The following is a 57671-nucleotide window of genomic DNA, read 5'->3' on the forward strand; positions in this document are numbered from 1 at the left end:
TGGGCACCCGCGCGGCCGGCCGCATGCCGGCGCAGGCGTGCCTGCAGCAGGGCGTCGAGGATCCTCACCGGCCTGCCGCCGGGGGGCACGGGCGGCCAGGTGCCAAGCAGTTCGGACGCCCACGCGCGCGCGACGGCGTCCTCGCCACTGGACGCGCCGACGCGCGCACGCACTTGCAACGGCGCCGCCGCGTCGCCCTGCGACAGCAGCTGGGTGGCGAGCAGCGCCTGCGCGCGGACAGCGGATGCACCGGGACTGTTGCCATCGGTCGCGGCGCCATCGAAAAGCTCAGACTCGATCGACACCATCGCATTGGCGAGGGACGCGAGGGCGGCGCCGGCCTGCGCGGCGTTTCCCGCCGGTTCACGACTGTCCAGCAGCGCCGGCAAGGCGGCCGCCAGCACCATCCAGTGCGACGACGCCGGTTGCAGCACCGAGCCCAGCGGATGCCGACGCCGTCCCTGCGCCCAGCCCGCCAGTTCCTCGGCCCACCAGCCAAGTTTCGCTTCACCCGGGCGCGGGTCGCTGCCGTTCCAGGCGGCATCGGCCAGCTCCTGCAGCAGCGCAAACCACGCCGCCGCGACTTCGCGCTCGCGCGTGGCCACGAAAACTTCGGCGACGCGCCATTCGGGCCAGCGCACGCGCCATTTGTGCAGGAATCCGTCCAGCGCTTCGGAATCGCTCACCGCAGGCGCGACCACAGATGGGGATCCAGCAACGCCTGCGGGGTGTCGACGCTGGCATCGGCCTGCCACGTCGCCGGGTCGTCGTCGCCCAGCCGGTAGCCCCACAACGCCGTGATCGAGGGCATGCCCGCGGCGCGGGCCGCTTCGATATCGCGCGCGTCGTCGCCGACATATGCGCAGTCGGGCGCGTCGAGGCCCAGTTGTCGCGCCGCATGCAGCAGCGGCAAGGGATCGGGCTTGCGCACCGGGAGCGTATCGCCGCCCACCAGCACGGCGCAGCGCGCCTGCCAGCCGACCAGCGGCAGCAATTGCCGCGCCAGGTATTCGGGTTTGTTGGTGACGATGCCCCAGCGGCTGCCGCTGTCCTCGATCGCCGCCAGCAGGTTCTCCACGCCCTCGAACACCGGACCGTGGCGGGCGAGCTCCTGCTGGTAGAGCTCCAGGAATTCGGGAACCATCGCCTCGCGGCGCTCGGCATCGAGCTGCGCGAACGCGGTCGCCAGCATCGCGCGCGATCCGCGCGAGACGTGCGGGCGCAGTTCGGCCAATGTAATCGGCGGCGCGCCACGCGCCGCGCGCATGCGGTCGATGGTCGCCACGAAATCCGGCGCGCTGTCGAGCAGCGTTCCGTCCAGGTCGAACAGCACCAGCGCCGGGAATCCCACCGCCACTGCCGTCATGGCAGCGCTGGCTTGAGTGCGCACGCCAGGTAATTGACGTCGGTGCGGGGGGACAGGCGCGCGTGGTTGCGCCATGGCTCGTAGACCAGGCCGCTGACGTCTTCCAGCACCAGCGTGCTGTCGCGCAACCAGGCCGCGAGCTCCGATGGGCGGATGAAATCGCGGTACTGGTGCGTGCCCTTGGGCAGCACGCGCGCGATGTATTCGGCGCCAACGATCGCCAGTGCGAACGCCGCCGGCGTGCGGTTGAGCGTGGATACGAACAATCGCCCGCCGGGCCGCAGCAGGGTCGCGCACGCACGCAGGATCGATGCCGGATCGGGCACGTGCTCGAGCATCTCCATGCAGGTGATGGTGTCGTAGGCGCCCGGCGCCTCGGCGGCGAGGGCTTCAGCCGCGATCTGCCGGTAATCGACCTTGATGCCCGATTCCAGGCCGTGCAGGCGGGCGATCTTCAACAGTTCCGGTGCAAGGTCGATCGCGGTGACGTCGGCGCCTTCGCGCGCCATCGCCTCGCTCAGCAGGCCGGCGCCGCAGCCGATGTCGAGCACGCGCGCGCCACGCAACGGGGCGCGTGCGGCGACATAGCCCAGGCGCGCCGGGTTGAGCGCATGCAGCGCTTTCTGCGGGCCCTGCGGGTCCCACCAGCGATGGGCGAGTTCGTCGAACTTGTCCAGTTCGGCCTGCGAGAAGTTGCCTGCTGCCGTCGTGTTCATCGGACCACCTCGATGCCGGCGATGCGTTGGCGCCATTGCCGCGCATTGGCGATCAATGCATCGGCGTCGATGCCGACCAGCTGGCGGTCGCGCAGTTTCTGGCGACCGGCGATCCAGGCATCGGACACCTGCTGGCGCCCGCAGGCATAGACCAGTTGCGAGACGACGTAGTGCAGCGGCTGCGTCTCGACCTGCGCCAGATCAACGCACACGAGGTCGGCCTGCTTGCCGGCCTCGATCGAACCGACGAGGTGATCCAGGCCCATCGCGCAAGCGCCACCGAGCGTTGCCGCGCGCAGCGCCGTGGCGGCATCCAGTGCGGAGGCGTCGTCGGCCACGGCCTTGGCCAGCAGCGCGGCGGTGCGGGTTTCGCCGAACATGTCCAGGTCGTTGTTGCTGGCCGCGCCGTCGGTGCCGATCGCCAGGTTGACGCCGGCGCGCAGCAGTTTCGCCGCCGGGCAGAAGCCCGAGGCGAGCTTGAGGTTGGATTCGGCGCAGTGCACCACCGATACGCCGCGCTCGGCGCACAGGGCGATCTCGGCATCGGTCAATTGCGTCATGTGCACCGCGATCAGGCGATCGTTGACCAGGCCCAGGCGGTCCAGGCGCGCCAGCGGGCGTTGCCCGTATTTCTGCTGCGACTCGGCCACCTCGTGCGCGGTCTCGTGCACGTGGCAGTGCACCGGCAGGTCGAGCTGGTCGGAAAGCATGCGCAGGCGTTCGAAGTTGGCATTCGAGACGGTGTACGGCGCATGCGGCGCGAATGCGGTCGTGACCAGCGGATCCTTGCGCCACTGATCGTGCACTTCGGTGGCGCGATCGAAGTATTCATCGTCGCTGCGCGCCCACGACGACGGGAAATCGATGATCGGCAGGCCGATCCGGGCTCGGAAGCCATGGCGCTTGTACGTCGCCGCCTGCACGTCGGGAAAGAAGTAGTTCTCGTTGCAGCAGGTGGTGCCGCCACGCAGCATCTCGGCGATCGCCAGGGTGATGCCGTCGGCGACGAACTCCGGCCCGATCAGCTGCGCTTCCAGCGGCCAGATATGGCCCTGCAGCCACTGCATCAGCGGCAGGTCGTCGGCCACGCCGCGCAGCAGCGTCATCGGGTTGTGGACGTGGGCGTTGACCAGGCCCGGCAGAAGCACGCCGTCGGGACGGGCGACGACCTGTGCCGGCGCGAAGCGGGCGCGGGCTTCGGCGATGGGCAGCAGCGCAATGATTTCGGTGTCGCGGACCGCGACCGCGTGGTCATGGAGGACCACGCCGTGCGGCTGGATCGGAACCACGAAGCCGGCTTCGATCAGCAGGTCGCAGGCTTCGGGGATCGCGTTGGTCGTCATCCGGCTATTTTGCCCGTCAATGGTGCAAAGGCGGGGAAAGAGGGTGGTGGTTGCCGGTCGACGTCCGTGGATCGCCTCCTGCACGGATGGCGAACGCGGGGATGGGGAGCGCTTGCCGGTTCCGCGACCGCCGGCCGCATCCGCACGGCGGACACGACCGGCGTCGATTATTTCACGCGCGAGACGTATTCGCCGGAGCGGGTATCGACCTTGATGATTTCGTCCTGGCCGACGAACAACGGCACGCGCACCACCGCGCCGGTCTCGAGCTTGGCCGGCTTGCCGCCGCCGCCCGAGGTGTCGCCGCGCACGCCCGGATCGGTTTCCACGATCTTCAGTTCGACGAAGTTCGGCGGCTGCACCGAGATCGGCACGCCGTTCCACAGCGTCACCACGCAGTCTTCCTCGCCCTTGAGCCACTTCTCGGCGCCCGCCATGCCGGCCTTGTCGGACTGCACCTGCTCGAAGCTTTCCGGGTTCATGAAATGCCAGTACTCGCCGTCGGCATACAGGTACTGCATGTCGGTATCGACCACGTCGGCGACATCGACGTTGTCGGTGGCCTTCATCGTCATCTCGACCACGCGGCCGTTCTTGATGTTGCGGAACTTGATGCGGGTGAACGCCTGGCCCTTGCCGGGTTTGACGTACTCGGTCTCGGTGATGATGCAGGGGTCGTTGTTGACCAGGATCTTCTGTCCGGTCTTGACGTCGTTCATGCCGAGGCTGGCCATGGATGCTCCTGGGGCCGCCCCGCGGGGCGGCTAGACTATGGGATTGGATTCCGGCGGCGCTCGGGCTTGGGCACGGGCGGCTGGAGGCAGACCCGACATGATACCGACTGGCGCCATGCAGCTCATCCCGAACGACACCCCGACCGCCCTCGCGGACGCGGCCGCCGTGCCGCCGGCGCCCGGATCGATGGCGGGCAGCGACTGGAAGCGCCTGTGGCGCGACGCGGTGCGCGACCCGCGCGAGCTGCTGGCGCTGCTCGATCTCGGTGACTTGGGCAACCGCATTTCCGATACCGCTGCCGCCCAATTCCCGCTGCGGGTGCCGCGCGGCTTCGTCGCCCGCATGCGGCGCGGCGATCCGCACGACCCGCTGCTGCGGCAGGTGCTGCCGCTGGACGACGAGGAGCGCCCGGTGCCCGGCTTCGGCCTGGACGCCGTCGGCGATGCCGCCGCGCGCACCGCGACCGGGGTGCTGCAGAAATACCGCGGGCGCGCCCTGCTGGTGACCACGGGCGCCTGCGCGGTGCACTGCCGCTACTGCTTCCGGCGCCATTTTCCCTACGACGAGCAAACCGCCATCCGCGACGGCTGGCGCGAAGCGCTGGACGCGATCGCCCGCGACGACAGCATCGATGAGGTCATCCTGTCCGGCGGCGACCCGCTGTCGCTGTCCACCGCCAAGCTGGCCGAACTGACCCACGGGCTGGCCGCGATCCCGCGCCTGCGCCGCTTGCGGATCCACAGCCGGCTGCCGGTGGTGCTCCCCGAGCGCGTCGATGGCGACCTGCTGGCCTGGATCTCGGGGCTGCGCTGGCCGCTGGCCTTCGTGATCCACGCCAACCACGCCAACGAGTTCGATGCCGGCGTCGATGCGGCGCTGGCACGCCTGCGCGGCGTCGGTGCCACCCTGCTCAACCAGGCGGTGCTGCTGCGTGGCGTGAACGATTCAGCCGACGCCCTGGCGGGGCTCTCGGAACGCGCCTACGCAGCCGGGGTCCTCCCCTATTACCTGCACCAGCTCGACCGGGTCGCCGGCACGGCGCACTTCGAGGTGTCCGATGCCGAGGCGATCACGGTCCACGCCGCGCTGGCGGCGCGGCTGCCCGGCTACCTCCTGCCCCGGCTGGTGCGTGAACTCCCCGGCGACACTGGAAAGCGTCCACTGACGGCATGACGCCACCGCGCGCGTCTCACCACCGATTGGACGCGCTTGCGGCCATCGTGTAGAAAACGCGGATTACGGAGAGATGCATGCCCATCGGTGCCGAGACCGCGCTTCGCCTGATGATCGTCGACGACAGCGTCGAGGACGCCGAGTCGATCGTCAGTGCGATGCGCAATGCCGGGATCGCGGTGCGGCCGCTGCGGCCCGCCTCGGCCGAGGAACTGGGCGCGATGATCGCGGGCCAGCAGATCGACCTGGTGCTGGCCGCGCAGCAATCCAACGGGGTGCCGCTGGACGAGGTGCTGCAACTGGTGAAATCCAGCGGCAAGGACATGCCGGTCATCGCCGTGGCCGACCACGTCGATGAGAAGAGCCTGAGCCAGGCGTTTGCCGGCGGGGTCCGTGCGATCGCGCTGCGCAACAATCCCCAGCAGCTGCTCGGCGCCGTGCGCACCGAGTGGTCCGACCTCGAGGCGCGGCGCTCGCTGCGCCGCCTCGAAGCGCAGGTGCGCGAGACCGAACGCCGCTGCGACGCGCTGATCGAATCCTCGCGCGAGCCCATCGCCTACGTCCACGAAGGCATGCATATCCGTGCCAACGGCGCGTACCTGGAGATGTTCGGCTTCGAATCCTTCGACGACATCGAGGGAATGTCGCTGCTGGACCTGGTGAGCCCCCAGCACGTGGAAGGCTTCAAGCAGTTGCTCAAGTCGATGAGCAAGGGCGAAGCGCCACCGCCTCGCTATGAACTCGAAGCCCACGACATCGAGGGCAATTCGTTTCCCGCGGTGATGGAGTTCACGCCGGCGCTGTATGAAGGCGAGCCCTGCCTGCAGGTCGTGTTCCGGCGCCAGGAAGTGGATCCGGAACTGGCGCGCGAGGTCGAGGAACTGCGCCAGCGCGACCAGGTCACCGGGCTGCTCAACCGCCCGACGTTCCTGCGGGTGCTCGAGGACGCCGTCGCCGCCGCCGCGCAGAACCAGGGCCAGTACGGGCTGCTGCTGCTCGAACCGGACCATTACCAGCGCCTGCTGCAGGAGATCGGCCTGGACTCGGCCGACGCCCTGCTCGAAGCGCTGGCCGAACGCCTGCGCAGCGTGATCGACGACCAGGCCCAGGCAGCCCGCTTCGGCGAGCACAGCCTGGCGGTGCTGGTGCGGGCCGACCACGTCGCCACCACCGCGCTGGCCGAGCGCATCCGCGAAGCCTTCGCCTCGCACGTGTTCGAGATCGGCAGCCGTTCCAGCGCGATCACCGCCAGCATCGGCGGCGTGCAGATCGGCGAGAAGATCGCCAGCGTCACCCAGGTGCTGGCCAAGGCCAACCATGGAGTGCAGTCGTCGATCGCGGTCGGCGGCAACCGCTGCGAGGTCTTCGACCCCAGCGCCGTGGACCGCGCCGAGGAGGAGCGCATCCAGGCCTGGGTTTCGCGCCTGCGCGATGCGCTGGACCATAACCGCTTCCTGCTCTACTACCAGCCGGTGATCAGCCTGCAGGGCGAACCCGGCGCAACCTACGAAACCTACATCAGGCTCGATGCGGGCCGTGGCGAAATGGTGCCGCCGCTGAGCTTCCTGCAGATCGCGGAGGAACACGGGCTGCTGTGGGAGATCGACCGCTGGGTCGTCGGCCATGCGATCGACATCATCGGCCAGCGCGCGCGTGCCGGGCAGCCGACCACGCTGCTGGTGAAGATCACCCAGGCCTCGCTGGCGGACGACAGCCTGGCGCGCTACGTCGGCGAGCAGCTTGCGCTGCACAAGGTCAGCGGCGAGTACCTGGTGCTGCAACTGCCGGAGGCCAAGGTGTTCACCAACCTGCGCGCCTCGCAGGAATTCGTCGCCGCGGTGGCGGCGCACAAGTGCCGCGTGGGCCTGGAACAGTTCGGCGTCGGCCTGGATTCGTTCCAGCTGCTGTCGCACTTCGATCCGTCCTTCATCAAGCTCGACCGCAGCTTCATGGAAGACCTCGCCAAGAACACCACCAACCAGCAACGGGTGCGCGACATCGCGACCAAGGCCCGCAGCCTGGGCATCCGCAGCATCGCCGAGTTCGTGCAGGACGCGGCGAGCATGTCGTTCCTGTTCTCCAGCGGCATCGACTATGTCGAAGGGCATTTCCTGGCGCCTGCGGGCCCGGAGATGAATTACGACTTCGAATAGCCGCGAGCGGTGATCGAAGGTCGCGACCAGCACGGGAGGCGCGCCCCGCGGATGCGGGCTCCCTGTATTTGCCCGGCCACCGGGCATCCGGCGGTGGGCACGGCCGGGATTGCGTTCGCCGGCGTCCGGTGAGCCCCTGGAATGGGCGCCTATCGCGGCCGTTTCGCGCCCTCGCCCACCGGAGACCTGCACTTCGGTTCGCTGGTGGCGGCGCTGGGCAGCTGGCTGTTCGCGCGCCACGCGGGCGGCCAGTGGCTGTTGCGGGTCGAGGACCTCGATCCACCACGCGAGGTCGCCGGTGCGGCCGACCGCCAGCTGGCGGCGCTGGCCGCGTTCGGCCTTGTGTCTGATGCGCCGGTGCTGCGGCAAAGCACGCGCGATGCCCACTACCGGTCGGCGCTGGAGTCGCTGCTGGCATCGGGCCGGGCGTTCGAATGCCATTGCAGCCGTTCGGACCTGGCCGCCACCGGAGGCATCCACCGCCAGTGCGTGGCGGGCGCGCGCCGCCGCGATCCGTCGATCCGCCTGGGGGTGCCGACCGGCACCCGCCTTGCGTTCGACGATGCCGTCCAGGGACGCGTCGTCCAGCGGGTCGATCGCGAGGTGGGGGATTTCGTGCTGCGACGCGCCGATGGTTACTGGGCATACCAGCTGGCGGTGGTGGTCGACGATGCCGCCCAGGTCATCACCGACGTCGTTCGCGGCGCGGACTTGCTGGATTCCGTGCCGCGCCAGGTCCTGTTGCAACGGGCCCTGGGGCTGCCGACGCCGCGCTACGCCCACCTGCCGCTGGTGGTCGATGCCCACGGGCGCAAGCTGTCGAAGTCACTGGCCACGCTGCCGGTGGACGGACGGGCGCCGCTGCCGGCATTGCGCGCCGCCTGGCAGGTGCTCGGACAGGTCCCCCTGCGTTTGTCCGGCGCCGCTCCGGTCTCCAAATGGCTGCATGCGGCGGTCGACGGCTTCGATCCCGCCAGGATTCCATCCGGCCCGCAGCCGCTGCCGACAGCCGGCGTATCGGCCTGACCACCTCGGCTTCGCGCCGGACGCGCTACATTGGTGCGGTTGCCGCGTTCGCGGCGCCCGGAAGGATTCGACAATGACGGCACGCGTCGCACTGGTGACCGGCGGGACGGGCGGCATCGGCACCGCCATCTGCAAGCGGCTCGCCGCGCAGGGGCACAAGGTCGCCACCAACTACCGCAACGAGGACAAGGCGCGCGCCTGGCAGCAGCAGATGCGCGATGCCGGGTTCGACATCGCGCTGGCGAAGGGCGATGTCTCCTCGCCAGCCGAAGCCGCGGGCATCGTGGGCGAGGTCGAGCGGCAGCTGGGGCCGGTCGAGATCCTGGTCAACAACGCAGGCATCACCCGCGACACCACCTTCCACAAGATGCGGCCCGAGCAGTGGATGGAGGTCATCAACACCAACCTCAACTCCGTCTACAACATGACCCGGCCGGTGATCGAAGGCATGCGCGAGCGGCGCTGGGGCCGGGTGATCCAGATCGCTTCGATCAACGGCCAGAAAGGTCAGTACGGGCAGGCGAACTACGCCGCCGCGAAGGCCGGCATGCATGGTTTCACGATCTCCCTGGCGCAGGAAAACGCCAGGCTCGGAATCACCGTCAACACCGTCTCGCCCGGCTACATCGGCACCGACATGGTGATGGCCGTGCCCGAAGAGGTCCGCAACAAGATCGTGGCGCAGATCCCCACCGGCCGGCTGGGATCGCCCGATGAAATCGCCTACGCGGTCTCGTTCTTCATTCCCGACGAGGCCTCCTGGATCACCGGCGCGAACCTGTCGGCCAACGGCGGGCAGTACATGGGCTGGTGACCTCGCGCGCGGTCCCCGTCCAACATCCCGCTGACGGCGCGCCGGATCGCGCGTCGTCGCAAAAGACTGAACGGATGCCTGCCGCCCCGCGCGGCAGGTGACTTGAGAGGCTTGACACCTGCAGTTGCATCGGGTGCTGCACTGCGCCATGCTCGGAACCCCACCGGGGAGCCCGTCGCATGGCCGCACGCGTCATCAAGAAGTACCCGAATCGTCGGCTGTACGACACAGAAATTTCCAGCTACATCACCATCGAGGACGTCCGCCAGCTGATCGTGGAGGGCGAGGACTTCGAGGTCCGCGATGCCAAGAGCGGCGAGGACCTGACCCGCCAGGTGCTGCTGCAGATCATCGCCGAGCACGAGCAGGACGGGGAACCGATGCTGTCCACCCAGCTGCTGAGCCAGATCATCCGCTTCTACGGCGATTCGCTGCAGGGTTTCATGGGCAACTACCTGGAGCGCTCGATGCAGACGTTCCTGGAGCAGCAGCAGCAGTTCCGACAGCAGGTCGGCAGCCTGCTGGGGCAGACGCCGTGGACCATGATGAACCAGCTCACCGAGCGCAACCTCGAGCTGTGGAAGGACTTCCAGAAGACCCTCGTCGGCGGCGTCGGCAATGCGCCCGGCAGCGGGCGGGCGAAGGACAAGGACGCGTCGCGCGAGTGATCCGGCAGCTTCCGCCTGAAGGCATCGACCAGGCCTGGGGCAGTCCCCGATGAAACGCCGCGTGGCGGTCGTCAGCGGCGGCATCGGCGGACTGGGCACGGCGATCTGCATCGACCTGGCGCAGGCCGGCTGCGCGGTGGTGGCGCTCGACCTGCCCCGCGCCGAAGCCGTCGACCGGTTCGCCGTCGCCACCGCGGGCCTGGACATCGGCTTCCAGCCGCTGGATGTCACCGACACCGACGCCTGCAGCGACTGCGTCCAGTCGATCCAGGCTTCGCACGGCGCGCTGGACATCCTCGTCAACGCCGCCGGAATCACCCGCGACACCACCCTGCGCAAGATGGAACGGGCGCAATGGGACGCGGTGCTGGAGGTGAACCTCGGCGGCGTCTTCAACCTGTGCCAGCCCGCGATCGAAGGCATGGTCGCGCGCGGCTTCGGCCGCATCGTCAACATCAGCTCGGTCAACGGCCAGACCGGGCAATTCGGCCAGGCCAATTATTCGGCGGCGAAGGCCGGGATGCATGGCTTCACGATGGCGCTGGCGCGCGAGGTCGCGCGCAAGGGCGTGACCGTCAATTCGATTTCGCCAGGCTATTGCGAGACGGCGATGGTGAGGGCGATGCCCGACGACATCCGCGCCGGGATCGTCGACAAGGTGCCGGTGGGCCGGCTGGGGCGACCGGAGGAGATCGCACGCGTGGTGCGATTCCTCGCCGCCGAGGATGCGGGCTTCATCACCGGCGCGAACATCCCGGTGAACGGCGGGCTGTACATGAGTTTCTGAGACCGGATCGACGGGTCGATGGCCAAATTCATGCGGCGTCGCGCGCATGCCCAGGCGCGACCGGCCTGTGCTTCGCCAGTGCGAACCGGGCGACTGTTCGACCCGCTCCGGACGCCCTCCCGACGGGAAAGCGGCTTCGAATCACCGTGCAGCCGGCGTCGTCCCCGAGGCCTTGCAGAACCTCGCGCGGTATTCCATCGCCTTGGGCATCAGCGCCTGCAGGTTCTGGATGCGGGTGCCGGGATTGGGATGGGTCGAGGCGAATTCGGGTTGGCTGCTGCCGCCACTGGCGGCTTCCATTCGCTGCCACAGTGGAATCGCGGAGTGCGGGTCGTAGCAGGCCGCGGCCGCAAGCATCAGGCCCATCTCGTCGGCCTGCGTCTCCTGCTTGCGCGCATACGGCAACGCCCGCCCGTAGCCGTAGACAGCCATCACCGCCTGCATCTGCTGCTGGTCCATGCCACTGGCGGCGCCGGCCATCTGGCCGATCTGCGCCAGCTTCTGCTCGGTCATCCGCTGCGCGCCGTGGCGCAGCAACGCGTGCGAGATTTCATGGCCCAGCACCACGGCCATCGCATCGGCGTTCTCCGCCACGGGGATCAGTCCGGTGTAGACGGCGATCTTGCCGCCCGGCAGGCAGAACGCGTTGACCTGGTCGGACTGCAGCACGTTGACGGCCCAGTCGAAGGCGCGCTCCACGTGCGGCGCCTGCATCTGGTGTTCTGCGGCGAGTGCATCCTCGACTTCCGGTATGACCGCGATCAGCCGCTGCGCGACCTCGCGCACCTGGCGCGCGGTCTGCGAATCCGGCGGCAGCGCCGGCTCCTGGGTCAGGATCTCCTGGTAGGCCTGCAGGCCCAGCGCCGTTTCATCCTCGGGCGAGATGTTCTTGTCGATGACGACACTCTCGCCTGTCAGCGCATCGGTCGAACGGTTGGATATCCAGTAGTAGCCGCCGTAGATCGCGAACAACACCAGGACCCAGATGCGCAATCCGCCGAAGCCGCGTCGGGTGCCAAGGGGATTTTGTCTCATGGCGGGGTGTGCTCCGGCTGCTGAAGGTGGCGATCGCTCGATGTCGTCGCGCGACCGGTTCAAAGTTCGCGCACGACCCGGAAGCCGATCCGCGGACTGGTGCTGTCGCCAGCCATTGCCGCGCGCCAGGCCGCGCGTGCCTGCGCAGGCGCGCTGGCCCAGCTGCCGCCGCGCACCACGCGCGTCCTGCAGCCGGGATTGAGCCATGCGCCGCCATCGTCCGGCGCCCGACGGTAGCTGTCGTGCCAGCAGTCGGCGACCCATTCACTGACATTGCCGTCGAGGTCGTGAAGGCCATATGCATTGGCCGCGAAGCTGCCCACCGTGGCCGGACCCCAATGCCCATCGCCGTAGCCCGCGAACGCGTTGGCCCAGTGGCGGCCGCCCGGCGACGCGTCCTTCGCCCCGGTCAGGTTGGCCACGCCTGCCGGCGGCGCGCCGTCGCCCCACGGATACAGCCCCCGGTGGCCGGCACGCAGCGCGTACTCGAATTCGGCTTCGCTGGGCAGCCGGTAGCGTTGTCCGCTCTGTTCCGACAGCCATTTCGCGTACGCCTCGGCGTCGCGGGCGCTCACGTGCAAGACCGGCAAGTCACCGTCGGCCGCACGACCGTCGTAGGCCGAACGCCAGTCCACGCCGCTGCGCAGGACGAAATTGCCGCTGCGCTCGTCGTACACCAGCGAGTGCCCGCGTCGCGCCGACGTCGGCCGGTAGCCGCTGGCGCGCATGAAATCGCCGAACTGATCGACGCTGACCTCCGTGCGCGACATCGCGAAGCCGCGATCGAAGCGCACCGCATGCGCCGGTCGCTCGCTGTCGTCGCCGCCACGGTCGGCCCCCATGCGGAACCCACCGTGCGGCACCACCACCATCTGCGGCCCGCGCGCGCCGAACCCGAGCGCGTCGGTGAAGACCTGCCCGGGCCGGAACAAGCCGTAATGCGTGGCCCAGTCGATGCGCTGGATGAGCTCGCCCGCCGCCGGATCGCCGGCGGGCGCGATGCGCAGGATGTCCGCCAGTTTCGCGCGCGCCTCATCCACGCCGCCGTTCTGCAGCAGCGCGCGCATGCCTTCGTCATGCAATTGCGCGATCCGTGCCGCCCGCACCGCGGCGATGCGCGCTTTCGCATCGGGCACCATCCCATCGCCAGGCCGCACCACCGCGGCCATCGCCAGCCAGCGGCGGGCATTGACGAAGTCGCTGCGCCGGGCGGCATCTTCGGCGCGCCGGATCAGGCCGCTCTCCACCGCCGCCAGGCCCTGCAATGCACGCGGCTGGTGCGGTTGCAGGCGCAGCACCTGGCGCAGCTTCGCCAGCGCTCCGCCGCCGGATTCGCCCAGCCGGTTGGCGCGCAGGTCGCGTTCGGCTTCGCGATTGAGGTCCCACAGCCGATCGGCGAGATCGACCTGCTTCAGGTAGCCGCGCACGGCCGCGTCCTGCGGCGCCGCCGTGCGCGCGACCGCGGCGATCTGATGCGCACGCCGGAGCGCGTCGATGTCGTCGCCGGCGTCGGCCAGTGCACTGTCGCCTTCGGCCAGCAGCGCCGTCAGCGCGCGCTCGAGCCCCGCTTTCGCCCCAGCATCGTCGGGACTGCGCTTGAGCAGTGCCAGGTACAAGGGGATCGCCGAATCGGCATCGGCATACAGCTTGCCCTCGGCCAGCGCCGCCTCCGCGCGCCTGGCGACGCCGGCATCGGCACCGGACAGCTGCACCGCCGGTGCGCGCCAGGTCAACGCGCTCGCGTTGCGGTCGTCGCCGCTGACGGTCACCTGGCCCGTGCGCGCCGGTGGCGCCGCCTGGTCGCCCGTGCCCGGCGCGGACGCATCGCGCGAGCAGCCGGCCAGCATCGGACCGGCGATCGCGGAAGCCAGCAGCAGGACGATGCCGACCGTGGGTGCCGATGCGCGCAAGGAAGGCTGCCTCCGTCGGGCCATGGAACACGCAAGTTAGGCCATCGACGGCGCCCGCGGCAAATCACGCCGCCGTGGGACAATCCGGCGCCGCGACGCGCGGCCAACCCGGGATCCCGTTCGACGATGCAATGGATCAGCACACCGGCCGAACTGGCCGCACACCTGGCGACCTCGCCCACCCGCGTCGGCCTGGATACCGAATTCGTACGCGAGCGCACCTGGTGGCCGCAACTGGCGCTGGTGCAACTGTCGCTTGAAGGCGGCACGGTGCTGCTGGTGGATCCGCTGCTGCCCGGCATGTGCGACGCGCTGGCGCCATTGCTGGCCGATGCGCGCGTGCTGAAGATCATGCACAGCGCCAGCGAAGACCTGGTCGCACTCAAGCATGCCTGCGGCGTGGTGCCCACGCCGCTGTTCGACACCCAGATCGCGGCGGCGCTGTGCGGCGTCGGGGCGGGCATCGGCTACCAGCGACTGGTGCAGGACACGCTCGATGTCGCGCTGGCCAAGGGCGAGACGCGCTCGGACTGGCTGCGCCGCCCCTTGTCGCCCTCGCAACTGGAATACGCCGCCGACGACGTGGTGCACCTGTTCGCGCTGCACGACGACCTGGATGGACGGCTGGCGGCGCTGGGTCGTCGCGACTGGCTCGCGGAGGACTGCGCGCGGATGGTCACCAATGCGCAGCGCGACGAACTCGAGCGCTGGCCGCACCTGTCGTTGCGCGCGGCGCAGTTCCTCGACGCCGATGCGCGCATCCGCCTGCTGCGGCTGTTGCGCTGGCGCGACGCCTACGCGCGCGACACCGACCGCCCGCGCAACTGGATCCTCGACAACGAACTGGCGACCACCCTGGCGCGCACGCCCCCGGTCGACCAGGCCGCATTGCAGGCGCGCCTGGACGCGCAACCCAAGGCACCCCGCAAGCTCGCCGCCGTCATCTGGCAGGCGCTCACCACGCCGCTGGCCGACGAGCGGCAGGCACCCGAGCCACGCAACGACGACCGCGACAAGGCGGCGCTGCGCAGGCTGCAGGACGTGGTGGCCGCGCGCAGCGCCGAACTGGGCCTGCCCGACGGCGTGCTCGCCTCGCGTCGCTGGCTGGCACCCCTGCTCGACGGGCACTGGACCGGGCCGCTGGCGGGCTGGCGCCGCGCGCAGTTGCAACCACTGATCGACGCTTGGCAGCAGGACCCGGGCTGAACGCCGGGCTGTGGCGCCGGCGCGCGCGGCCATCGGAGACGGCGTATTCGAACGTACGGGGCTGCCATCGCATGCCGCCACGGAAGGCGCGCGATGTCCCCGTCGGGGACAGCACGCGCATGGCTTGCGCAATGCGCGCGGAGACGTGGCGCCTACAACACGGGGATCAGCGGCCCCATGACATGCGACAGGGTGGCGGGAATGCCTGATTGCATCGGCGCCAGGTCCAGCGGCACCCCCGCGAGGAAGTCGCGCGCCAGCACGCGTGCGCGCGCCTGCACGAGCTGCTGCGCGGCGGCCCTTGCCGGCGATCCAAACCCGGTGTGGGGCGCGCGCGTCAATGACTTCGCATGCAGCCGGCGTACGTAGACCGTCTCGGCGATGTTGCACGCGCGTCCGCCGAACACGGCGCGGCGCACGAATTCCGAATCGCCATTGATCCGCATGCTTGCGGCAAAGCCGCCCAGGCGCCGGGCGAGCGCGACCGACACCAGTCCACTGGTCAGCAACAGGGTGTGCGCCGTCGGCCTCTGCAGTAGCTCGGCGCGTGGATCAAGCGGCAGGCGGGCCAGGTCCGGACCTTCGTTGGGTTGGCCGGGCTCGGGGACGTGTTCGACCTGCCCTCCGACGAGTTCGAAGCCGGACTCGTAGGCAGCGAGCAGGCGCTGCAGTCGATCGGGCAGTGACCAGTCGTCGGAATCCTGCAACAGCACCGCGTCGAACGGCGCCCGGGCAAAGACGGCTTCGCTGATCGCGAACGGACCGGTGTTGTCGCCATTGCGATACAGCGACACCCCCGGGTAGCGTGCGAGCACGGAATCGGGCGGACGCGGCGACGCGTCGTCGACCACCATGATGGCGTCGAGCGGCACGGTTTGCGCGAGCAGCGATTCGATCGCCTGGGCGAGCCAGCGGTCGTCGGCCTCGTCACGCCCCAGGTGCGGGATCAGCCCCAGCACCTGCGTCACGCGGCGGCCTCGGGCCAGTCCCAGTAGTGCAGCTTGTCGGGACGCGAGGTATCCAGGGCGCGCTGGTCCAGTCGCAACAAGCGGTGCAGCCGCGCTGGCGGGGGAAATCGCATGCGTCGTGGCGCCAGGTTGATCCGGTTGTGGTGCCAACCGATGGCGAGCTCGGCCTGGGCGAAGCGCCGCCGCGCGTATTTCTCGAAGGCATGCTGCTGGGAAAGGAAGACGTAATGCCGCAGCACCATGTCGTGTTCCCACACCTGCAGCCCGGGCCCGGCCAGCAGGTGGCCGCCGCTGTCGACATTGCTCAATGCCGCATCGCGACGCCACGCCAGCATCCGCCATCGCGGCGCCGGTGCGAAATGGTAGTAATGATGGAAGGGGAAAAACCCCGCCTGCGCCCTGCCCTCCGCAGCCGGATCCTCGAGCGGCAGGAACACGAATTCATTGAAGTTGATGGCATTGGCGCCAGCGTCATCGGCGCGCGCGATCGCCTGCGCCAACGTCTCGCCCTCGATCGGCGAATGTGGCATTTCGTCGGCGTCCAGGTGCATGACCCAGTCCGCCTGGCAGGTTTCGATCAACCGTGCCTTGGCCTGCAGCTGTGCCAACAGGTCGAAATGCCCCACGTAGGGCAGTTCGACGATCGACCGCACCAGGCCAGCATCGCGCAGGCCTTCGAGCTGTGCGCGTGCCGCCGGTCCAGACTCGTTGTCGAGTACGACCGTTTCGATGCCTTCCGTGGCGAGGTGGGCCAGCACCCGGGGCAGGTAATGCTGCTCGTCGCGAACGGCGATGAAAGCGAGGATGCGCGGATCCGTCATCCCACTAGGATACCGGCTACCTTGCCGCGACCATCGGGCATGGCTGGCGGCGGCCGGGAAGCGCCCGTATAATCCGCAGCCTCCGGCGCCGACCGGAATGGGGCGGTAGCTCAGCTGGGAGAGCGCCACGTTCGCATCGTGGAGGTCAGGGGTTCGATCCCCCTCCGCTCCACCACTTCGGTCACGCTGCAGAAACCCCCGCCAAGCGCGGGGTTTTTTGTGCCTGCATGCCGACGGTCACAGCCCGAACGGCCAGGTGTCAGGCATGCCGCTGCCGTGCTCGTGGGTGAGCGGCGTCACCGCCCGGGTGCGGTCGAACCACACGTAGGCGTCGAACTGCCGCGGCAGCTGCGCATCGGTGTAGTGGCTCCAGCGCTCGGTCTCCGGCCGGTAGATGACGCCGATGAAGCGTTCCAGCTGCGCCGGCGTCAAGCGGTCGCGCAGGTCCGGATGCTGCCGGGGGCGCAGGTCGGTGAGGCAGCGTTCGACGCCGGCCTCGTGGTACAGGCGCTCGTAGCTGCCGGGCAGCGACGGGCGCACCTGCATCACCTGCATGTCCTCGTCCCAGTTGTGGGCGGCGGCGACGGTTCCCGAATGGGTGCCGAAGCCGATCAGGGCCGCCTGGTCGCCGTAGTGCTCGCGGCACAGCTGGCCGATGTTCAACTCGTCGCGCTGCTGTCCCATCTCGGTATGGCGCGCGTCGCCGATGTGGGAATTGTGCGCCCAAACCACCGCGCGGCTGCCCTTGCCGCCGGCCTCCAGCAGGTGCTGCAGGGTCTCGAACATGTGGGTGTCGCGCAGGTTCCATGAGTCGGCCGAGCGGTAATACATCGCCCGGTAATAGGCCTCGGCATCGCGCACCAGGCGCGCGTTCTGGGCAGCGTCGAAATACCGCTCGCCATCGGCGCGCGAGTACTCCAGCCGCCTGTCCAGCAGCGAACGCAGCATGTCGGTCACCGGCCTTTCGCACAGCGCGTAGCCGGCGGTGAGCGCCATGTGGCCGTATTGCGCGGGTTCCTTCGACCACGGCGTCAGGCAGCCATAGCGGAGGCGCGCGATCCGCGCGGCTTCCGGATCGACGCCATCCAGGTAATCGATGACCGCGCGGATGGAGGTGTTGAGGCTGTACAGGTCCAGCCCGTAGAAACCGGCGCGCTCATCGTGCGCCCGCGCCTGGTTGAACGTGCGCAGCCAGGTCACGAAGCGTTCGACCTCGACGTTGCGCCACATCCAGGTCGGGAAGCGTTGGAACGCGGGTTCGCGCGGGGCGCCGGTCGCGGTGTGGCGCACGTAACGATCGATGCTGGCGGCATCGGGCCAGTCGGCCTCGACGGCGACGATGTCGAACCCATGCGCCTCCACCAGCCGCCGGGTGATCGCATCGCGGGCGCGGTAGAACTCCGAGGTGCCATGGCTGGCTTCGCCCAGCAGCACCACGCGGGCATGGGCGAAGCGGTCGAACAGCCTGCCGAAGGCCGGATCGTCGAAGTCCGGCAACGGCTCGGCGGCGGCGCGGATCAGGCCCGGGATCGTGCGCGCCGGCTCGCCCGCGCGGGCGTGCAGGGGCGCTGTCGATTCGGCCATCGTCACCGGCGCGTCGTCGCGCCAGCCGTGTTCACCGATCAGCGGCACGAACCGCACATCGCCCAGCTCCTTGCGCACGAAGCGATCGTTGCCGGTGCGCGTGACCAGCACCAGCCGCTGCTGGTCGCGCGTGCTGCCGACCGGCATCACCAGGCGCCCGCCGGGCGCGAGTTGCCGCAACAGGCTGTCGGGGACTTCCGGGCCACCGGCGGCCGCGAGGATGGCATCGAAGGGCGCGGCTTCCGGCCAGCCCTGGGTGCCATCGCCCACGCGCAGCTGGATGTTGTCGTAGCCCAGCCGCTGGAAGCGCTCGCGCGCCAAGCTCGCCAGCTCCGGCCGGCGTTCGATCGCATAGACCTCGGCGACGATCGCGCCCATCACCGCGGCGGCGTAGCCGGATCCGGCACCGATTTCGAGCACGCACTCGCCCGGTCGCAGCTGGGCCTCGGCGATCATCAGCCCGACGATGTAGGGCTGGGAAATCGTCTGCCCGCCTTCGATCGGCAGCGGCGAATCCTCGTAGGCGAACTCGCGCAGCTCCGGCGCGACGAATTCCTCGCGCGGCACCGCGCGCATCGCCTGCAGGGTGTAATGGTCGCGCACCCCGCGCGCGGCGAGTTGCCGCTCGACCATGCGTTCGCGCTGCTGCCGGGTATCGTCCATCGCGCGCTCCTCAGCTGTGCGGTGCCGGCGCGGTCGGGATTGGCATGGGTGCCGGCGTGGGTGCCGGCGTGGAGCGCCGGTACATCGCGTGGCCGCGTCGGCAGCCGCCACGCCCTGCGCGGGGGATCGGACCCACCATACGCAGCGCCGGTCAAGGCAGGGCGAAGGTTTCGCCGGCCCCGAAACGGCGCGGCGGGCAGGTTTGGGGCCGCCTTCGCATTCATGCGAAAATGGCCGACTTGGCCCCGTAGCTCAGCTGGATAGAGCGGTCCCCTCCTAAGGGACAGGTCGTGCGTTCGAATCGCGCCGGGGCCGCTTGTTTCGGCGCTCCATCCTGGACGCGGGCCATGCCCGGCGGCATGCGGCGCGTCCGCGGTGGCATCCAGACCGCCCGCGCCCGTCGCTGGCCTTTCAAATCCGCTTTCTTTCGAGGAACCCCACGATGACCCACCCCGTGATCACCGCGCTCGGCCTGGGCGGCACCGAATCCAGCACCTACCTTGGCGACGGCCAGTGGGCGAAGACCGCCGACGCCGGCGTGCTGGAGCCGATCAATCCCACCGACGGCAGCGTGCTGGCGCGGGTGCAGGCGTCCTCGCGCGACGATTACGAGACGATCGTCGAGCGCGCGCAGGCGGCGTTCAAGGTCTGGCGCACGACGCCGGCGCCGCGCCGCGGTGAAGCCGTGCGCCTGTGCGCCGATGCGCTGCGCACGCACAAGGACGCACTGGGTTCGCTGGTCGCGCTGGAAATGGGCAAGTCCAAGCCCGAGGGTGACGGCGAAGTACAGGAGATGATCGACATCGGCGAATTCGCCGTCGGCCTCTCGCGCCAGCTGTACGGCCTGACCATGCATTCCGAGCGCCCGGGCCACCGGATGTACGAGCAGTGGCAGCCGCTGGGCCTGGTCGGGATCATCTCGGCCTTCAACTTCCCGGTCGCGGTCTGGGCCTGGAATGCCTACGTCGCGGCCGTCTGCGGCGACATCTCGATCTGGAAGCCGTCGCCGAAGACGCCGCTGTCGGCGATCGCGGCGATGCGTATCTGCAACGAAGCGCTGAAGCAGGGCGGCTTCCCCGACATCTTCTACCTGTTCAACGACGCAGGCAGCGATCTGGCGCAGGCGTTCGTCGACGACCGCCGCATCGCGCTGGTGAGCTTCACCGGCTCGACCAAGGTCGGCCGCATGGTCGGCGAGCGCGTCGCCCAGCGCATGGGCCGCTCGCTGCTGGAACTGGGTGGCAACAACGCGATCATCGTCGACGAGACCGCCGACCTGAAGCTTGCGATCCCGGCGATCGTGTTCGGTGCGGTCGGCACCGCCGGCCAGCGCTGCACGACCACGCGCCGGCTGTTCGTGCACGAAAAAATCTACGACGACGTGCTCGCGCGCCTCGTCACCGCCTACGGCCAGGTCGAAAAGAAGATCGGCGATCCCACCGACCCGGCCAACCTGATGGGCCCGCTCAACAGCCAGGACGCGGTGCAGGCCTTCATCGATGCCGTCGCCAAGGCGCAGGCCAGCGGCGGCACGATCGCCAGCGGCGGCAAGGCCCTGACCGATCGCAAAGGCAATTTCGTGCTGCCGACGCTGGTGACCGGCCTGTCCAACGACGCCGAAGTCGTGCAGACCGAAACCTTCGCGCCGATCCTGTACGTGATGAAGTATTCGACGCTGGACGAAGCCATCGCGCTGCAGAACGACGTCCCACAGGGCCTGTCGTCGTCGATCTTCACCACCAACCTGCGTGCGGCCGAGCAGTTCCTGTCGTCCGCCGGCTCGGACTGCGGCATCGCCAACGTCAACATCGGTACGTCCGGTGCGGAAATCGGCGGCGCCTTCGGTGGCGAGAAGGAAACCGGCGGTGGTCGCGAATCGGGCTCCGATGCGTGGAAGGCGTACATGCGTCGCCAGACCAATACGATCAACTACTCCGATGCGCTGCCGCTGGCGCAGGGGATCAAGTTCGACCTGTGAGGGCTGCCGCGGATACGCACGAGACCGGACGCAATGCCTGTGAATGGCTGTCATCCCCGCGCAGGCGGGGATCCAGCCGCATTGCTCCCACGCCCGTACGGACAACCTGCGCCTTGCGCCGGCAGCCTGAATCGATAGAGTCACCGGACTCCGCCCCCGCGGAGCGATAAGCAAGGCGGAGCATGCGGATGCCGAAGGCCAGAGACTGACGATGTATTCCCTCGCCCGCCCCTTCCTTTTCGGCATGGATCCGGAGCGCGCGCACGGCTTCGGCCTGGCGTCGCTGGAGGCGGCCTATCGCAGCGGTTTGAGCGGACTGCTGGCCAGCCGGCCGCAGCCGCTGCCGACCAGGGCGCTGGGGCTGGTCTTCCAGAATCCGGTCGGCCTGGCCGCGGGCCTGGACAAGAACGGCGCGCACGTCGATGCGTTGTCGTCGCTGGGATTCGGCTTCATCGAGGTCGGCACGGTGACCCCGCGCCCGCAGCCGGGCAATCCCAAGCCGCGCATGTTCCGGTTGCCCGAGCACGAAGCGATCATCAATCGCCTGGGCTTCAACAACGACGGCGTCGATGCGCTGGTGCGCAACGTCGAGCGCAGCAAGCGCCGCCAGGGGCTGCTCGGCATCAACATCGGCCGCAACAAGGACACGCCCAACGACGCCGCGGAGGCCGACTACCTGTACTGCCTGGAGCGGGTCTATCCGCTTGCCGACTACGTCACCGTCAACATCTCCTCGCCCAACACCGCGGGCCTGCGCGAACTGCAGGAGGAGCAGTCGCTGCGGCGCCTCGTTGGCACCCTGCGCGAGGCGCAGGAGCGGCTGGGCGCGCAGCACGGCAAGCGCGTGCCGATGCTGGTCAAGGTGGCGCCGGACCTGTCGGACGACGATGTCGAAGCCGCCGCGCGCGTGCTGGGGGACCTGGGTGTCGACGGCGTGATCGCCACCAACACCACCGTGTCGAGGCTGCTGGTGCAGGGCGACCCGTGCGCGCGCGAAAGCGGCGGATTGTCGGGCGCCCCGTTGATGGACAAGGCCACCGCGGTGCTGCGCAAGCTGCGCACGCGCCTGCCCGAGCAGGTTCCGCTGATCGGTGTCGGCGGCATCCTCTCCGGCGCCGACGCCGCCAAGAAGATGGCCGCTGGCGCCAACCTCGTGCAGCTGTACACCGGGCTGGTCTATCGTGGACCCGGACTGATCGCCGATAGCGTCGATGCGATGCGCCGCCGCAAGGAAGCCCCGAGCCGCGGCAACCTGCCGCCAAACGACTGAAGCGTCGCGATGACCGGTTATCGCATCATCGAGGGCGCGAAGCTCGATGCGCGCAACACCTTCGGCGTCGCCGCGCGTGCACCGATGCTGGTCGAGGTCGCCGACACCGGCGCGCTCGGGGAGCTGTTCGGTTACGCGATGCTGCGCGACGGCCCGCTGCTCGTGCTGGGCGGCGGCAGCAACCTGCTGTTCGCCGGCGATCCGGAAGGCGCGGTGCTGGCGCTGGGTTCGCAGAAGATCGCGCTCCACGACGACGCGGATGGCGCCGACGACGGCGTCACCCTCGTCCGCGCCGATGCCGGCGTCGAGTGGCATGCGCTGGTGCTGTGGACGCTCGGTCGCGGACTGGCCGGACTGGAAAACCTCGCGCTGATCCCCGGCACCGTCGGTGCCGCGCCTATCCAGAACATCGGCGCCTATGGCGTCGAGGTGCGCGAGTGCGTGCACGCGGTCGAAGTCTTCGAACGCGCGACTTCGCGCGTCCGCAGGCTCACTGCGGCGGAGTGCGCGTTCGCCTATCGCGACAGCCGATTCAAGCGCGACCCCGATGCGTTCGTGGTCACGGCGGTGGAATTCGCTTTGCGGCGCAATGCCACCCCGCGCCTGGACTATGCCGGCCTGGCCGACGAACTGCAGGCGATGGGCATCGACGTCCGGGCGCCTGCCGGCGTGCGCCCATCGCAGGTCGCCGAAGCCGTTTGCCGGATCCGCCGGCGCAAGCTTCCCGACCCCGCGCTCGTCGGCAATGCCGGAAGCTTCTTCAAGAACCCGATCGTGCCTGCGGCGATGGCCGATGCGCTGAAGTCGGACCACCCTGCCCTGCCGGTGTTCGGCAGCGGCGACCCCGCATCGCGCAAGCTCTCGGCGGCGTGGCTGATCGACGCCTGCGGCTGGAAGGGATTCCGCGAGGGTGATGCCGGCGTCGCGGCTTCGCACGCGCTGGTGCTGGTCAACCATGGTGCGGCGACCGGCGCGCAACTGCTCGCGCTTGCACGGCGCATCGCCAGCTCCGTGCAGGAGCGCTTCGGCGTGGCGCTGGAGCCCGAGCCACGCATCATCGGCGCGCGCTGGTGATCGCAGCGCGTCCACCGACGACGAAATTCGCGCTGGCCGCGGCGCTGATGCTGGCCAGCACCACCTTCTTCGGACTGATGGCGGTCACGATCCGGATCGCGTCGGCGAGCCTGCCGACCTTCGAGATCGCGTTCTTCCGCAACAGCTTCGGCCTGCTGGCGCTGCTGCCGGTGCTGTGGCTGGGCGGCGCGTCGCTGCACACCCGGCAGCTGCCACGCTACCTGCTGCGCAGCGCGATCGGCATCGGTTCGATGCTGTGCGGCTTCTGGGCGATCGGCCACCTGCCCTTGTCGCAGGCGATCTCGCTGTCGTACTCGACGCCGCTGTTCGTGACCATCGCGGCGGTGTTCTGGCTCGGCGAGCAGGTGCACCACCGGCGCTGGGCGGCGGTGATCGTCGGCTTCCTCGGCGTGATCGTGATCGTGCGGCCGTGGTCGAGCGCGTTCAGCGCCGGCTCCCTGGTCGCGGTGCTGGCCGCGGTGCTCAGCGCCGTGGTTGCGATCCAGATCAAGCAACTGTCGCGCGTGGATCCGGCCGACACGATCGTTTTCTACACCTACGCATTCTGGGTCCCGCTGTCGCTGCTGCCGGCGCTGTTCGTCTGGCAATGGCCGCACGGCATGGCGTGGCTGTGGCTGGTCCTGACCGGATTGTTCGGCACCGGGGGCCAGCTGCTGTGGACGCGCGCGCTGCGCATCGGCGATGTGTCGGCACTGACGCCGATCAGCTTCATGCAGCTGCCGTTGGTGGCGGTGGCCGGCTACCTGTTGTTCGACGAGTCGATCAGCCGCTGGACCGTCATCGGCGCCGCGATCATCTTCGCCGCCAACGCCTACATCGCGCGCCGCGAAGTGCTGCTGTCGCGCAAGTCGGCCACAGCCGCGCCGACCGAGGCCGCGAAACCCGGCGAATGATTCACGGTGGCGACGGTTCGACCGCGCGCCAGGGCCGCAACGTGCCGCGGAACATCAGCGCGTAGACCGCGATCACCCACGCGCAGGCCGCCGTCCAGCCGGCGAGGATGTCGGAGGGGTAATGCACGCCCAGGTAGACCCGCGACAATCCGATCAACAGCACCAGCGCCGCCGAAACCAGCGTCACCGGCCAACGCCAGCGCCATCCCGATGGCGTGCGTGCGTGCCAGCACAAAAGCACCACGACCATCGCCAGCGTCATCGAGCCCATCGCATGTCCGCTGGGGAAACTGAAGGTGGTCTCCGGCCGGATCGACACCCACAGGTCCGGGCGCACGCGCGCGAAGGAATGCTTCGCTGCCAGGTTCAGCAGCATCGATCCGACGATCGACAGTGCCGCAAACACGCCCTCGCGCCGATGCCCGCGCAATGTCAAGGCCAGCACCAGCACTACGTCCGCCGGAACGACGCCCCAGGCGTAGCCGACTTCCGTCATCAGGATGAACAGGCGATCCAGCCCGGGACCAGCCATCGCGTGCATGGCCTGCAGGATCGGAACATCGAAGGCGAAAGCCTCGCCTTCGCGCAGGTCCTCGACCAGCGCGCCGAAGCCCCACAGCGGCAGCAGCACGCCGGCGAAGACCAGCAGCAGGCGCCATCCGTGGACTCTCAGGAACGCCGCGCCGAAGCGCGTTTCCTGCGTGACCGCATCGGCGGCTTCAGCCGGCGTCGATGGCTTCGCCGCGTCCGTACCTGCGCTCGACATAGCTGTCGATGATCCCGACGAAATCCCGCGCGATCGTATCGCCGCGCAGGGTGACGGTCTTTTCACCGTCGACGAACACCGGTGCCGCCGGCGCCTCGCCCGTGCCCGGCAGCGAGATGCCGATGTCGGCATGCCGCGATTCGCCGGGACCGTTGACCACGCAACCCATCACCGCGAGCGTCATGTGCTCGGCGCCGGGATGGGTGATCTTCCACTCCGGCATTTTCGCGCGCACGTGTTCCTGCACGACCTGCGCCAGTTCCTGGAAGAACTCCGAGGTGGTGCGGCCGCAACCCGGGCACGCGGTCACCATCGGCGTGAACGCGCGCAGGCCCATCGTCTGCAGCAGCTCCTGCGCGACCACGACTTCCTGCGTGCGCGGCGCGCCGGGCTCTGGCGTGAGCGAGATGCGGATGGTGTCGCCGATGCCTTCCTGCAGCAGCACCGCCAGTGCCGCCGACGAGGCGACGATGCCCTTGCTGCCGATGCCGGCTTCCGTCAGCCCGAGGTGCAATGCGAAATCCGAGCGCGTGGCGAGATCGCGATAGACCGCGATCAGTTCCTGCACGCCGCTGACCTTGCACGACAGCAGGATGCGATCGGCCGGCAGCCCGAGCTCGACCGCGCGCGCGGCCGAGTCCAGCGCCGAGCGGATCAGCGCCTCGCGCAGCACGCGCGCGGCTTCGAGCGGCTCGGCGCGCAGCGCGTTCTCGTCCATCAACCGCGTCGCCAGCGACTGGTCCAGCGAGCCCCAGTTGGCGCCGATGCGCACCGGCTTGCCGTAGCGGATCGCGAACTCGATCAACTGCGCGAACTGCGTGTCGCGCTTCCTGCCGAAGCCCACGTTGCCGGGATTGATCCGGTACTTCGCCAGCGCTTCGGCACAGGCAGGCTCACCGGCCAGCAACTGGTGGCCGTTGTAGTGGAAGTCGCCGACGATCGGCACCTCCACGCCCATCATCGCCAGCCGCTCGACGATGCGCGGCACGGCGGACGCCGCCTCGGGCGTATTCACCGTCACCCGCACGATTTCCGATCCCGCGCGCCACAGCTCGGCGACCTGGCGGGTGGTGCCGGCGATGTCGGCGGTGTCGGTGTTGGTCATCGACTGCACCACCACGGGCGCGCCGCCGCCGACGACGACGCTGCCGATCCGGACCGGCCGGGTGATGCGCCTGGGCGCCGCGCCGAAGGCGGGTTCGGCAGCCGCTTCGGCACAGGGCGGAGCCGCCGCCACGACGCCCGGCGGGGCGATGATCTCGTTGCTCATGCGCATAGTTTAGTCTGGCCGGATGAACATCCTCGACGGTCGCGACGGCCCTGCCGGCGGCGTTTCCCGCCCGGCCCGCGACATCCTCAGCCCCAGCCAGCTCAACACCCTGGCCCGCGACCTGCTGGAAGGCAGCTTCCCGCTGATCTGGGTGGAGGGCGAACTCAGCGGGGTCTCCCGGCCGGGCTCCGGGCACCTGTATTTCTGCCTCAAGGACGCCCGGGCGCAGGTGCGCTGCGCGATGTTCAAGCCCAAGAGCAGCTGGCTGAAATTCGTCCCGCGCGAAGGCATGCGCGTGCTCGCGCGCGGCCGGCTGACCCTGTACGAGGCGCGCGGCGAGTACCAGCTGGTGCTCGACCACATGGAGGAAGCGGGCGAAGGCGCGTTGCGGCGGGCGTTCGAGGAGCTGCGCGCCAGGCTCACCGCCGAAGGCCTGTTCGAGCAGGCGCGCAAGCGTCCACTGCCGGCGCACCCGCGCAGGCTCGGCGTGCTCACCTCGCCCAGCGGCGCCGCGGTGCGCGACGTGCTGAGCGTGCTCGCGCGGCGCTTCCCGCTGCTGCACGTTGAGATCCTGCCGGTGCTGGTGCAGGGTGCGAATGCCGCGGCGCAGATCACCACGATGCTGCGACGGGCCTCGGCCAGCGGCCGCTACGACCTGCTGCTGCTCACCCGCGGCGGCGGATCGCTGGAAGACCTGTGGGCGTTCAACGACGAGCAGCTGGTGCGCGCCATCGCGGCCTCCGCGGTGCCGGTGGTTTCCGCCGTGGGCCACGAAACCGATTTCAGCCTCGCCGATTTCGCGGCGGATTTGCGCGCACCCACGCCATCGGCTGCGGCCGAGTTGCTGGCGCCCAGCCGGGAGGATCTGTCGCGCCGCCTGCGTGCGCTGGAAGCGCGCGTCGGCAACCTGCAGCGGCAGCAATTGCGCGCGGCGATGCAACGCGCCGACCGCGCGGCGCTGCGCTTGCAGGCGCTGCGGCCACAGGCGCGGCTGCAGATGCTGCAGCGGCGCCAGCTCGACGCCCTGCGCCGGCTCACCGCGGCCTGGAAGCGGCGCATCGAGGTCGACCGCGCCAGCCTGCGGCACGCCGACACGGTGCTGCGCGCGGCGCATCCGCAACGACGCCTGGCGCGGCTGCGGGAACGCCTGGCGGCCATGGCCGTACGCCCGCAGTCCGCGATCGCACGCCGGCTGTCCAGCGACGCACTGCACCTGCGCGGCCTGGCGCGCTCGCTGCACGCCGTGAGCCCACTGGCGACGGTCGCGCGCGGTTACGCGATCCTGCAGCGCGAGGATGGACGCGTTGTGCGCAGCGTGCTGGATGTCGTCGCTGGCGACTCCGTCGACGCGCGCTTGTCCGACGGCCAGCTGCGCTTGCGTGTCGAGGATGCTCCATAGCCCCCCGTTCGCAGGCGCAATCCGCGGGCCCCGATTCGCAGGAGCGGTTTCAGCCGCGAGCGTTCCAACACAACGCCACCGGCACGAGCTCGCGGTTGAAGGCGCTCCGACAAAACACGCGGCCCGCGCCGCTCATTGGAGATTCCAATGCTCCAGACATCCTATCCGTACTATCTGGCCAATACCCCGGTCGCCGCCAACACCGACCTGGACGTGCTCGACAAATACACGGGCAAGATCGCCACCTGCGTCGCCTTCGCCGATGCCACCGCGGTCGAGCAGGCCATCGCCGCCGCCAGCGCGGCCCGCGCGGCGATGGCGGCATTCCCGCCGGACGCGCGCCGCGATGTGCTCGAGCATTGCGTGCGCCGCTTCAGCGAGCGCCAGGAAGAACTCGCGCAGGCGCTGTGCATCGAGGCCGGCAAGCCGATCCGCGATGCACGCGGCGAGGTTGCCCGCCTCATCGACACCTTCCGCATCGCCGCCGGCGAAGCCACGCGCATCGACGGCGAAGTGATCGAGCTGCAGGTCTCCCCGCGCACGCGCGGCTATCGCGGCATGGTCAAGCGGGTGCCGGTCGGCGCCTGCGCATTCATCACGCCCTTCAACTTCCCATTGAACCTCGTGGCGCACAAGGTCGCCCCCGCCATCGCCGCCGGTTGTCCGTTCGTGTTGAAGCCCGCGGCGAAGACGCCGATCGGCGCGTTGATCATCGCCCAGGTGCTGGCCGAGACCGACCTGCCGCCCGGCGCGTTTTCGGTCCTGCCCTGCTCCAACGACGATGCCGCGCTGCTGGTGGAGGACGAGCGCATCGCGCTGCTGAGTTTCACCGGCGGACTGGTCGGCTGGGACCTGAAGGCACGCGCCGGACGCAAGAAGGTCACGCTCGAACTCGGCGGTAATGCAGCCTGCATCGTCGACGCCGACCCGGGCTTGCCGCTGGATGCCGTCGTCGAACGCCTGGTGTCCGGCGCGTACTACCAGTCCGGGCAGAGCTGCATCAGCGTGCAGCGCATCTTCGCGCACGCCGGCGTGCACGATGCGTTACGCGCAAAACTGCAGTCGGCGGTTGCGGCATTGCGCATGGGCGACCCGCACGACGAGGACGTCTTCATCGGCCCGGTCATCGACGAGGCCGCGGCGGAGCGGATCGAGCGCTGGATCGCCGACGCCGTGGCGGCCGGTGCGCGCGTGCTCGCGGGTGGCCCGCGTCGCGGCACGCTGGTGCCGGCGATGTTGCTGGAGCGCGTGCCGCACGATGCCGACCTCTATCGCAAGGAAGCCTTCGGGCCGGTGGCCTGCATCGAACCCTTCGACGATTTCGACGATGCACTGGCACGGGTCAATGACAGCGACTTCGGCCTGCAGGCGGGTGTGTTCACCGGCGCGCTGGCACACGCCATGCGCGCGTGGGATGGACTGGAGGTCGGTGGCGTGATCGTCGGCGACATCCCGAGCTTCCGCGTCGACAACATGCCCTACGGCGGCGTCAAGGGATCCGGCTCGGGCCGCGAGGGCATCCGCGCGGCCATCGCCGACATGACCGAGCCGCGACTGCTGGTGATCCGCGACGCACCCCGCTGAGGGGCACGCGGCCCGGACCGGGCCGGACGGTTCGTGCGACCCGGTTTCGACTACTGCGGGTTCTGCGCTGGATCAGGCATCCAGCGGGACGTTGCCGCGCATCGCCTGCGCCTCGGGCGTTCCGAGCAGGTAGCCTTGCCCGTAACCGCAACCAAGCTCGGCCAGCGTGTCGCGCTGCACGACCGTCTCGATGCCCTCGCCGATCGTGTCGATGCCCAGGGTGTTGGCGAGCGCCAGGATCGCGCGCACCAGCGCCAGGCTTTCGGCGCGGGTTTCGCCATCGAGCCCGGCCACGAAGCTGCGATCGATCTTCAATGCCTGGATCGGGAACCGATGCAGGTATGACAGCGCCGAGAAGCCGGTGCCGAAGTCGTCCAGCAGCGCCAGCACGCCGTGCTGGCGCAGCACGTTGAGCATGCGCAGCGCGCGTGGCGCGTCGTCGAGCAGCGCGACTTCGGTGATCTCGATCCGCAACCGGTGCGGGTCGGCGCGGGCATCGTCGAGCATGCGCAGCAGGCGCTCGGCGAAATCGTCGGAGCGGAAATGCCGGGGCGAGACATTGATCGACACATAGCCTTCGGGATGGCTGTGCAGCCAGCCGATCACGCGCTCGTACAGCAGCCAGTCGACCTGCTCGATCAGGCCGCTGTCCTCGCCGACGCCGACGAATTCCCCCGGCGGCAGCGGCCCGTGAAGGTCGTGGTTCCAGCGCAGCAACGCCTCATGGCCGACGATGGCACCGTCGGTGAGCCTCACGATCGGCTGGAAATGCGGCACGAAGGAATCGCCGAGGATCGCCCGGCGCAGGTCCGCTTCCAGGTCGAGCAGCCGGATCGCATGTGCGCGCATGGCTTCGTCGAACAGCGCGCTGCGATCACGTCCTTCGGCCTTGGCGCGGTACATCGCCGCATCGGCGTCGCGCAGGAGTTCCTCGCCCAAGCGATACCGCGGCTGCCACAGCGCGATGCCGATGCTGGCGGAAGGAAACAGTTCGCGCCCGCCGATCCACAGCGGCTTGCCGAGGGCCTCCAGGATCCGGGTGGCGAGCGCTTCGCTGGCGTCCGGGCCGTCGAGGGGGTCGGCGAGGATGGCGAATTCGTCGCCGCCGAAGCGCGCGACCACGCCGGTGTCGCCGAGTACGGCGGCGATCCGGCGCCCGACTTCCACCAGCATTTCGTCGCCGGCGGCATGGCCGATGCTGTCGTTGATCAGCTTGAATCGGTCCAGGTCCAGGAACAGCACGCCGAAGCAGGCGCCCTCGCGCGATCGCGCCTTGCTGATCGCATCGTCCAGCCGCTCCAGCAGGTGCGGGCGGTTCGGCAGGCCGGTCAGCGCATCGTGGCGCGCCTGGTGGGTGAGCCGCTGCTCGGCGCGCATGCGTTCACCGATCTGCGCACGCAGTTCGCGGTTGGCGCCAGCCAGTTCCTGGGTGCGCGATTCGACCCGGAACTCGAGTTCCGAATGCGCCGCCTTCAGGTGCTCCTGGGTGCGCTTGCGCGCCAGGCCCGCACCGATGTGGTGGGCGACGAACGTCAGCAATTCCTGGTCGCGCGGGGTGAACACGATGTCGGGGGTGTAGCTCTGCACGGCGATCGCGCCGACCACCATGCCATCGCGCACCAGCGGCACGCCAAGCCAGCTCTGCGCATGGCTGCCATGGCTGCGCACGCTGCCGGCCGCTTCCAGGTCGGCGATGCGCGCGCGGTCGGCGAGCAGTGCCACGCCATGGGTGATGACGTATTCGGTCAGGCCGGTTCCCCGCTTGCGGGTGATGCGCAGCGAGTCGCGCTCGTCGACCGAGTACGGAAATTCGATCTGCTCGCCATCGGTCGTCAACAGCGCGATGTAGAAGTTGCGTGCGTACAGCAACTCGCCAACCAGGTTATGGACCTCGGCATAGAAGCGCTCGAGGCTGCCGGTGGTGACCGACAGTTCTGTGATCTTGTACAGCGCACGCTGCAGGCGCTCGGCGCGCTGGCGCTCGACGATCTCCGCCTGCAGCACGAGGTTGGCCTGCTGCAGCTCGAGCGTGCGCTCGTAGACCCGGCGTTCGAGTTCGACCTGCGCGTGCTTGCGGTCCAGCGCGGTCTGGATGTGCTGGGCGACGTATTCGAGCAGCGCGCGGTCCTCGTCGCTGTACATGCCGGGTCGGTCGTAGCTCTGGACCACGATCGCGCCGCTGACACGGTCGTCGCGCCACATCGGCACGCCCAGCCAGTCGGCGCTGTCGGGGCCATGGGCCAGGTCGCGCTTGACGCCGAGCGCCCGCCGCAGCTGCTCCGATGGCCCCTGCAGCGGCAGGCCGCCATGCAGCAGCGCCACGGTGAGGCTGTTGGGCAGCTCGTCGATGCTGATTTCCAGGTCCGGCTGGGCCATGTACGGGTCCAGCGCATCGGCGAAATACAGGAAGCGGATGGTGCGCGTGGCCGCGTCGTACAGCACGATGAAGAAATTCAGTGCGTACATCAGCCCGCCGACCACTTCGTGGATGCGGCCGAGCATCTCGTCCATTTCCAGGCCGGAGCCGGCCAGGTCGGCGATCTCGTACAAGGCCTGCTGCAGGCGCTGGGATTTGCGCAGCGATGCAACCTGCGCCTGCGCCCGCGCGGCGGCCAGCGAGGCCTCGACCGTGCGCCTGGCCAAGCCGCGCCAGGCCTCCATCACTCCGGCCGGCTGCGGCTTGGCCAGCGTGGCGACCACGACCATGCGTGCCTGGCCGTCGTCCCACGCGATCTCGCTGCCACCATTGACGCTCTCCGCCGGATTGCTGATGCAGCGGGCGGCATTGGCGCGCAATGCGTGGCTGGCGCCTTCGACGGCCGAGAGCCCCTCTCCGCAGACCGCATCGCGCCAATGAACCACGACATGGGAACCGGGTGGCAGCACCGCGGCCAGTGCCTCGGCCAGGCCATCGAGCAGGGTCGGGCCAGTCGCCTGGACAGCCGATGCGACGCCGGTCGCTGCAGCTGCGGTCGCTGCGGTTGCGTAAGCGCCTTCCTCGGCGACGATGGGTCCGCTGCTCATGGCCGCAGGATAGCGGCCAAGCGAAGCCGGCGTCAGCCCCGCCAGGCGCGGCCGTGCGTTGGCACCGGAATGGCCGATCGCGCTGCCCGGAACCCCGCCCCCGGGCTTCACCCCGGCCCGCTCAGCCCGTACGCTGGCGGCAATGGACGATGCCGCGGTCGACAACCCCCAGCCCAGCGACGAAACGCTGATGCTGGCCTGGGCCCGTGGCGATGCGGACGCCTTCGATCCGTTGTACGCGCGCCACCGCGTCCGCCTGTACCGCTACCTGATGCGCCAGCTGCGCGATCCGTCGATGGCGGACGAGTTGTTCCAGGACGTCTGGCAGCGGGTGATCGCCGCGCGCGGCGGCTGGACGCCCGACGCGAGCTTCGCGACCTGGCTGTACCGGATCGCCCACAACCGCATCGCCGATCATTGGCGCGCCCGCCAGTACCGCCCGCCGGCGCCGGCCGATGGCGACGAACGGACGGCGCGGATACCCGCCCCCGACACGCCCGAGCGCACACTCTCGCAGTTCGAACAACGCCGGCAATTACAGGTTGCGCTGGATGCCTTGCCGCCGGAACAGCGCGAAGTACTGCTGTTGCGGCTGGAGCAGGAATTGACCCTCGAGGAGATCGGCGCGATCACCGGCGTTGGCCGCGAGACGGTGAAGTCGCGGCTGCGCTATGCGATGGACAAACTGCGCGCCGGCGTCGCCGACCCGGATTTGGCCTGATGAAGCTGGAAACGATGCACGACCGGACATCCCACGCTCCCTGTTCGGGCACAGGCCAATGACCATGCCCGACCGGCCACCACTGACCGACGAGGAGCGCGCGCTCGCCCGACGCCTGCGTGTGACGCGTCCTGCGGATGAACCTTCGCCGGCGCTGGACGCGAAGGTGCGGGCGGCCGCGCGTGCTGCGGCCGCGCCGCAACGGGGGCGGCGACGCTGGCCGGCCGTGCTTGGCCTGGCCGCCTCGCTGGTATTGGCGGTGGGCGTGGCCTGGCAGCTGCAGTTGCGCCCGGAACCGCCGCCGGCGCCGCGCAGTGAAGCCGATGCGGCCTTGCGCGCGCCGGCAGCCACCGAGGGCCGACCCGCCGCCGGGGGCGAGCAGGCCAAAGCGGCCGTCGGCGATGCCGACGCCATCGACGCGCCCAACCCGGGCCTGAGCCAGGTAGCGACTGCAACCGGACCGTTGCCACCGGTACCGGCGAAGGTTGCCATCGCGCCCAAGGTCAGGTCGGCGGCGGCGGGCGACGGCCCGCTCCCCGCGACGAAACCTGCCGCGCCGATGGTGCAGGACGTCCCGGCTCCGTTGTCGCTGCCGCCACCGCCGCCGCCATCCCCTCCGTCACCGTCACCGTCCCCGGCAGCGCCCGTCGCTTTGCCGTCGCCAGTCCTTGCTCCGGCCCCAGCCCCGGCACCGACACCGCCCATCGTCGCCCCGCAACGGTCGTCGAAGCCGGAAGCGGGCAAGGAACCTCGCAGTAGCGCCAACGCGGCGAGCGAGGCGGAGATGGCAAGCCAGCGCGCGGATGAGCGGCGCATCGGCGACGAACCGGAGGACGAGGTACCGCCCGCCACCGCCGACTCGCCCGAGGTGCGCGAGGCCTGGCTGCAACGCATCCACGGGCTGCTCGACACCGGCGACATCGCCGGCGCGCGCGCCAGCCTGCGCGAGTTCATGCGTCGCTATCCCGACTACGTCCTGCCCGAGGACCTGCGCGCGCTGACGCCATGAGCGACACCCTCGCGGCACCGGCCACGCACGCGATCGAGGTGCGGCACAGCCGCTTCCTGGCCCGGGCCGCCACCGCCGCAAGCGTCGCCGACGCCCTCGCCTTCCTGGCGGCGCACGCCGATCGCGGCGCCACGCACAACTGCTGGGCCTACCGGATCGGCGTGGACTACCGCTCCAGCGACGATGGCGAGCCCGCGGGCACCGCCGGGCGACCGATCCTGGCCGCGATCGACGGCCAGGCGCTGGACCAGGTCGTGGTCGTGGTCACGCGCTGGTACGGCGGCATCAAGCTCGGCGCCGGCGGGCTGGTGCGCGCCTATGGCGGCGCCGCGGCCGAGTGCCTGCGCACGGCGACGCGACGGCCGCTGGTGAGGCTGTGCGAACTGGAACTGCGCGCGGGCTTCGAAGACCTCGGCGCGGTGCATGCGTCCCTGCTTGCCCACGGGGCAGCCAAGGTCGCGGAATCGTTCGAAAGCGATGGCGTGCGGATGCAGCTGTCGCTGCCGGCCGACCAGGTCGAGGCGCTGCGGAGCCGCCTGCGGGACGCGACCCGCGACCGCGTCCGCTGGGAACGCCGTTCGTAGGAGCGGCTTATCCGCGAGCTACTGGTCGTCGCCACGGGCCGCGTCGAAGGCTCGTGGCTGCAGCCGCTCCCACGACGATCCATGCAGATCCATCGCACGGCGGGCGAAGGCCTGCGCGACAGCAAGCCCGTCAACCTTCATCATTGGCCGATGACGCAATCTTCCTCCTCGAAAGCCCCGGTCGGATCCCTGCGCGCGCTCTGGCCGTTCGTGCACGCGCATCGCAACCTCCTCGTCGCCTGGCTGCTGGCGCTGGCCTGCTCGTCGACGGCCACGCTGAGCCTGCCGGTGGCCTTCCGCCGCATGATCGACCAGGGATTTTCCAGCGGCGCCAACATCGACCGCGCCTTCGTGTTCCTGTTCATGGTCGCGCTGGCGCTGGCGCTGGCGACCGCCGCGCGCTTCTACTTCGTCTCGCTGCTGGGCGAACGCGTGGTCGCGGACATGCGCCAGCAGCTGTATTCGCACGTGATCGGGCTGGACGCCGGCTTCCACGACCGCACCCGCAGCGGCGAGCTGGTGTCGCGGCTGACCGCCGACGCCGAGCTGCTGCGCAGCGTGGTCGCCTCCAGCATGTCGGTCGCCCTGCGCAGCACCATCACCGTGATCGGCGCGATCGCGATGCTGTTCGTCACCAGCCCGCACCTGGCGGCCTATGCGCTGGTCGGGATACCGCTGGCGGTCCTGCCGATCGTCATCGGCAGCCGGCGCCTGCAGAAAGCCTCGCGCGCCAGCCAGGACCGCGTCGCCGACGCCAATACCCTGGCGGCCGAAACCCTCGGCGCGGTGCGCACGGTGCAGGCGCATGCGCGCGAACCGTACGAGCGCGATCGCTTCGGGCACTCGCTTGCGATTGCCGTGGATACGGCGCGCCGGCGGATCCGTTCGCAGGCGATCGTCACCGCGGTCGCGATCGTGCTGATCTTCGGCGCGATCACCCTGGTGCTGTGGTCGGGTGCGCACGACGTGGTCGCCCACCGCATGAGCGCCGGCACCCTGGGCCAGTTCGTGCTGTACGCATTGATCGGCGGCGGCTCGGTCGGCGCGCTGGCCGAGGTCTGGAACGAACTGCAGCGGGCCGCCGGCGGCATGGGGCGCATCTCGGAACTGCTCTCCGAAACCCCTGTGATCGCGGCGCCCGCGCACCCGGCGGCGCTGCCGCAGCCGGTGCGGGGCGAAGTCGTTTTCGACGACGTGACCTTCCACTACCCCATGCGCCAGGACCTGCCGGCGATCGAACGCTTCAACCTGCACGTTCGCCCGGGCGAGACCGTGGCGCTGGTGGGGCCGTCGGGCGCCGGCAAGAGCACCGTGTTTTCGCTGCTGCTGCGCTTCCACGATCCGCAGTCGGGCCACATCGGCATCGATGGCGTCGACGTGCGCACGCTGGACCCGGCCGCGCTTCGCGAAACGATCGCGCTGGTGCCGCAGTCGCCGACGATCTTCGCCACCACCGCCGCCGACAACATCCGTTACGGCCGGCTGGACGCGACCGACGCCGAACTGCGCGCGGCGGCGGAATCGGCCGAGGCGGACGGCTTCCTCGATGCATTGCCCGAGGGTTTCGCCAGCGAACTTGGCGAACGCGGCGCCCGGCTGTCCGGTGGCCAGCAGCAGCGCATCGTCATCGCCCGCGCGCTGCTGAAGAACGCGCCGATCCTGCTGCTCGACGAAGCCACCTCGGCCCTGGACGCACAGAGCGAGCGCGCGGTGCAGCATGCGCTGGAAAACTTGATGGCCGGGCGCACGACCCTGGTGATCGCGCACCGCCTGGCGACCGTGCTCAAGGCCGACCGGATCGTGGTCATGGACCGCGGCCGCGTCGTGGCCGAAGGAACCCATGATGCGTTGATGGCCGAGGGCGGGCTGTATTCGGAACTGGCGAAGCTGCAGTTCCTGGATTGAGGGGCCGCGCAAGCTCGCAGCCGCGCCGTCGCGCCACGCCCCAGGGTCGCGGCTGGCCCGGCGTCAGGCCTCGCGCGGGATCCGCACGCTGAACACCGTGCCGGCGTCCTCGTCGGACGCGGCGACGATGCTGCCGCCATGGGCGACGGTGATTTCGCGCGCGATGAACAGGCCCAGGCCGAGATTGATGTTGGGCTGCTCGTCCTCCTGGCCGTCGCGTGCCAGGCGCACCAGCGGATCGAAGAGCGATGCCAGCGATTCGCGCGGGATGACCTCGCCGTGGTTGCCCACCTGCACGAGCACGGCGTCAGGCGAGCCTTCGATGCGCAGCGTCACGGGTTCGGATTGCGTGCGGTACTGGGCGGCGTTGTTGAGCAGGTTGGTCAGCACCTGCTGCATCCGGGCCGCATCGAAGGAACCGGCGGTCTGCCCGGCCACCTCCAGCTCGAACCGGCAGCGCGGATTGGCGGCGCTGGCGTCGTCCAGCGCGGCCTGGCCGATGTCCCGCATGTCGGCGCGCCTGCGGACCACGGGGATCCCCGAACCGAGCTGCGTGCGCGAGTACTCCAGCAGGTCGCGCACCATCGACGTCATCAGCGCCGCGCTGGTCTTCACGCGCGCGCCCATCGCTCCCGCCCTGGCGAGGTCGGCGTCCGGATGGGTGAGGTAGTCGCCTGCCATCGCCATCGTCGCCAAGGGTCCACGCAGGTCATGGCCGAGGATCGCCAGGAAGATCTCGCGCGTGTGCGTCGCCTTTTGCGAGTACGCCGTCGCCGATTCCGCCAGCGCCTGGTCGATGGTTTCGTTGAAACGCACCATGTCGTCGGTCGTGGCTTCGGTGACCTGCCCGACCTGCGACTGCCACAGCCTGAGCACGCTTGCGCGCAGGGCGCGGAATTCCGAGATGAGCTCGGCCACCGAGTAGCCACTCTCCAGCCGGCCGAGCCCGTGCCGGATCGCCGCCGTGCCTGCCTTGGGCACCGCCTCCTCGCCTTTGGATTTCGACGCCTGCTCGGCCGCCGACTGCCAGGTATCCAGATCCGCGGCGCACGCCTGCAACATCTGCTTGGCGTGGTCGCGCAGGTCGGAAATCGACATCTTCGAGGTCGTCGGGATTTCCTTGGCGAAGGCTTCCCACTCCTCCAGGATCTGCTCCATGTGGGTGGTGATGAACCGGGACAATTTCATCGTCTGGTCAACCCCAGGCGGAGGCATGCGCGATCCGGGTACGGTGGGTGACTTCGCAGCATAGGTGGCCGGGGCGCGGGGTATGTGAATCCCAACGTCGTTCCGGGCGGGGTCGGCGCGGCATTCCGGGCCTCGGTCCACAAAAAAAGCCCCGCCGGAGCGGGGCTTTCGGGTGCGGATGCCGTTGCCGATCAGACTGCGGGCTCGACGCCGGCCGCCTGTGCGCCCTTCGGGCCCTGGGTGACTTCGTAGCTGACGCGCTGGCCTTCCTGCAGGCTGCGAAAGCCCTTGGAGGCGATCGCCGAGTAATGCACGAACACATCGGCGCTGCCGTCTTCCGGTGCGATGAAACCGAAACCCTTGGCGTCGTTGAACCACTTCACGGTGCCGTACTGCATAACGTTGCTGACCTCATGGATGGATGCGTTGTCCGTGCGTGGCGCGTGGGGCGGCCTGGCGCACGGGCGGGAGTATGCAAAGCCAACCTCGGGTCTGGCAATCACCCCGCCAGCCACTGCCGCAACAGCCTGCCGACGTCGGCGGTGGCCACGGCGACATTGCCCAGCACCTCGTCCATCGTGATCACTTCGTCCGGATCCGGGCCGGCACCGGCGGCCCAGTTGGCGACGATGCCCAGGCACGCGTAGCCCAATCCCAACTCGCGCGCGAGGCCGGCTTCCGGCATGCCGGTCATGCCGACGATGTCGCAGCCGTCGCGGCGCATGCGCGCGATCTCCGCCCGGGTTTCCAGGCGCGGGCCCTGGGTGGCGCCATAGCAGCCACCATCGACGATCGCGACCTGCGCGGCGCTCGCGGCCGCGAGCAGTTCGCGTCGCAACGCCGCCGTGTACGGGTCGCCGAAGTCGACGTGCAGCACGGGCGTGCCGGCTTCCTCGCACAGGGTCGAGATCCGGCCCCAGGTGTAGTCGATCAGCTGGTCGGGACAGACCAGCGCGCGCGGCCCGCATCGGGCGGTGATGCCGCCGACGGTATTGAGCGCCAGCACCCGCGACGCGCCCACCTGCTGCAGTGCGGCGAGGTTGGCGCGGTAGTTGATGCGATGCGGCGGCACGCCGTGGCCCTCGCCGTGTCGCGCAAGGAAGGCGACGCGGCGCGCGCCGATGGTGCCGATCCGCACCGGGCCCGACGGCATGCCGTAGCGGGTTTCAGGCAGTTCCGAACGCGTGTCGGAGAGCTCCGCCAGCGCATAGACGCCGGTGCCGCCGATGATGGCCAGGTCGATGTCGGTCATGGGGATGCCAGTAAGTTGCCACGTGGCCTGGGGCGATCCCGGCGGCGGCGATGGACTAGCAACGGGCGGCGCGGATCGGCCGATCCACCGGCGATGCAACGACGCGAGGCTTCAGTCGCCGATCGCATAGATCGCCGGCAGGTTGCGCCCTTGCTCGTGATAGTCCATGCCGTAGCCGAACACATAACGGTCGGGGACGTCGAGGCCGGCGTAGTCGGCGCACAGGCCGGGCACGCAGCGGCCATGCCGCTTGACCGCGAGCGCGGCGATGCGCACCTCGCGCGCGCCTTCCCCGAGGCACCAGGCGCGCACCGCGGCCAGGGTGATGCCTTCGTCGAGGATGTCGTCGACCAGCAGCACGCGGCGTCCGCGCAGCGGCGTCGCCGGGCGGTGCTTCCAGGCGATCTCGCCACCACGGGTCCCGCTGCCGTAGCGCGTCGCATGCAGGTAGTCGAACTGCAGGTCCAGCCCGCGTGCGCCGAGTTCCAGCGCGAGCTGCGCGGCGAACGGCAGGCCACCCTGCATCACCGTGAGATAAACCGGCAGGTCGCCGGCGTAGTCGTTGCGGATGCGTACCGCCATCGCCGCGATGGCCTGCTCGATGCTTGCGCGATCGTGGACCAGGTCCACGCCCGCCAGTGCGGTGGCCAGGGGCGGCAGGCTCATGCCAGCCGGTCCGAGAGCCGTGCCTGCACGTCGCCGTGGCGTGTATCGGCGAGCAGCCCGTCCCAACCCATCGCGCCGCGTCCGATCAGTCCCAGCAACGCCGCGGTATTGAGCGCGCGCCCCTCGACCGCCGCCAGCGACTCGGGCACGAGGTCCGGATGGCAGACCAGCACCACGTCGCAGCCGGCATCCAGGTGCGCGTCGATGCGCGCCTTGACCCCGCCGGCGGAAAACGCCGCGGCCATGCCGATGTCGTCGGAGAACACCACGCCGCGGAAGCCCATTTCATCGCGCAGGATCTGCTGGATCCAGCGTGGCGAATAGCCCGCCGGTTCCGGCGCGACCTGCGGATACACCACGTGCGCCATCATCACCGCGTCGGCCTTGGCATCGATGCCGGCGACGAAGGGCACCAGGTCGAGCGCGCGCAACTCGTCCAGCGACCGGTCGTCGATGGCTTCGTCGACATGGGTGTCTTCCAGCACCGAGCCGTGGCCGGGGAAATGCTTGAGCGTTGCCGCCATGCCGGCGGCGTGCATGCCTTCGACATACGCGCGGGTGAACTCGGCGACGACCTGCGGGTCGGCGGAAAACGCGCGGTCGCCGATGGCGCGGTTGCCGCGGCCCAGGTCGACCACCGGCGCGAAGCTCAGGTCGACGCCGCTGGCGCGGATCTCGCTGGCCATCAGCCACGCATGCTCGCGCGCAAGCTTTAGCGCGGCGGTCGGGTCTGTGGCATGCAGGCGGCCGAAGCCTTCCAGTGAGGGCAGCGCGCTGTAGCCGTCGCGGAAGCGTTGCACCCGCCCGCCTTCCTGGTCGACGCAGACCAACTGCGGCCGGGGCGCAGCCGCGCGGATCGCCTGCGACAGTTCGGCCACCTGCGCGCGTGAGGCGAAATTGCGCGCGAACAGGATCACGCCGGCGCAGGCGTCGTGCTGCAGCCAGTCGCGCTCGCGCGCGTCGAGTTCGGTGCCGGCGATTCCGATGATGAGCATGGGTGACACCCTGGGACGTGATCGCGGATTGTCGCGCAGTTGGGGCGAAGGCCGCATCCGCCGGCCTTCACGACCCTAGCCCGGCTCGAACATCGCGATCGACTCCACGTGCGCCGTGTGCGGGAACATGTCCATGACCCCCGCAGCGCGCAGTTTCCAGCCGCGCTCGTTGACCAGGTACCCCGCGTCGCGCGCCAGCGAAGCCGGATGGCAGCTGACATAGACGATGCGCTTCAGGCCCTTGAGCGGAAGCTGCCTGAGCACCGCATCCGCGCCCGAGCGCGGCGGATCGAGCAGCAGGCGCTCGAAGCCTTCGCGCATCCAGGCCTGGCTGCGCAGGTCCTGGGCCAGGTCGGCGGCATGGAATTCGGCGTTGGCCACGCCGTTGTGCGCGGCATTCCCGCGTGCGCGCTGCACCAGCCCCGCTTCGCCTTCGACCCCGACCACCGCGCGCACGCCGCGCGCCAGCGGCAGGGTGAAGTTGCCCAGGCCGCAGAACAGGTCCAGCACGCGATCGTCCGGCTGCGCGTCGAGCAGTTCGAGCGCGCTGGCGATCATCCCCTGGTTGAGCCCGGCGTTGACCTGGATGAAATCCAGCGGGCGGAACTGCAGTTCGATATCCCACGCCGGCATCCGGAACGCGAGGCGCGGGTGCTCCGGCCACAACGCATGCACCGAATCGATGCCGCCTGGTTGCAGGAACACTGCGAACGAATGCGCCTGCGCGAAGTCGACCAGCCGCGCACGGTCGCCTTCGCCCAGCGGCACGAGGTTGCGGAACACCAGCGCGACGGTGTCGTCGCCGGCGATGAATTCGATCTGCGGGATGTCGCGGCGGGCGTCCAGGCCATCGATCAGCGCTGCCAGCGCGGCGATCTTCCCACCGATCTGCGGAATGACCGTGTGGCACTCGGACAGGTCGGCGACAAAGCGCGGATCCTGTTCGCGGAAGCCCACCAGCGTCTTGTCCTTCTTCTCGACCCGTCGCACCGACAGCCGGCCCTTGCGCCGGTAGCCCCAGGCGGCATCGGTGAGCGGCGCGAGCACACGCCCGGGAACGACGTGGCCGATGCGCTCAAGGTTTTCCAGCAGTACGCGCTGCTTGGCGTGGATCTGCTGCGCCTCGTCCAGGTGCTGCAGGGCGCAGCCGCCGCAGGTGCCGAAATGCGCGCAGCGCGGAGTGACGCGATCGGCGCTGGCGCGCAGGACGGTAAGCGTGCGGGCTTCGTCGAAACTGCGCTGGCGTGCCGTCTGCTGCGCGACGACGCGTTCACCGGGCAACGCGCCGGAGACGAACACGGTCTTGTCGGCATTGGCCGACCCGTCGGCGCGGCGACCGACGCCGCGGCCGTCATGGGTCAGGTTGAGGATGTCGATTTCGAACGGGGTCTGGTCGATGCGGGCCACGGCATGCAACAGGTTCTGCGAGCCGGGCATTGTCGCAGATGGGGGCTGGCGGGCTGCGCAGCGCAGACCGTCGCCCTGGGCGTGCGGAGAGCTCGCGGCTGAAGGCGCTCCTACCGCAGATCGAACGTCGCCCGCCGGTGGCGCGGCGGGCGACGACGATGGGCTACTTCTGCTTCCAGCCGCCCGATGCGTCCTGGTACCACCAGCCCTTGTGCGCGCTGGCGATCCATTGCTTGGCGAACACGCCGCGGATCTGCGATTCCCATTCGGGATGGTTGTTGGCGACGGCGACTTCGCGATACACCGCCTTGCGATCGCGGTTGTCGTCCGCCACCGCCTGGTTGAGTGCAACGCGGTCCTTCAGCGCGACCTGTGCCGGATCGCGCAGGACCACCAGCCCGTCGCGGGTGAAGCCCAGCGCGCCGGAATCGAAGCCGGCGCGCAGCTTGCCGTCGAAGCGGGCTTCCATCCGCGACTGGATCGCCTGGATGGCCGGGGTCTTGATGGTGATGTCGGGCGCCGACTGCGCGTACGCCGGCGAGATGCCCACCAGCATCAGCGGGTCGAAATGTCGCAGCAGCGCCATGCCGCCGTCGGGACCGGGCTCGGGCGCGGACTCCGGTGCCGGCGCGGGCTGCGCCGGGTCGCCGATGACCTTCTCGACGAACTGCTTGGCCGCTTCCTTGGCCTCGGCCGCGGGGAAGTAGACGTTGATGGTGACGCACGCAGCAAGCAGCACCATGGCACTGACGTGCATGCCGAGCGCGCGCATGCCCTGCCAGCGACGGCGCGACACGCCGGTTTCGTTATGCAGACTCATTCAAGCTCTCCTGGTTGCGACGCACGTGTTGCGATGGATGGAACTCATTCGACGACCGGCTTGACGTCGCCCGAACTGGCGGCCGCAAGCCGCTCGACCAGCGTCGGCCAGTCGACCAGCCGGTGGAAACCGACGACGGTCAGGTGCGGGATGCCGGCGCCCTGCACGATAGTAAATCCGCCTGTCTCTGAACCGGACATGGCGGCCCCGGGCAGCCCGCCCATCAGGCAGACCTCGTTGCGCAGGATGCAGGAGATGCCGATGTGGTTGTAGCCGAAATCATCGAACAGCCCGATCAGCTGGCTCTGCAGGGTGGTGGTGAAGGAGGCATCGCCGACGCTGGAGATGTTCTGCACCGCGCGCTGGCTGATGCGCTGCTTCACGCCGCGGGTCCTGACCGTGTGCAGTTCGGCGTCGAACGCGGTGGCAGTCCAGTCGACCAGGCGCAAAGCGTCAATCCGTCCCGACAGGCGGCCGGTGATGCTGCCGAAGTCGAACACGCCCGTCAGCGATTGCAGGTCGACGTCGGCCAGCGCGAGGTCGGCGCTGAGCGAGGGCGCGACACCGAAGGGACGTTCCATCGACAGCGACGACGCCCGCACGGTGCCGCCGAACAGCTGCATCGTCAGGCCGCCATCGAACACCAGTCGCTCGCCGGCATAGCGGGCGTTGGGGATGTGGCCGCTCAATTGGCCAGTGAACGCAGGCCAGCCGAGGGACTTGGCCAGCTGGCCGATGTCGAGCCGATCGAGCGTCAGTCCGAACCGGATGTCCGCACCCGCATCGGCCGACGGCGGCCTCAGGGTCATGCCGTCGAATCGCAGGCTGCCGCCCAGCAACGGCACCGTCACCGGCTCGGACAGTCGCAACGCGCCGCCGCGGCTGGCGATCGGCAGCCGGGCGGCGCCGAAAGCGAGGTCGTACAGCTGGCCCGAACGCCACTCGAGGGTGCCGGCCACCGGCGTCGTCGCCGAGAAGCGCGGACCGCCCTGCAGGCCCTCGAAGCGGAAGCGACCCTTGGCGTCGCTCAGGTCGACGTCGTGCAGCATGAGGTTCGCCGCCTGCAACCGGCCGCCGGCGATCGTCGCGTCGGCGTCGGCGGCCCCGCGCAGGCCCAGGTCGGCAAGACCCGCCACTGCAAGCCAGCCGGAGAGATAGCGGCCGGCGAGCGGCGCCATGTCGTCGCTGTGCAGGCGCACATCCAGGGTTTGCAGGTTGGCCCCGGGGTCGAAGCCGGCGCTGCCCTGGACCAGCAGCGTGTTGCCGTCGCGCCAGGAGAACCGCGGGATCTCCCAACCCGCGCCGGCAGCCGCGCCAGCGTCGACATGCAGGGCGACCGGCGTCGCGGGCAGCGCGACATAGGCGTTGCCGGCGAGGAATTCGCCGGCGGTCAGGATTCCGTCCAGGCCGACGCGCGTGCGCCGTGACGTCTTGCGGTAATCGATGGCGAATCGGCCCTGCAGCCCATCGCCGGCCACGGTCGCATCCGGCGTCTGCACGGCCGCCCCGGCCACGGTGAGCGTGCCGGCCACGCGCAGCGGCTGCCGCGCGGGCGCCTGTACCCGCAGGCGGCCATCGAGCGTGCCCGCGGTGAGCCTGCCATCGGCCCAGGCCTGCGACAGCAGCGCCTGCGCCCAAACCAGCGGAACGCGGGTGAGGTCGATCGTGGTGTCGTCGGGCGTTGCCGCGCGCCGGTCGACGGCGAGCTTCGCCGCGCCATGGCGCAATTCGGCATGCGTCCGCGCGTCATCGAAGGCGATGGCAAGCTGCAGGGGCGCGGCCCGTCCCGATTGCAGGACGCCTTCGCAGCGCCAACCACCGTGGTCGTCGCGCAGCAGCGCGCAGTGCCAGGCCAGGTCCCGGTAGTGGTAACCCAGGTCGGGCGCATCCACCGACCGCGCCGTCAGCGTCAATGCGCCCTGCCTGGCAGCGGCCGGCCAGTCCAGCCGCACCCGCACCTGGTCGAGCGTGGCGACCGCGGTGGTGACGCGATCGATCCGGGCCTGCAGCGTGCGTGCGCTGGCGTGCATCGGCCATGCGGCGGCGACGAGCGCCAGCGGGAACAGCAGGGTTACCATCGGCCGCGACATGGACGCCAGCATACCGAGGACGGTGGACGATCGATGAAAGCGCGCATCCTGCTGGTGGAAGACGATCCGGTCAGCCGCGCGTTCCTGACCGCGGCCGTCGAGGACATCCCCGCGCATGTGGAAGCAGCGGAAAGCTGCAGCGATGCGCTGCAACGGATCGCGGCGGGCGCCTGCGACCTGTGGTTGATCGACGCCAACCTGCCCGATGGCAGCGGCGCCGGGTTGCTGGCGGCCTTGCGGCGCACGTCGTCCGACACGCCGGCACTGGCGCATACCGCCAGCCGCGAACCGGCCGAGCACGCCGCGCTGCTCGCGGCCGGCTTCGCGGAGGTTCTGGTGAAGCCGTTGCCGGCGATCGCGGTGCAGGAGGCGATCTGCCGTTCGCTGGGTTACGACGTCGCGCGCGAGGGGAACTCCGCCGACGCCGATGCGGCGGCGCGGACCTGCGCCCGGCTGCCCGACTGGGACGATGCGGCGGCCTTGTCGGCGCTCAAGGGCGAGCAGTCGCACGTGGTTGCGCTGCGCGGACTGTTCTTGTCCGAGCTCGCAGTCCAATGCCATGCGGTCGAACGCGCGCTGGCCGACGGCGACACCGCCGCCGCCCGCGCGGTGCTGCACATGCTGCGCGCCCAGTTGCGGTTTTGTCGGTGCCGCCAGGCTGGGTGAAGCGGCGCGGGTGCTGGAAAGCGATCCGCGATCGGACTTCGCGCAAGGGCGTTTTCGCGACGCGGCCGATGGGCTGCTGGCGCCGTTGGACCGGGATCGCGCTTGAGCCGGGGCCTGTGAGAGGTGCCTGCGTCCGCTCCGACCGGGGCGGCAGGCGTCGCCCGGACAAGCAGGCGTAGCCCGGGTAAGCGAAGCACATCCGGAGCTTCACCGCCGATGCGCCGATACGCCGATGCGATCCCGGGTGCGCTGCGCTTACCCGGGCTACGGGGACTGGTCGGCGGGCGGCTTGCCGACCCGGGCGAGGTCGCCCAGCAGGTCCCAGGATTTCAGGGGCCGGCCGCCGAGCAGGTGCAACAGCACCGGACGCAGGGCGCGGCGCAGTCCGGCCAGGTCATCGGCATCGGGCGGCGTGTCGCCAGCCAGTGCAAGCAACGCGCGGCCGGTGGCGGCGTCGCGGCGATCGCCATGGCCGCGGTCGCTGAGCAGGCGACGCGGCCCATGCTCGGGATCGAGCCGATAGCGCGCGGCGGCATCGATCGGCACACCGTCGCCATCGACATCGAAGGCGAAGCCGACGCCGAAGGCTTCGAGCAGGTCGCGCTCGAACCGTCGCAGGTTCCACGCAAGCAGGCTGGCCTGGCCAAGGCGAGCCCGTACGTTGGCATAGGCCTCGAACAACTCCGGCGCGGGATCCTGCCGCGGCGCCAGGCGCAGCACGACTTCGTTGACGTAGAAGGCCGCAAGCGCCGCCTCGCCGCCCAGCCTGGGCGCCGCATCGATCGCCTCGGCGCCACGCAGCTGCGCCAGCTCCCCGAGTTGCACGGCATCCAGCCGGATGAACTGCAAGGGTTGCAGCGCCGCGCGCAGCGCATGCCGCCGCGCGCCCTGCACGCCGCGCGCAACCAGCCCCAGCCGCCCGTGGTGCGCGCTGAGCACCTCCACCAACAGGCTGCTCTCGCGCCAGGGACGCACGTGCAGGACGAAGGCGGGTTCGGCGTCGTAGCGCATCGGGAGGCCGCTGGAAGAAGGAGAGACGGAGCAGGAGACGCAAGCGGTGGGGAGACATTCCGCGGCGGTCGACGATCAACAGCCAGTGTCAGCAGCAAGGCGTCGACGTTGCACAAAACGCGGGGACGCACCGATGCCACCGCGTGCGCACTTGCCGGCGCGTTTTCCACCCACGTACATCGCTGTCACTGACCACCGCGCACCCGGCCCCGCCAGTGGCCCACCGACCATCTAATCGTGATATCCCAGTGTCCGCAGCGCCGCCTCGTCATCGGACCAGCCTTCGCGCACGCGGACCCATGTTTCAAGGAAGACCTTGCTGTCGAACAGGCGCTCCATCTGCTCGCGGGCGCGGGTGCCGACCTCGCGCAGGCGGGCGCCACCCTTGCCGATGACGATCGCCTTCTGGCCGTCGCGCTCGACCCAGATCACCGCGCCGATGCGCAGCAGCGGCCCCGAGCGCGCCGCCGGGTCTTCGACGAAGCTTTCGATCTCCACCGTCGTTGCGTACGGAAGTTCCGCGCCGAGCTGTCGCATCAGTTGCTCGCGCACCAGCTCGCCGGCGAGGAAACGCTGGCTCTTGTCGGTGATTTCATCCTCGGCGTACAGCGGCGGCTGTTCCGGGAGCAGGGCAAGCAGGGTGGAGACCAGCGGTTCCAGCCCTCGCCGCTTGAGCGCGGAGATCGGGTGCACCGCGGCGAACTCGCGATCCGCGCTCACCTCGCCCAGGAACGGCAGCAGCGCGGTCTTGTCCTTGAACTTGTCGACCTGGTTGACCGCCAGCACCACCGGCACGCCGGCCGAGCGCAGTGCGTCGTAGGCCAGTGCATCGCCGTCGTCCCAGCGCCCGGCCTCGATCACCAGCACGGCGGCATCGACGCCTTCCAGCGCACCGCGCGCGGCGCGGTTCATCCAGCGATGCATCGCCGACGACGACGCCTTGCCCTGGTCGGCATGGATCCCGGGAGTATCGACCAGCAGCAACTGGCCGTGCTCGAACGTCGCGATGCCGAGCAGGCGGTGGCGCGTGGTCTGCGGCCGGCTGGAAGTGATGCTGACCTTGGCGCCGACCAAGGCATTGACCAGGGTCGACTTGCCGACATTGGGACGGCCGATGACGGCGACGTGGCCGGCGTGCTGCGCTTGGGTTGTCATCGGGGGATTGTCCCCGTCGCGCGCGGTGGGGGCAAACCGGCGCCTGACCGGGAGGCTATTTGACCGGGCGCTGCGGCAACTGCGCCAGGGCCGCTTCGGCGGCGGCCTGCTCGGCGCCGCGGCGCGATGTCCCGTTGCCTTCGCTGCTGATTTCCGGCTCGCCGAGCGTGCAGGCGACCCGGAAGCGACGGTCGTGGTCGTCGCCGGATTCCTCGGCCAGGGTGTAGACCGGCAGCGGCAGCTGGCGTGCCTGCAGCCATTCCTGCAGCCGTGTCTTGGCGTCCTTGCCGACCTGGTGCAGCGGCGGCAGCGCCGCGAGCAGGGGCTCGAACCAGGCCAACACGATGTTGCGGCAGGCGTCGAATCCGCCGTCGAGATACAGCGCGGCAATGATCGCTTCCAGCGCATCGGCCAGGATCGAATCCCGCCGGTGGCCACCGGTCTTCATCTCGCCTGGCCCCAGCGTCAGCCGGGTGCCCAGTTCGAGGGTGCGGGCAACCTCGGCCAGCGCGGATTCGCGCACCAGTTCGGCGCGCGCGCGGGTCATCGCGCCTTCGTCGGCCTTCGGCCAGCGCAGGTACAACTGCTCGGCGATGATCAGGTTGAGCAGTGCATCGCCGAGGAATTCCAGCCGCTCGTTGTGCGGGCTGCCCGCACTGCGGTGGGTCAGCGCTTGGGCCAGCAGGCTGCCGTCGGCGAAGGCATGTCCTTCGAAGACGACGGCAGCGCCCGCGTGCCTATGCGGCACTGGGCTTGGTCAGGTTCTCGGACGCGTGGAATTTACCGATCACGTCGAGGTTGTAGATCATCGGCTTGCGGACCTCGTAGTCCACGTCCATCTGCCAGCCGTTGTCGATCCGCTTGATCTTGACGTGTTCGGGTTTGACGTTTTCCGAATAGCTGATGTAGAGCCGCCGGAAGAACAGGTCCTGGATCTTGGCCGGATCCTCATTGGCGATGCCCTGCTCCTCGGCAAGGCCCTTGAGCGCGCTTTTGACCGAGTAGAACTCGGAATACATCGGCACCAGCTTCATGCCGACGAACACGAACAAGCCCGCTACCGCCAGTACCAGGATGAATCCCACCAGCGTGATCCCGCTTTGCGTGCGTTTCATTGCGCTCCCCTTTGTCGAACCGCGTCGATGGATCCCAGCCTACCCAATTCCGCCCCCGCGAAACCTGGACCCGGCACAAATCCCGATCGGTCAGGGGATCCTCGAGCCCACGCGGCTGAAATCGATGCCGCCGGCGCTGCGATCCCAGTTCATCCAGATCAGGAAGGCCTTGCCCCGCAGGTCCGCCTCGGGAAGGAAACCCCAGAAACGGCTGTCCTCGCTATTATCCCGATTGTCGCCCATCACGAAATACTCGCCAGCCGGCACCGTCCACTCGCCCTCGCCCTGGATGAAGAACGGGCGATCGTCCCGCTCCAGCACCGGATGCGGACGCCCGGGCAGGCCCTCTGTCAGCAGCCGGCCACCAGTGGCGTCGACTCCCTGCCCCTTGCCGACATACCGCCCATGGCTCGTGTAGGTCAGGGGCCTGCCGTTCAGGAAGACGGTGTCGTCGTGGTAGGCCACGGTGTCACCGGGCAGCCCCACCACGCGCTTGATCCAGTCCTGGTCCGGGTGCTGCGGGGGATGGAACACGACCACGTCACCGCGCTTGGGCTCGCCGATCGCGATGACCTTGTGGTTGGTGATCGGCAGGCGCAGGCCGTACGCGAACTTGTTGACCAGGATGAAATCGCCGACCAGCAGCGTGGGCATCATCGAACTGGACGGTATCCGGAATGGCTCGGCGACGAAACTGCGCAGGCACAGCACTGCGGCGAGCACCGGGAAGAAGGCCTTCGAGTAATCGACGATCAGCGGTTCCGTGACCTCCAGCAGGCCCGCCTTGGCCGCGCGGGCCTCGGCAAAAAACCACTTGTCCAGCAGCCACACGATGCCGGTGAACAGGGTCAGGATGACGAGAGCGGCTTCGAACCAGCGCATGTGGCTTCCTTTGGAACGTGACTCGGATCAGGGAGACGGGATTGGAACATGCCCGTGCAATGGCGACGCAACCATCGAGGCATCCAGGGCCGCCGCCGCGGATCCCGCGGACCGCATCCCCAAACCCGGCGTCACTTGTTATCGACCTGCAGTACCGCGAGGAAGGCTTCCTGCGGGATTTCGACCCGGCCCACCTGCTTCATCCGCTTCTTGCCGGCCTTCTGCTTTTCCAGCAGCTTCTTCTTGCGCGACGCGTCGCCGCCGTAGCATTTGGCCAGCACGTTCTTGCGCATCGCCTTGACCGTGGTGCGGGCGATGATCTGGGCGCCGACCGCGGCCTGGATGGCGACGTCGAACATCTGCCGCGGGATCAGCTCGCGCATCTTCTCGGCGATCTCGCGGCCGCGGCGATCGGCATGCGCGCGGTGGACGATCAGGCTCATCGCATCGACCTTGTCGCCATTGATCAGCGTGTCCACCCGCACGAACGGGCCGGCGTCGAAACGGACCAGGTGGTAGTCGAGCGACGCGTAACCGCGCGACACCGATTTCAGGCGATCGAAGAAATCCAGCACGACTTCGGCCATCGGCAGTTCATAGCTGATCTGCACCTGGCTGCCGAGGTACTGGATGCCCTGCTGCGAGCCGCGCTTCTCCTCGCACAGGGTGATGATGTTGCCCACGTAATCCGGCGGCGTGAGGATCGTGGCGAGGATGATCGGTTCGCGGATTTCCTGCAGGCGATTGGCCGGCGGCAGCTTGGCCGGGTTGTCCAGCGGCATCGTGGTGCCGTCGGTGAGCAGCACTTCGTAGATGACGGTCGGCGCGGTGGTGACCAGGTTGAGGTCGTATTCGCGCTCCAGGCGTTCCTGCACGATCTCCAGGTGCAGCATGCCGAGGAAGCCGCAACGGAAGCCGAAGCCCATCGCTTCCGACGATTCGGGCTCGAAGCGCAGCGCGGCATCGTTGAGGCGCAACTTTTCCAGCGCCTCGCGCAGCGCCGGGTAGTCTTCCGAATCGACCGGGAACAGGCCGGCGAACACCCGCGGCTGCATCTCCTGGAAGCCCGGCAGCGGCTTGTCTGCCGGCAGGCTCGCCAGCGTCAGCGTGTCGCCGACCGGCGCGCCGTGCACGTCCTTGATCGAGGCGTTGATCCAGCCGACTTCGCCGGCGCCGAGCTTCGGCAGTTCAGTGCGCTTGGGCGTGAACACGCCGACCTTGTCGACCTGGTGCGTGCGTCCGGTGGACATCACCAGGATCTTGTCGCCGGGCTTGATCTCACCCTGCATCACGCGCACCAGCGACACCACGCCGAGATAGTTGTCGAACCAGGAATCGATGATCAGCGCCTGCAATCGGTCGGTGTCGCGCGGCTTCGGCGGCGGGATGCGCTGCACGATCGCCTCCAGCACCTCGACCACGTTCAGGCCGGTCTTGGCGCTGATCGCGACGGCGTCCTCGGCGTCGATGCCGATGACGGCCTCGATCTCCTTCTTGACCCGGTCGATGTCGGCGGTCGGCAGGTCGATCTTGTTCAGCACCGGCACCACTTCCAGGCCCTGCTCGACCGCGGTGTAGCAGTTGGCGACCGACTGTGCTTCCACGCCCTGCGCGGCATCGACCACCAGCAGCGCGCCTTCGCACGCGGCCAGCGAACGCGAGACTTCGTAACTGAAGTCGACGTGCCCGGGGGTGTCGATGAAGTTGAGCTGGTAGGTGACGCCATCGCGCGCGGTGTATGGCAGCGAGACCGACTGCGCCTTGATGGTGATGCCGCGCTCGCGCTCGATCGGATTGGAATCCAGCACCTGCGCTTCCATCTCCCGGTCCTGCAGGCCGCCGCAGAGCTGGATGATGCGATCGGCCAGGGTCGACTTGCCGTGGTCGACGTGGGCGATGATCGAGAAGTTGCGGATGGTCCGCATCGGATCGTTCGCGGTGCGGGTTTGGGGGTGATCCGAGGGCATCGAGACTGGCTGCAGGCGACGGCGCCGTCGCGCCAGGGCGCCGCGGGCCCGATGGCCCGCGACAAACACGACATTATCGCATGCGGCCCGGCGCAGCCGGGCCTTCGGGCCATCGTGGCGGGCGCGATGAACTGGATCCATCGCGCCCGTGGCCTCAGCGCTTGCCGTCTGCGCGCGGCGTCACCGCCACATACTGCCGCGCGTTGCCGCGCATCACCAGCAACATCACCGTTTCGCCCGCCTTGGCACCCGCCAGCTGCCGAGCCAGGGCGGCTGGACTGCCCACGGGCGTCCGGCCGACGGCAAGCACGATGTCGCCCGGCTGCAGGCCGGCATCGCGCGCGGCCAGTCCATCGATGCGTGCGATCGCGACCCCCTCGTCGGCCTTGAGGCCGAGCTGGGCACGGTCGTCGGCATCGAGCGCCTGCCCGACCAGCCCCAGTGCATTGGACGTCGCGGCGGCCCCGGGCACGGGCGCGCCTGGAACGGGCGTGGCACTGGCTGTCCCGTCGTCGAGCTGGGTCAGGGTGATGTCGAAATCCCGCGTGGCGCCGTCTCGCAGCACCGTCAGCCGGGTGCGCGTGCCTGGAGGCAGCGATCCGACCAGCGGGGGAAGGTCGCTGGAATCGTTGATCGCGGTGCCGTTGAAGCTGCGGATGACGTCACCCGGCATCAGGCCAGCCTTCTCCGCCGGGCTGCCCGGCGCCACGGTGTTGATCAATGCGCCGCGGGAATCGGGCAGGTCCAGGCCGCGGGCCTTTTCGGCAGTGATCGACTCGACCGCCACTCCGATCTGGCCGCGGCTGACCTTGCCGGTGGCCTTGAGCTGCTTGACCGCGCTCATCGCAACATCGATCGGGATCGCGAAGCTCACGCCCATGTAGCCACCGGAGTTGCTGAAGATCTGCGAATTGATGCCCACGACCTCGCCGCGCGTGTTGAGCAGCGGACCGCCGGAATTGCCGCGGTTGATCGCGACGTCGGTCTGGATGAAGGGAACATAGCGCTGGTTCGCGTACGGGTTGCTGCGCCCGACGGCGCTGACGATGCCGGCCGTGACCGAGTGGTCGAGCCCGAACGGCGAACCGATGGCGACGACCCATTGGCCGGGGCGCAGCAGGTTCGAATCACCCAGCCGCAACGCCGGCAATCCGCTCGCCGCGATCTTCAGCAGGGCGACATCGGACTGCTGGTCGCTGCCGACGACCTTGGCCTTGAACTCGCGACGGTCAGACAGGCGCACGGTGACGCTGTCGGCGCCGTCGATGACGTGCTCGTTGGTGAGCACGTAGCCATCGCCCGAGATCAGGAAGCCGGTTCCCATGGATACGCCCCGGGGACGGGCCTGCGGTCCTTGCGGACCGATGCCCGGCATCGGCATGCCGGGACCAAAGAATCGGCGGAAGAATTCGGGGATGTCGTCCTCGTCCGGTGCCTGCGTGCTGGCCTGGGCATTGCGGTCGGCACCGCCACCGATCTGCGCCTCCACGTTGACCACGCCGGGCCCGACCTGGTCGACCAGGTGGGTGAAGTCAGGCAGCCCCACGACCATCTGCGGCGCGGGCGCCGGCGCCTGGGCGGTGGCCGCAGGCAGTACCACCGCGGTCGTGGCGGCGGCTGTCACCGCCACCAGGGTCAATGCACGCAGGCGCGGAGACGACAGAACAGAGAGCTTTGGAGCCATCGGAACCCACCTCGGTCGGATGTGGAAAGAATCGCGGCCAGCGGTGCGACGCCCGTGCCCGCTGCGGTCGGTTACGGCGTGGCCGGTCCCGCGTCGCCTTCATCCACCACTGGAGCAAGCGGAAGCTGACGTGGCGCGAATGGCGACAGTGCATTGGACGGAAGCACCTCGATGGCGCTCCCGCGCGTCCCGTAATCGACGGAAAACGCGCCGTGGGCAACGCTGCCGGGCATCAGTGCGCGGGGCCAGGGCCGGTGGGCCAGGCGAACCTGCTGGCCCGAGAAAGGATCGATCGCGACAGCCGCGTTGCCGAAGGCCGGCGTCGTGGCGGCCACCACCGTCGGTGCCTCGACGGGCGGACGTGATGCCCGGATCGCCGCACGCTGGCTCTGTCCGCGCGAGCGGCCCGGGCCGCGGCGACGCGGCGCCTCGGCGACGGCCAATGCCGTTGCCACTTCGGCCAGCCGGTCCGGGGCCGACGGCTGTGTCGCTGGCGTTGTGGATACCCGGGCGGGAGATTTGTGGTCCCGCTGCACGGAGGCCGCGTTGGCGATGACCTGCGCCGGCGGCGTCGACGGCGACTGCAGGCCGGGCGACTGGCGGGTCAGGAACACCGCGATCACCGCCACCGATGCCGCCAGCGCGGCGCTGCCGCCCCAACGCAGCCAACGCAACCCACGGCTGTCTTCCATGCGGGCGGCACGTGGCTGTGCCGCGACGGCATCGGCCACGCCCGCGGCAAATCCTTCGCGAAGCCGCATGCCCGCCTGGCCGCGCATGACATCGCCACCAAGCTGCCAGCGCTCCCAGCAGCCGCGCAATTCCGCGTCGTGCTCGAGCCGGCGCAGCAGGAAGCGCGCCTGGTCGGGTGCCAGCTCGCCGTCGATCAGGGCCGACAACTGCAACCGATGGTGGTCCAGCAATTTGTCCATCGCCGCTTCACCGTGCGGCGCGCCAGCCGGTCCTGCAGCGTGTCGGCGCCCCGTCGTGATCGGATCCTGGTCGTTGGGGGTCATCGGCTTGCGCGCTCCGCATTGTTCGCGTTGTCCATCAACGGTCGCATTTCCTGATCGATCGCCTCGCGGGCCCGGAAGATGCGCGAACGCACGGTTCCGATCGGGCAACCCATCTTCGTTGCGATCTCCTCGTAGCTCAGGCCGTCGACCTCGCGCAACGTGATCGCCACGCGCAACTCGTCCGGCAGGGCTTCGACCGCGCGCATCACCGTTTGTTCCAGCTGCTGGCGCATCAGTTCGCGCTCGGGGGTGTCGTTGTCGCGCAGGCGCAGGCCCGAGGCGTACTGCTCGGCATCCTCGATCTCGATGTCGTCCGTGGGCGGACGGCGGTTGCTGGAGACGAGATGGTTCTTCGCTGTGTTCACGGCAATCCGGTGCAACCAGGTATAGAACTGCGCGTCGCCACGGAAATTGCCGAGCGCCCGGTAGGCGCGCAGGAACGTCTCCTGCGCCACGTCCTGGCACTCGCTCCAGTCGGACACGTAGCGGCCGATCAGCCCGACGATCCGGTGCTGGTACTTGCGCACCAGCAGGTCGAACGCCGCACTGTCGCCACGTTGCACGCGCCGGACCAGTTCCTGGTCGAGCTCGCCCTCTTTCGAGGACTGGGAAGGTTCCACTTCGGCCATGCCGCGCCGGCACTCCTGCATGTCAGCCGGCCGAAGCCAGGCAATGGGACAGCAAATCGCTGCGGAAGTTCACGCCTGCAGCTTAATGGGGATGCATTGACGGGAATCCAATGCGCCCGGGATCATACTGGGCCTTCCATACCACGCCGGATCGTCCCTCATGATGGCAGGCAAGGCGACCGCTGGTTTCGATGGACTGCGCTTCGAACACTGGCACGTGGAGTCCCGCGCCGACGGGATCGTCATCGCCACCATCGACCGCGCCGGACAGACCGTCAACGCGCTGTCGCAGGACATGCTGATCGAGCTGGGCACGCTGGTCGAACGCCTGGCGATCGATCCGCCGAAAGGCGTGGTGTTCCGTTCCGGCAAGGCGTCGGGCTTCGTCGCCGGCGCCGACGTCAGGGAATTCCAGGCGTTCGACGCCCAAGGCACGGTCAAGGACGCGCTCTATCGCGGACAGCAGGTGTTCCAGCGCATCGCCGACCTGCCCTGCCCGACGGTCGCCGCGATCCACGGCTACTGCATGGGCGGAGGCACCGAACTGGCGCTGGCATGCCGGGCCCGGGTGGCGTCGAAGGATCCATCGACGCGGATCGGATTGCCGGAAGTCAAACTCGGGATCTATCCCGGCTGGGGCGGCAGCGTACGCCTGCCGCGCCTGGTGGGCGCGCCTGCGGCCATGGACATGATGCTGACGGGGCGCGCCTTGTCGGCTTCGGCGGCGAAGGCGATCGGACTGGTGGACAAGCTCGTCGAACCGGCCGCGCTGCTCGACGCCGCCATCGACCTGGCATCCAGATCCAGCACGCGCCCGTTCGCGCAGCACTTCCGCGCCTGGGCGAGCAACTGCTGGCCGGCACGACAGGTGCTCGCACCGATCCTGATCAAGCAGGTGGGGCGCAAGGCACGCCGCGAGCACTATCCCGCACCCTATGCGTTGATCGACACCTGGCGTCGCGCCAGTGGCGGCATCACCTCGCTGCTGTCGGCCGAACGCCGGTCGGTGGCCAGGCTCGCGGGCACGGCGACGGCGCGCAACCTCATCCGCGTGTTCTTCCTGCAGGAGCGACTCAAGGCGCAGGGCAGCGGCGACAGCGGCATCCGCCGGGTGCATGTGGTTGGTGCCGGCGTCATGGGTGGCGACATCGCCGCATGGTCGGCCTGCAAGGGCTTCGAGGTCACCCTCAACGATCGCGAGCAGCGCTTCATCGATGCCGCACTGGAACGCGCGCAGGCGTTGTTCGCCAAGAAGGTGAAGGATGATGCCCGGCGACCGGCGGTCGCCGCCCGCCTGCGCGGCGACGTGGCGGGCGATGGCGTGCTGGATGCGGATCTGGTGATCGAAGCCATCCTCGAACAGGCGCAGGCCAAGCGCGCGTTGTATGCACAGGTCGAGCCGCGGATGCAGCCCGGCGCACTGTTGACCAGCAACACGTCGTCGATCCCGCTGGTGGAACTTCGCGAAAACATCGCGCGCCCGGCCCGCTTCGCCGGCCTGCATTACTTCAACCCGGTGGCGCTGATGCCGCTGGTGGAAATCGTCCAGCACGACGCCATGGCCGACGCGACACGGCAGCGCCTGGCTGCGTTCTGCAAGGCGATCGACAAGCTGCCGGTGCTGGTGGCCGGCACGCCTGGATTCCTGGTCAACCGGGTGCTGTTCCCGTACCTGCTGGAGGCGGCGACGGCGCTGTCGGAAGGCATCCCGGGCGCGGTGATCGACAAGGCGGCCACCCGCTTCGGCATGCCGATGGGGCCGATCGAACTGATCGACACGGTAGGCCTGGATGTCGCTGCCGGGGTCGCGCATGAACTGTCGCCGTACCTTGGATTGCAACTGCCCGCGGCCCTGTCGACGCCGCCGGAGGCGGGCAAGCGCGGACGCAAGGACGGCCAGGGCCTGTACCGCTGGGTCGAAGGCAAGGCGATCAAGCCCGAGTTGCCGAAGGGCTATGCCGCGCCGGCTGACCTCGAGGACCGGCTGGTGCTGCCCCTGCTCAACGAAGCCATCGCTGCGTTGCATGATGGCGTGGTCGCCGATGCCGACCTGCTCGATGCCGGCGTGATCTTCGGCACCGGCTTCGCGCCCTTCCGCGGCGGCCCGATCCAGTACGTGCGCGAAACCGGCGCCGATGTTTTGCTGGCGCGCCTGCAGGCGCTGGAGCAGGCGCATGGTCCGCGGTTTGCGCCGCGGGCCGGGTGGGACTCGCCGACATTGCGCAACCCGACCTGAATCAGAGGGCGGTTGGCCTGGGGCATGACGGGCAGCCCTGCGGCGTGGCGGCGCTGGATGCACGAATGGACGCCCGCGCGTCACGGCGGTTGCGATCAATGGGGGCTGCGGGAGTCCGGCGCGACGCGTTCGATGGCGCCTGCCGCGCAGGTCACATCGTGTGGGTGGGCTTGTCCGCGTTGAGCGTGCCGGCCAGCAGGGTTTCGATCTTGCCCTTCACCGCTTCGCCCTCGGCCGTGTCGGTGAACTGCACGCCGATGCCGGCGGTGCGGTTGCCCTGCGCGCCGGTCGGCGTGATCCAGATGACCTTGCCGGCCACCGGCAGGCGCTCGTTGGATTCAGGCAGGGTGACCAGCAGGAAGACTTCGTCGCCGAGGAAATAACGCTTGGAGGTCGGCACGAAGATGCCGCCGTTCTTCAGGTAGG

Annotated in this window: 49 protein-coding genes, 2 tRNA genes and 1 pseudogene (1 of these 52 running past the window's edge); 21 read left to right on the top strand and 31 right to left on the bottom strand. The window is 69.4% G+C overall.

All coding sequences use genetic code 11. The annotated features are described in order from the left end of the window. From G7B67_RS06745 to efp, 5 genes are all read right to left on the bottom strand, one after another. The coding region (locus G7B67_RS06745) for an isoprenoid biosynthesis enzyme family protein (protein ID WP_166209864.1) at positions 1-686 on the bottom strand (686 nt) is incomplete at its 3' end. Next, the gene (gene gph / locus G7B67_RS06750; protein WP_166209867.1) at positions 683-1366 is read right to left on the bottom strand and encodes a phosphoglycolate phosphatase; all 684 of its coding nucleotides are present in this window, start codon (positions 1364-1366) and stop codon (positions 683-685) included. The genes G7B67_RS06745 and gph, both read right to left, overlap by 4 nt. Further along, positions 1363-2082, bottom strand: a complete 720-nt coding sequence (ubiG, locus tag G7B67_RS06755) for a bifunctional 2-polyprenyl-6-hydroxyphenol methylase/3-demethylubiquinol 3-O-methyltransferase UbiG (protein ID WP_166209870.1) — start codon at positions 2080-2082, stop codon at positions 1363-1365. The genes gph and ubiG overlap by 4 nt, the downstream gene beginning before the upstream one ends. Beyond that, a complete protein-coding gene (locus tag G7B67_RS06760) occupies positions 2079-3425 on the bottom strand; it encodes a TRZ/ATZ family hydrolase (RefSeq protein ID WP_166209873.1) in 1347 nt (448 codons plus the stop codon). Before G7B67_RS06760 ends, ubiG begins: the two co-directional genes overlap by 4 nt. 167 nt (positions 3426-3592) lie before the next feature. Beyond that, entirely contained in the window at positions 3593-4159 is a 567-nt protein-coding gene (gene efp / locus G7B67_RS06765; protein WP_166209876.1) for an elongation factor P, read from the bottom strand. Positions 4160-4346: 187 nt separating this feature from the next. On the opposite strand from efp, the gene epmB reads away from it, so the two are divergent. The 6 genes from epmB (at position 4347) to phbB (G7B67_RS06795) (ending at position 10781) form a co-directional block, all read left to right on the top strand. Further along, complete coding sequence (gene epmB, locus G7B67_RS06770; RefSeq protein WP_243412280.1) at positions 4347-5333, top strand: EF-P beta-lysylation protein EpmB; 987 nt, start codon at positions 4347-4349, stop codon at positions 5331-5333. Between the two features lie 77 nt (positions 5334-5410). Then, positions 5411-7486 carry an EAL domain-containing response regulator gene (locus G7B67_RS06775; RefSeq protein WP_166209882.1) on the top strand — a complete coding sequence of 692 codons (2076 nt, stop codon included), beginning with the start codon at positions 5411-5413 and terminating at the stop codon, positions 7484-7486. 141 nt (positions 7487-7627) lie between these two features. Continuing rightward, positions 7628-8512 (top strand): tRNA glutamyl-Q(34) synthetase GluQRS, encoded by an 885-nt coding sequence (gene gluQRS, locus G7B67_RS06780; protein ID WP_166209885.1) that lies wholly within the window; start codon positions 7628-7630, stop codon positions 8510-8512. Positions 8513-8585: 73 nt separating this feature from the next. Next, positions 8586-9326 (top strand): acetoacetyl-CoA reductase, encoded by a 741-nt coding sequence (gene phbB, locus G7B67_RS06785; protein ID WP_166209888.1) that lies wholly within the window; start codon positions 8586-8588, stop codon positions 9324-9326. A 179-nt stretch (positions 9327-9505) separates the two neighbouring features. Further along, positions 9506-9994: a polyhydroxyalkanoate synthesis repressor PhaR gene (gene phaR, locus G7B67_RS06790; RefSeq protein ID WP_166209891.1), complete on the top strand. Its 489-nt coding sequence runs from the start codon at positions 9506-9508 to the stop codon at positions 9992-9994. A gap of 49 nt (positions 9995-10043) precedes the next feature. Then, complete coding sequence (gene phbB, locus G7B67_RS06795; protein WP_207780885.1) at positions 10044-10781, top strand: acetoacetyl-CoA reductase; 738 nt, start codon at positions 10044-10046, stop codon at positions 10779-10781. A 141-nt stretch (positions 10782-10922) separates the two neighbouring features. Here the strand turns inward: phbB (G7B67_RS06795) and G7B67_RS06800 are convergent, their stop codons facing one another. Both G7B67_RS06800 and G7B67_RS06805 read right to left on the bottom strand, forming a co-directional pair. Next, positions 10923-11816 (bottom strand): M48 family metallopeptidase, encoded by an 894-nt coding sequence (locus tag G7B67_RS06800; RefSeq protein ID WP_166209894.1) that lies wholly within the window; start codon positions 11814-11816, stop codon positions 10923-10925. A gap of 59 nt (positions 11817-11875) precedes the next feature. Beyond that, a complete protein-coding gene (locus G7B67_RS06805) occupies positions 11876-13726 on the bottom strand; it encodes a formylglycine-generating enzyme family protein (protein ID WP_243412278.1) in 1851 nt (616 codons plus the stop codon). A gap of 126 nt (positions 13727-13852) precedes the next feature. On the opposite strand from G7B67_RS06805, the gene rnd reads away from it, so the two are divergent. Next, positions 13853-14932, top strand: coding sequence for a ribonuclease D (rnd, locus tag G7B67_RS06810; protein ID WP_166209897.1), 1080 nt, complete (start codon positions 13853-13855; stop codon positions 14930-14932). Positions 14933-15084: 152 nt separating this feature from the next. On the opposite strand, the gene G7B67_RS06815 is transcribed toward rnd, so the two are convergent. Continuing rightward, positions 15085-15900 (bottom strand): glycosyltransferase, encoded by an 816-nt coding sequence (locus G7B67_RS06815; protein ID WP_166209900.1) that lies wholly within the window; start codon positions 15898-15900, stop codon positions 15085-15087. Continuing rightward, positions 15897-16721, bottom strand: a complete 825-nt coding sequence (locus G7B67_RS06820) for a glycosyltransferase family 2 protein (RefSeq protein ID WP_166209903.1) — start codon at positions 16719-16721, stop codon at positions 15897-15899. The genes G7B67_RS06815 and G7B67_RS06820 overlap by 4 nt, the downstream gene beginning before the upstream one ends. A gap of 99 nt (positions 16722-16820) precedes the next feature. On the opposite strand from G7B67_RS06820, the gene G7B67_RS06825 reads away from it, so the two are divergent. Further along, positions 16821-16896 (top strand) — tRNA-Ala (locus G7B67_RS06825). Between the two features lie 62 nt (positions 16897-16958). Here G7B67_RS06825 and G7B67_RS06830 read toward each other — a convergent pair. Further along, the gene (locus G7B67_RS06830; protein WP_166209906.1) at positions 16959-18968 is read right to left on the bottom strand and encodes a protein-L-isoaspartate(D-aspartate) O-methyltransferase; all 2010 of its coding nucleotides are present in this window, start codon (positions 18966-18968) and stop codon (positions 16959-16961) included. 241 nt (positions 18969-19209) lie between these two features. Between G7B67_RS06830 and G7B67_RS06835 the strand changes: the two genes are divergently transcribed. The 5 genes from G7B67_RS06835 to G7B67_RS06855 all read left to right on the top strand — a co-directional run bounded on the left by G7B67_RS06835 (position 19210) and on the right by G7B67_RS06855 (position 24204). Further along, a tRNA-Arg gene (locus G7B67_RS06835) sits at positions 19210-19283 on the top strand. A gap of 127 nt (positions 19284-19410) precedes the next feature. After that, the gene (gene amaB / locus G7B67_RS06840; protein WP_166209909.1) at positions 19411-20946 is read left to right on the top strand and encodes an L-piperidine-6-carboxylate dehydrogenase; all 1536 of its coding nucleotides are present in this window, start codon (positions 19411-19413) and stop codon (positions 20944-20946) included. A gap of 211 nt (positions 20947-21157) precedes the next feature. Next, complete coding sequence (locus G7B67_RS06845; RefSeq protein WP_166209912.1) at positions 21158-22216, top strand: quinone-dependent dihydroorotate dehydrogenase; 1059 nt, start codon at positions 21158-21160, stop codon at positions 22214-22216. Between the two features lie 9 nt (positions 22217-22225). Then, positions 22226-23290 carry a UDP-N-acetylmuramate dehydrogenase gene (gene murB / locus G7B67_RS06850; protein ID WP_166209915.1) on the top strand — a complete coding sequence of 355 codons (1065 nt, stop codon included), beginning with the start codon at positions 22226-22228 and terminating at the stop codon, positions 23288-23290. Between the two features lie 47 nt (positions 23291-23337). Further along, positions 23338-24204 (top strand): DMT family transporter, encoded by an 867-nt coding sequence (locus G7B67_RS06855; RefSeq protein WP_166210062.1) that lies wholly within the window; start codon positions 23338-23340, stop codon positions 24202-24204. 1 nt (position 24205) lies between these two features. Here G7B67_RS06855 and G7B67_RS06860 read toward each other — a convergent pair whose 3' ends face one another. Further along, positions 24206-24970 (bottom strand): phosphatase PAP2 family protein, encoded by a 765-nt coding sequence (locus G7B67_RS06860; protein ID WP_166209918.1) that lies wholly within the window; start codon positions 24968-24970, stop codon positions 24206-24208. Beyond that, on the bottom strand, positions 24924-26240 hold the full coding sequence (ispG, locus tag G7B67_RS06865; protein WP_166209921.1) for a flavodoxin-dependent (E)-4-hydroxy-3-methylbut-2-enyl-diphosphate synthase: 1317 nt from the start codon (positions 26238-26240) through the stop codon (positions 24924-24926). Before ispG ends, G7B67_RS06860 begins: the two co-directional genes overlap by 47 nt. 22 nt (positions 26241-26262) lie before the next feature. Here ispG and xseA point away from each other — a divergent pair, with 22 nt between their 5' ends. Together xseA and G7B67_RS06875 are read left to right on the top strand one after the other, a co-directional pair. Continuing rightward, positions 26263-27639 (top strand): exodeoxyribonuclease VII large subunit, encoded by a 1377-nt coding sequence (gene xseA, locus G7B67_RS06870; RefSeq protein ID WP_166209924.1) that lies wholly within the window; start codon positions 26263-26265, stop codon positions 27637-27639. 147 nt (positions 27640-27786) lie between these two features. Continuing rightward, positions 27787-29223: an aldehyde dehydrogenase family protein gene (locus G7B67_RS06875; protein WP_166209927.1), complete on the top strand. Its 1437-nt coding sequence runs from the start codon at positions 27787-27789 to the stop codon at positions 29221-29223. 72 nt (positions 29224-29295) lie between these two features. Here G7B67_RS06875 and G7B67_RS06880 read toward each other — a convergent pair whose 3' ends face one another. Beyond that, positions 29296-32247 (bottom strand): sensor domain-containing diguanylate cyclase, encoded by a 2952-nt coding sequence (locus G7B67_RS06880; RefSeq protein WP_166209930.1) that lies wholly within the window; start codon positions 32245-32247, stop codon positions 29296-29298. A 142-nt stretch (positions 32248-32389) separates the two neighbouring features. Here G7B67_RS06880 and G7B67_RS06885 point away from each other — a divergent pair, with 142 nt between their 5' ends. From G7B67_RS06885 to G7B67_RS06900, 4 genes are all read left to right on the top strand, one after another. Beyond that, positions 32390-32968 carry an RNA polymerase sigma factor gene (locus G7B67_RS06885; protein WP_166209933.1) on the top strand — a complete coding sequence of 193 codons (579 nt, stop codon included), beginning with the start codon at positions 32390-32392 and terminating at the stop codon, positions 32966-32968. Between the two features lie 64 nt (positions 32969-33032). Then, positions 33033-33977 (top strand): hypothetical protein, encoded by a 945-nt coding sequence (locus G7B67_RS06890; RefSeq protein ID WP_166209936.1) that lies wholly within the window; start codon positions 33033-33035, stop codon positions 33975-33977. Further along, complete coding sequence (locus G7B67_RS06895; protein WP_166209939.1) at positions 33974-34561, top strand: IMPACT family protein; 588 nt, start codon at positions 33974-33976, stop codon at positions 34559-34561. The genes G7B67_RS06890 and G7B67_RS06895 overlap by 4 nt, the downstream gene beginning before the upstream one ends. 150 nt (positions 34562-34711) lie before the next feature. Then, a complete protein-coding gene (locus G7B67_RS06900) occupies positions 34712-36466 on the top strand; it encodes an ABC transporter transmembrane domain-containing protein (protein WP_166210065.1) in 1755 nt (584 codons plus the stop codon). A 63-nt stretch (positions 36467-36529) separates the two neighbouring features. On the opposite strand, the gene G7B67_RS06905 is transcribed toward G7B67_RS06900, so the two are convergent. The 8 genes from G7B67_RS06905 to G7B67_RS06940 form a co-directional block, all read right to left on the bottom strand. Further along, a complete protein-coding gene (locus tag G7B67_RS06905; RefSeq protein ID WP_166209942.1) occupies positions 36530-37654 on the bottom strand; it encodes a sensor histidine kinase in 1125 nt (374 codons plus the stop codon). 191 nt (positions 37655-37845) lie between these two features. Then, positions 37846-38052, bottom strand: coding sequence for a cold-shock protein (locus tag G7B67_RS06910; RefSeq protein WP_166209945.1), 207 nt, complete (start codon positions 38050-38052; stop codon positions 37846-37848). 101 nt (positions 38053-38153) lie between these two features. Continuing rightward, entirely contained in the window at positions 38154-38912 is a 759-nt protein-coding gene (locus tag G7B67_RS06915) for an S-methyl-5'-thioinosine phosphorylase (protein WP_425482420.1), read from the bottom strand. Between the two features lie 105 nt (positions 38913-39017). Next, positions 39018-39572: a hypoxanthine-guanine phosphoribosyltransferase gene (locus tag G7B67_RS06920; protein WP_166209951.1), complete on the bottom strand. Its 555-nt coding sequence runs from the start codon at positions 39570-39572 to the stop codon at positions 39018-39020. After that, a complete protein-coding gene (gene nagZ / locus G7B67_RS06925; protein ID WP_166209954.1) occupies positions 39569-40567 on the bottom strand; it encodes a beta-N-acetylhexosaminidase in 999 nt (332 codons plus the stop codon). Before nagZ ends, G7B67_RS06920 begins: the two co-directional genes overlap by 4 nt. A 75-nt stretch (positions 40568-40642) precedes the next feature. After that, positions 40643-42004 carry a 23S rRNA (uracil(1939)-C(5))-methyltransferase RlmD gene (rlmD, locus tag G7B67_RS06930; protein WP_166209957.1) on the bottom strand — a complete coding sequence of 454 codons (1362 nt, stop codon included), beginning with the start codon at positions 42002-42004 and terminating at the stop codon, positions 40643-40645. 133 nt (positions 42005-42137) lie between these two features. Further along, on the bottom strand, positions 42138-42794 hold the full coding sequence (locus G7B67_RS06935) for a YdbL family probable chaperone protein (protein ID WP_243412279.1): 657 nt from the start codon (positions 42792-42794) through the stop codon (positions 42138-42140). Between the two features lie 44 nt (positions 42795-42838). Continuing rightward, positions 42839-44884, bottom strand: a complete 2046-nt coding sequence (locus tag G7B67_RS06940) for a translocation/assembly module TamB domain-containing protein (protein ID WP_166209959.1) — start codon at positions 44882-44884, stop codon at positions 42839-42841. A gap of 33 nt (positions 44885-44917) precedes the next feature. Here G7B67_RS06940 and G7B67_RS06945 point away from each other — a divergent pair. Beyond that, positions 44918-45656, top strand: a pseudogene (locus tag G7B67_RS06945) (response regulator). Positions 45657-45814: 158 nt separating this feature from the next. Here G7B67_RS06945 and recO read toward each other — a convergent pair. The 9 genes from recO to rpoE form a co-directional block, all read right to left on the bottom strand. Beyond that, positions 45815-46561, bottom strand: a complete 747-nt coding sequence (gene recO, locus G7B67_RS06950; RefSeq protein WP_166209962.1) for a DNA repair protein RecO — start codon at positions 46559-46561, stop codon at positions 45815-45817. Between the two features lie 231 nt (positions 46562-46792). After that, positions 46793-47716 carry a GTPase Era gene (gene era, locus G7B67_RS06955; protein ID WP_166209965.1) on the bottom strand — a complete coding sequence of 308 codons (924 nt, stop codon included), beginning with the start codon at positions 47714-47716 and terminating at the stop codon, positions 46793-46795. Positions 47717-47771: 55 nt separating this feature from the next. Further along, positions 47772-48464 carry a ribonuclease III gene (gene rnc / locus G7B67_RS06960; protein WP_166209968.1) on the bottom strand — a complete coding sequence of 231 codons (693 nt, stop codon included), beginning with the start codon at positions 48462-48464 and terminating at the stop codon, positions 47772-47774. Then, on the bottom strand, positions 48454-48831 hold the full coding sequence (locus tag G7B67_RS06965; protein ID WP_166209971.1) for a DUF4845 domain-containing protein: 378 nt from the start codon (positions 48829-48831) through the stop codon (positions 48454-48456). The genes rnc and G7B67_RS06965 overlap by 11 nt, the downstream gene beginning before the upstream one ends. 90 nt (positions 48832-48921) lie before the next feature. Beyond that, positions 48922-49713, bottom strand: a complete 792-nt coding sequence (gene lepB / locus G7B67_RS06970) for a signal peptidase I (protein WP_166209974.1) — start codon at positions 49711-49713, stop codon at positions 48922-48924. A 131-nt stretch (positions 49714-49844) separates the two neighbouring features. Then, positions 49845-51638, bottom strand: coding sequence for a translation elongation factor 4 (gene lepA / locus G7B67_RS06975; RefSeq protein WP_166209977.1), 1794 nt, complete (start codon positions 51636-51638; stop codon positions 49845-49847). Between the two features lie 196 nt (positions 51639-51834). Further along, positions 51835-53364 (bottom strand): Do family serine endopeptidase, encoded by a 1530-nt coding sequence (locus G7B67_RS06980; RefSeq protein WP_166209980.1) that lies wholly within the window; start codon positions 53362-53364, stop codon positions 51835-51837. A 71-nt stretch (positions 53365-53435) separates the two neighbouring features. Continuing rightward, positions 53436-54296, bottom strand: a complete 861-nt coding sequence (locus G7B67_RS06985; RefSeq protein ID WP_166209983.1) for a sigma-E factor negative regulatory protein — start codon at positions 54294-54296, stop codon at positions 53436-53438. Positions 54297-54376: 80 nt separating this feature from the next. Next, positions 54377-55009, bottom strand: a complete 633-nt coding sequence (gene rpoE / locus G7B67_RS06990) for an RNA polymerase sigma factor RpoE (RefSeq protein WP_166209986.1) — start codon at positions 55007-55009, stop codon at positions 54377-54379. Between the two features lie 163 nt (positions 55010-55172). Here rpoE and G7B67_RS06995 point away from each other — a divergent pair, with 163 nt between their 5' ends. Beyond that, a complete protein-coding gene (locus G7B67_RS06995) occupies positions 55173-57245 on the top strand; it encodes a 3-hydroxyacyl-CoA dehydrogenase NAD-binding domain-containing protein (protein WP_166210071.1) in 2073 nt (690 codons plus the stop codon). Positions 57246-57396: 151 nt separating this feature from the next. Here the strand turns inward: G7B67_RS06995 and G7B67_RS07000 are convergent, their stop codons facing one another. After that, on the bottom strand, positions 57397-57671 hold the 3' portion of the coding sequence (locus tag G7B67_RS07000; RefSeq protein ID WP_166209989.1) for a PilZ domain-containing protein. It continues 85 nt past the right edge of the window; only the last 275 of its 360 coding nucleotides appear in the window; its start codon lies beyond the right edge, outside the window; it ends in the stop codon at positions 57397-57399.

It is taken from the genome of Cognatiluteimonas telluris, from assembly GCF_011320095.1.
Lineage (GTDB): Bacteria > Pseudomonadota > Gammaproteobacteria > Xanthomonadales > Xanthomonadaceae > Cognatiluteimonas > Cognatiluteimonas telluris.

Coding starts and splice junctions, on each gene's coding strand:
- gph (WP_166209867.1), bottom strand. CDS start 1,366: ATGACGGCAGTGGCGGTGGGATTCCCGGCGCTGGTGCTGTTCGACCTG.
- ubiG (WP_166209870.1), bottom strand. CDS start 2,082: ATGAACACGACGGCAGCAGGCAACTTCTCGCAGGCCGAACTGGACAAG.
- G7B67_RS06760 (WP_166209873.1), bottom strand. CDS start 3,425: ATGACGACCAACGCGATCCCCGAAGCCTGCGACCTGCTGATCGAAGCC.
- efp (WP_166209876.1), bottom strand. CDS start 4,159: ATGGCCAGCCTCGGCATGAACGACGTCAAGACCGGACAGAAGATCCTG.
- epmB (WP_243412280.1), top strand. CDS start 4,347: ATGGCGGGCAGCGACTGGAAGCGCCTGTGGCGCGACGCGGTGCGCGAC.
- G7B67_RS06775 (WP_166209882.1), top strand. CDS start 5,411: ATGCCCATCGGTGCCGAGACCGCGCTTCGCCTGATGATCGTCGACGAC.
- gluQRS (WP_166209885.1), top strand. CDS start 7,628: ATGGGCGCCTATCGCGGCCGTTTCGCGCCCTCGCCCACCGGAGACCTG.
- phbB (WP_166209888.1), top strand. CDS start 8,586: ATGACGGCACGCGTCGCACTGGTGACCGGCGGGACGGGCGGCATCGGC.
- phaR (WP_166209891.1), top strand. CDS start 9,506: ATGGCCGCACGCGTCATCAAGAAGTACCCGAATCGTCGGCTGTACGAC.
- phbB (WP_207780885.1), top strand. CDS start 10,044: ATGAAACGCCGCGTGGCGGTCGTCAGCGGCGGCATCGGCGGACTGGGC.
- G7B67_RS06800 (WP_166209894.1), bottom strand. CDS start 11,816: ATGAGACAAAATCCCCTTGGCACCCGACGCGGCTTCGGCGGATTGCGC.
- rnd (WP_166209897.1), top strand. CDS start 13,853: ATGCAATGGATCAGCACACCGGCCGAACTGGCCGCACACCTGGCGACC.
- G7B67_RS06820 (WP_166209903.1), bottom strand. CDS start 16,721: ATGACGGATCCGCGCATCCTCGCTTTCATCGCCGTTCGCGACGAGCAG.
- G7B67_RS06830 (WP_166209906.1), bottom strand. CDS start 18,968: ATGGACGATACCCGGCAGCAGCGCGAACGCATGGTCGAGCGGCAACTC.
- amaB (WP_166209909.1), top strand. CDS start 19,411: ATGACCCACCCCGTGATCACCGCGCTCGGCCTGGGCGGCACCGAATCC.
- G7B67_RS06845 (WP_166209912.1), top strand. CDS start 21,158: ATGTATTCCCTCGCCCGCCCCTTCCTTTTCGGCATGGATCCGGAGCGC.
- murB (WP_166209915.1), top strand. CDS start 22,226: ATGACCGGTTATCGCATCATCGAGGGCGCGAAGCTCGATGCGCGCAAC.
- G7B67_RS06855 (WP_166210062.1), top strand. CDS start 23,338: ATGCTGGCCAGCACCACCTTCTTCGGACTGATGGCGGTCACGATCCGG.
- G7B67_RS06860 (WP_166209918.1), bottom strand. CDS start 24,970: ATGTCGAGCGCAGGTACGGACGCGGCGAAGCCATCGACGCCGGCTGAA.
- ispG (WP_166209921.1), bottom strand. CDS start 26,240: ATGAGCAACGAGATCATCGCCCCGCCGGGCGTCGTGGCGGCGGCTCCG.
- xseA (WP_166209924.1), top strand. CDS start 26,263: ATGAACATCCTCGACGGTCGCGACGGCCCTGCCGGCGGCGTTTCCCGC.
- G7B67_RS06875 (WP_166209927.1), top strand. CDS start 27,787: ATGCTCCAGACATCCTATCCGTACTATCTGGCCAATACCCCGGTCGCC.
- G7B67_RS06880 (WP_166209930.1), bottom strand. CDS start 32,247: ATGAGCAGCGGACCCATCGTCGCCGAGGAAGGCGCTTACGCAACCGCA.
- G7B67_RS06885 (WP_166209933.1), top strand. CDS start 32,390: ATGGACGATGCCGCGGTCGACAACCCCCAGCCCAGCGACGAAACGCTG.
- G7B67_RS06890 (WP_166209936.1), top strand. CDS start 33,033: ATGCCCGACCGGCCACCACTGACCGACGAGGAGCGCGCGCTCGCCCGA.
- G7B67_RS06895 (WP_166209939.1), top strand. CDS start 33,974: ATGAGCGACACCCTCGCGGCACCGGCCACGCACGCGATCGAGGTGCGG.
- G7B67_RS06900 (WP_166210065.1), top strand. CDS start 34,712: ATGACGCAATCTTCCTCCTCGAAAGCCCCGGTCGGATCCCTGCGCGCG.
- G7B67_RS06905 (WP_166209942.1), bottom strand. CDS start 37,654: ATGAAATTGTCCCGGTTCATCACCACCCACATGGAGCAGATCCTGGAG.
- G7B67_RS06910 (WP_166209945.1), bottom strand. CDS start 38,052: ATGCAGTACGGCACCGTGAAGTGGTTCAACGACGCCAAGGGTTTCGGT.
- G7B67_RS06920 (WP_166209951.1), bottom strand. CDS start 39,572: ATGAGCCTGCCGCCCCTGGCCACCGCACTGGCGGGCGTGGACCTGGTC.
- nagZ (WP_166209954.1), bottom strand. CDS start 40,567: ATGCTCATCATCGGAATCGCCGGCACCGAACTCGACGCGCGCGAGCGC.
- rlmD (WP_166209957.1), bottom strand. CDS start 42,004: ATGCCCGGCTCGCAGAACCTGTTGCATGCCGTGGCCCGCATCGACCAG.
- G7B67_RS06935 (WP_243412279.1), bottom strand. CDS start 42,794: ATGAGTCTGCATAACGAAACCGGCGTGTCGCGCCGTCGCTGGCAGGGC.
- G7B67_RS06940 (WP_166209959.1), bottom strand. CDS start 44,884: ATGTCGCGGCCGATGGTAACCCTGCTGTTCCCGCTGGCGCTCGTCGCC.
- recO (WP_166209962.1), bottom strand. CDS start 46,561: ATGCGCTACGACGCCGAACCCGCCTTCGTCCTGCACGTGCGTCCCTGG.
- era (WP_166209965.1), bottom strand. CDS start 47,716: ATGACAACCCAAGCGCAGCACGCCGGCCACGTCGCCGTCATCGGCCGT.
- G7B67_RS06965 (WP_166209971.1), bottom strand. CDS start 48,831: ATGAAACGCACGCAAAGCGGGATCACGCTGGTGGGATTCATCCTGGTA.
- lepB (WP_166209974.1), bottom strand. CDS start 49,713: ATGCGCTGGTTCGAAGCCGCTCTCGTCATCCTGACCCTGTTCACCGGC.
- lepA (WP_166209977.1), bottom strand. CDS start 51,638: ATGCGGACCATCCGCAACTTCTCGATCATCGCCCACGTCGACCACGGC.
- G7B67_RS06980 (WP_166209980.1), bottom strand. CDS start 53,364: ATGGCTCCAAAGCTCTCTGTTCTGTCGTCTCCGCGCCTGCGTGCATTG.
- G7B67_RS06985 (WP_166209983.1), bottom strand. CDS start 54,296: ATGGACAAATTGCTGGACCACCATCGGTTGCAGTTGTCGGCCCTGATC.
- rpoE (WP_166209986.1), bottom strand. CDS start 55,009: ATGGCCGAAGTGGAACCTTCCCAGTCCTCGAAAGAGGGCGAGCTCGAC.
- G7B67_RS06995 (WP_166210071.1), top strand. CDS start 55,173: ATGGCAGGCAAGGCGACCGCTGGTTTCGATGGACTGCGCTTCGAACAC.